The organism is Rhizobium hidalgonense (assembly GCF_002914525.1).
Classification (GTDB): Bacteria; Pseudomonadota; Alphaproteobacteria; order Rhizobiales; family Rhizobiaceae; genus Rhizobium; species Rhizobium hidalgonense.
Genome location: NZ_LODW01000011.1, coordinates 1 through 56,386 on the forward strand (window position 1 = coordinate 1; position 56,386 = coordinate 56,386).

General features: G+C 62.0%; 53 protein-coding genes and 3 pseudogenes (1 of these 56 cut by a window edge). 25 read left to right on the top strand and 31 right to left on the bottom strand.

What is annotated here, in order from left to right:
• The 3 genes from ATY29_RS00115 to gfa all read left to right on the top strand — a co-directional run.
• The coding region (locus tag ATY29_RS00115; protein ID WP_146053989.1) for a zinc-binding dehydrogenase at nt 1–514 on the top strand (514 nt) is incomplete at its 5' end.
• A 2-nt stretch (nt 515–516) separates the two neighbouring features.
• Nucleotides 517–1,353 (top strand): S-formylglutathione hydrolase, encoded by an 837-nt coding sequence (gene fghA, locus ATY29_RS00120; RefSeq protein ID WP_097534472.1) that lies wholly within the window; start codon nt 517–519, stop codon nt 1,351–1,353.
• A 55-nt stretch (nt 1,354–1,408) separates the two neighbouring features.
• Entirely contained in the window at nt 1,409–1,978 is a 570-nt protein-coding gene (gene gfa, locus ATY29_RS00125; RefSeq protein WP_097534473.1) for an S-(hydroxymethyl)glutathione synthase, read from the top strand.
• 291 nt (nt 1,979–2,269) lie between these two features.
• Here gfa and ATY29_RS00130 read toward each other — a convergent pair whose 3' ends face one another.
• Entirely contained in the window at nt 2,270–2,476 is a 207-nt protein-coding gene (locus ATY29_RS00130; protein WP_097534474.1) for a hypothetical protein, read from the bottom strand.
• Here ATY29_RS00130 and ATY29_RS36620 point away from each other — a divergent pair.
• The 3 genes and pseudogenes from ATY29_RS36620 to ATY29_RS00140 all read left to right on the top strand — a co-directional run bounded on the left by ATY29_RS36620 (nt 2,394) and on the right by ATY29_RS00140 (nt 3,903).
• Complete coding sequence (locus tag ATY29_RS36620; RefSeq protein WP_164895920.1) at nt 2,394–2,690, top strand: ABC transporter permease; 297 nt, start codon at nt 2,394–2,396, stop codon at nt 2,688–2,690. The two genes, ATY29_RS00130 and ATY29_RS36620, sit on opposite strands and share 83 nt — an antisense overlap.
• Nucleotides 2,645–2,848: pseudogene (locus ATY29_RS00135) on the top strand (proline racemase family protein); the annotation flags it as partial. The gene ATY29_RS36620 and the pseudogene ATY29_RS00135, both read left to right, overlap by 46 nt.
• 41 nt (nt 2,849–2,889) lie before the next feature.
• A complete protein-coding gene (locus tag ATY29_RS00140; RefSeq protein WP_025418668.1) occupies nt 2,890–3,903 on the top strand; it encodes a GlxA family transcriptional regulator in 1,014 nt (337 codons plus the stop codon).
• A gap of 7 nt (nt 3,904–3,910) precedes the next feature.
• Here the strand turns inward: ATY29_RS00140 and ATY29_RS00145 are convergent.
• The 3 genes and pseudogenes from ATY29_RS00145 to ATY29_RS00155 form a co-directional block, all read right to left on the bottom strand.
• Nucleotides 3,911–4,063 (bottom strand): annotated as a pseudogene (locus ATY29_RS00145) (aminopeptidase P family protein); the annotation flags it as partial.
• A 4-nt stretch (nt 4,064–4,067) separates the two neighbouring features.
• Nucleotides 4,068–5,156, bottom strand: a complete 1,089-nt coding sequence (locus tag ATY29_RS00150; RefSeq protein WP_097534476.1) for an FAD-binding oxidoreductase — start codon at nt 5,154–5,156, stop codon at nt 4,068–4,070.
• Entirely contained in the window at nt 5,146–6,399 is a 1,254-nt protein-coding gene (locus tag ATY29_RS00155; protein WP_097534478.1) for an aromatic ring-hydroxylating oxygenase subunit alpha, read from the bottom strand. The genes ATY29_RS00150 and ATY29_RS00155 overlap by 11 nt, the downstream gene beginning before the upstream one ends.
• A gap of 108 nt (nt 6,400–6,507) precedes the next feature.
• On the opposite strand from ATY29_RS00155, the gene ATY29_RS00160 reads away from it, so the two are divergent.
• The gene (locus ATY29_RS00160) at nt 6,508–7,395 is read left to right on the top strand and encodes a LysR substrate-binding domain-containing protein (protein WP_003572924.1); all 888 of its coding nucleotides are present in this window, start codon (nt 6,508–6,510) and stop codon (nt 7,393–7,395) included.
• Nucleotides 7,396–7,410: 15 nt separating this feature from the next.
• Here ATY29_RS00160 and ATY29_RS00165 read toward each other — a convergent pair whose 3' ends face one another.
• Together ATY29_RS00165 and ATY29_RS37350 are read right to left on the bottom strand one after the other, a co-directional pair.
• Nucleotides 7,411–9,063, bottom strand: a complete 1,653-nt coding sequence (locus ATY29_RS00165) for an acyltransferase (protein WP_097534480.1) — start codon at nt 9,061–9,063, stop codon at nt 7,411–7,413.
• A 133-nt stretch (nt 9,064–9,196) separates the two neighbouring features.
• Nucleotides 9,197–9,345 (bottom strand): annotated as a pseudogene (locus ATY29_RS37350) (cyclophilin-like fold protein); the annotation flags it as partial.
• Here ATY29_RS37350 and ATY29_RS00175 point away from each other — a divergent pair.
• Nucleotides 9,317–10,084, top strand: a complete 768-nt coding sequence (locus tag ATY29_RS00175) for a LysR substrate-binding domain-containing protein (RefSeq protein ID WP_244597318.1) — start codon at nt 9,317–9,319, stop codon at nt 10,082–10,084. The pseudogene ATY29_RS37350 and the gene ATY29_RS00175 sit on opposite strands and share 29 nt — an antisense overlap.
• A gap of 151 nt (nt 10,085–10,235) precedes the next feature.
• Here the strand turns inward: ATY29_RS00175 and copD are convergent, their stop codons facing one another.
• The 5 genes from copD to ATY29_RS00200 all read right to left on the bottom strand — a co-directional run bounded on the left by copD (nt 10,236) and on the right by ATY29_RS00200 (nt 14,025).
• Entirely contained in the window at nt 10,236–11,129 is an 894-nt protein-coding gene (copD, locus tag ATY29_RS00180) for a copper homeostasis membrane protein CopD (protein ID WP_097534482.1), read from the bottom strand.
• Nucleotides 11,126–11,491, bottom strand: a complete 366-nt coding sequence (gene copC / locus ATY29_RS00185) for a copper homeostasis periplasmic binding protein CopC (protein ID WP_025418677.1) — start codon at nt 11,489–11,491, stop codon at nt 11,126–11,128. Before copC ends, copD begins: the two co-directional genes overlap by 4 nt.
• A 97-nt stretch (nt 11,492–11,588) precedes the next feature.
• Nucleotides 11,589–12,962, bottom strand: coding sequence for a PepSY-associated TM helix domain-containing protein (locus tag ATY29_RS00190; RefSeq protein ID WP_097534484.1), 1,374 nt, complete (start codon nt 12,960–12,962; stop codon nt 11,589–11,591).
• Nucleotides 12,963–13,043: 81 nt separating this feature from the next.
• Nucleotides 13,044–13,445, bottom strand: a complete 402-nt coding sequence (locus ATY29_RS00195; RefSeq protein WP_097534712.1) for a DUF2946 family protein — start codon at nt 13,443–13,445, stop codon at nt 13,044–13,046.
• Between the two features lie 85 nt (nt 13,446–13,530).
• Nucleotides 13,531–14,025: an Lrp/AsnC family transcriptional regulator gene (locus tag ATY29_RS00200; protein ID WP_003572905.1), complete on the bottom strand. Its 495-nt coding sequence runs from the start codon at nt 14,023–14,025 to the stop codon at nt 13,531–13,533.
• Between the two features lie 172 nt (nt 14,026–14,197).
• Here ATY29_RS00200 and ATY29_RS00205 point away from each other — a divergent pair, with 172 nt between their 5' ends.
• Nucleotides 14,198–14,404 (top strand): hypothetical protein, encoded by a 207-nt coding sequence (locus tag ATY29_RS00205; RefSeq protein WP_097534714.1) that lies wholly within the window; start codon nt 14,198–14,200, stop codon nt 14,402–14,404.
• 28 nt (nt 14,405–14,432) lie between these two features.
• The gene (gene putA, locus ATY29_RS00210) at nt 14,433–18,140 is read left to right on the top strand and encodes a trifunctional transcriptional regulator/proline dehydrogenase/L-glutamate gamma-semialdehyde dehydrogenase (RefSeq protein ID WP_097534486.1); all 3,708 of its coding nucleotides are present in this window, start codon (nt 14,433–14,435) and stop codon (nt 18,138–18,140) included.
• A gap of 228 nt (nt 18,141–18,368) precedes the next feature.
• Here the strand turns inward: putA and ATY29_RS00215 are convergent, their stop codons facing one another.
• A complete protein-coding gene (locus ATY29_RS00215; RefSeq protein WP_097534488.1) occupies nt 18,369–19,220 on the bottom strand; it encodes a sugar phosphate isomerase/epimerase family protein in 852 nt (283 codons plus the stop codon).
• Nucleotides 19,221–19,525: 305 nt separating this feature from the next.
• Between ATY29_RS00215 and ATY29_RS00220 the strand changes: the two genes are divergently transcribed.
• From ATY29_RS00220 to ATY29_RS00235, 4 genes are read left to right on the top strand one after another with little or no spacing between them, the layout of a single operon-like run.
• Complete coding sequence (locus ATY29_RS00220) at nt 19,526–20,416, top strand: sugar phosphate isomerase/epimerase family protein (protein WP_003572896.1); 891 nt, start codon at nt 19,526–19,528, stop codon at nt 20,414–20,416.
• Between the two features lie 46 nt (nt 20,417–20,462).
• The gene (locus ATY29_RS00225; protein ID WP_097534490.1) at nt 20,463–21,632 is read left to right on the top strand and encodes a mandelate racemase/muconate lactonizing enzyme family protein; all 1,170 of its coding nucleotides are present in this window, start codon (nt 20,463–20,465) and stop codon (nt 21,630–21,632) included.
• A 2-nt stretch (nt 21,633–21,634) separates the two neighbouring features.
• Complete coding sequence (locus ATY29_RS00230; protein WP_097534493.1) at nt 21,635–22,327, top strand: FadR/GntR family transcriptional regulator; 693 nt, start codon at nt 21,635–21,637, stop codon at nt 22,325–22,327.
• Between the two features lie 21 nt (nt 22,328–22,348).
• Nucleotides 22,349–23,323, top strand: coding sequence for an NAD(P)-dependent oxidoreductase (locus ATY29_RS00235; RefSeq protein WP_025418683.1), 975 nt, complete (start codon nt 22,349–22,351; stop codon nt 23,321–23,323).
• Between the two features lie 79 nt (nt 23,324–23,402).
• On the opposite strand, the gene ATY29_RS00240 is transcribed toward ATY29_RS00235, so the two are convergent.
• The 7 genes from ATY29_RS00240 to ATY29_RS00270 form a co-directional block, all read right to left on the bottom strand.
• The gene (locus tag ATY29_RS00240; protein WP_025418684.1) at nt 23,403–24,479 is read right to left on the bottom strand and encodes an ABC transporter ATP-binding protein; all 1,077 of its coding nucleotides are present in this window, start codon (nt 24,477–24,479) and stop codon (nt 23,403–23,405) included.
• Nucleotides 24,479–25,588, bottom strand: a complete 1,110-nt coding sequence (locus ATY29_RS00245; RefSeq protein ID WP_025418685.1) for an ABC transporter ATP-binding protein — start codon at nt 25,586–25,588, stop codon at nt 24,479–24,481. Before ATY29_RS00245 ends, ATY29_RS00240 begins: the two co-directional genes overlap by 1 nt.
• A complete protein-coding gene (locus tag ATY29_RS00250; protein WP_003572881.1) occupies nt 25,585–25,788 on the bottom strand; it encodes a hypothetical protein in 204 nt (67 codons plus the stop codon). The genes ATY29_RS00245 and ATY29_RS00250 overlap by 4 nt, the downstream gene beginning before the upstream one ends.
• Nucleotides 25,785–26,744, bottom strand: a complete 960-nt coding sequence (locus ATY29_RS00255; protein WP_097534495.1) for a carbohydrate ABC transporter permease — start codon at nt 26,742–26,744, stop codon at nt 25,785–25,787. Before ATY29_RS00255 ends, ATY29_RS00250 begins: the two co-directional genes overlap by 4 nt.
• A 1-nt stretch (nt 26,745) precedes the next feature.
• The gene (locus ATY29_RS00260) at nt 26,746–27,651 is read right to left on the bottom strand and encodes a carbohydrate ABC transporter permease (RefSeq protein ID WP_097534497.1); all 906 of its coding nucleotides are present in this window, start codon (nt 27,649–27,651) and stop codon (nt 26,746–26,748) included.
• A gap of 154 nt (nt 27,652–27,805) precedes the next feature.
• Nucleotides 27,806–29,116: an extracellular solute-binding protein gene (locus ATY29_RS00265; protein ID WP_003572876.1), complete on the bottom strand. Its 1,311-nt coding sequence runs from the start codon at nt 29,114–29,116 to the stop codon at nt 27,806–27,808.
• Nucleotides 29,117–29,467: 351 nt separating this feature from the next.
• A complete protein-coding gene (locus ATY29_RS00270; RefSeq protein ID WP_025418686.1) occupies nt 29,468–30,106 on the bottom strand; it encodes a TetR/AcrR family transcriptional regulator in 639 nt (212 codons plus the stop codon).
• Between the two features lie 97 nt (nt 30,107–30,203).
• On the opposite strand from ATY29_RS00270, the gene ATY29_RS00275 reads away from it, so the two are divergent.
• From ATY29_RS00275 to ATY29_RS00290, 4 genes are read left to right on the top strand one after another with little or no spacing between them, the layout of a single operon-like run.
• Nucleotides 30,204–31,400 (top strand): Tm-1-like ATP-binding domain-containing protein, encoded by a 1,197-nt coding sequence (locus ATY29_RS00275; RefSeq protein WP_097534499.1) that lies wholly within the window; start codon nt 30,204–30,206, stop codon nt 31,398–31,400.
• Between the two features lie 11 nt (nt 31,401–31,411).
• Entirely contained in the window at nt 31,412–32,254 is an 843-nt protein-coding gene (locus ATY29_RS00280) for a phosphoenolpyruvate hydrolase family protein (RefSeq protein ID WP_003572873.1), read from the top strand.
• A gap of 24 nt (nt 32,255–32,278) precedes the next feature.
• The gene (locus tag ATY29_RS00285; RefSeq protein WP_097534502.1) at nt 32,279–32,692 is read left to right on the top strand and encodes a cupin domain-containing protein; all 414 of its coding nucleotides are present in this window, start codon (nt 32,279–32,281) and stop codon (nt 32,690–32,692) included.
• Between the two features lie 31 nt (nt 32,693–32,723).
• Entirely contained in the window at nt 32,724–33,914 is a 1,191-nt protein-coding gene (locus ATY29_RS00290) for a M24 family metallopeptidase (protein WP_097534504.1), read from the top strand.
• Nucleotides 33,915–33,982: 68 nt separating this feature from the next.
• On the opposite strand, the gene ATY29_RS00295 is transcribed toward ATY29_RS00290, so the two are convergent.
• A complete protein-coding gene (locus ATY29_RS00295) occupies nt 33,983–34,576 on the bottom strand; it encodes a DJ-1/PfpI family protein (protein WP_003572870.1) in 594 nt (197 codons plus the stop codon).
• A gap of 55 nt (nt 34,577–34,631) precedes the next feature.
• Nucleotides 34,632–35,330, bottom strand: a complete 699-nt coding sequence (locus ATY29_RS00300) for a GntR family transcriptional regulator (RefSeq protein WP_003572869.1) — start codon at nt 35,328–35,330, stop codon at nt 34,632–34,634.
• Between the two features lie 96 nt (nt 35,331–35,426).
• Between ATY29_RS00300 and ATY29_RS00305 the strand changes: the two genes are divergently transcribed.
• The 5 genes from ATY29_RS00305 (at nt 35,427) to ATY29_RS00325 (ending at nt 42,890) form a co-directional block, all read left to right on the top strand.
• Nucleotides 35,427–36,461, top strand: a complete 1,035-nt coding sequence (locus ATY29_RS00305) for an Ldh family oxidoreductase (RefSeq protein WP_097534506.1) — start codon at nt 35,427–35,429, stop codon at nt 36,459–36,461.
• Nucleotides 36,458–37,687 carry an iron-containing alcohol dehydrogenase gene (locus ATY29_RS00310; RefSeq protein WP_097534508.1) on the top strand — a complete coding sequence of 410 codons (1,230 nt, stop codon included), beginning with the start codon at nt 36,458–36,460 and terminating at the stop codon, nt 37,685–37,687. Before ATY29_RS00305 ends, ATY29_RS00310 begins: the two co-directional genes overlap by 4 nt.
• A 14-nt stretch (nt 37,688–37,701) precedes the next feature.
• Complete coding sequence (locus tag ATY29_RS00315; protein WP_097534510.1) at nt 37,702–39,189, top strand: NAD-dependent succinate-semialdehyde dehydrogenase; 1,488 nt, start codon at nt 37,702–37,704, stop codon at nt 39,187–39,189.
• A gap of 10 nt (nt 39,190–39,199) precedes the next feature.
• Entirely contained in the window at nt 39,200–40,075 is an 876-nt protein-coding gene (locus tag ATY29_RS00320; protein WP_097534512.1) for an alpha/beta hydrolase, read from the top strand.
• A gap of 274 nt (nt 40,076–40,349) precedes the next feature.
• On the top strand, nt 40,350–42,890 hold the full coding sequence (locus ATY29_RS00325; RefSeq protein ID WP_097534716.1) for a methyl-accepting chemotaxis protein: 2,541 nt from the start codon (nt 40,350–40,352) through the stop codon (nt 42,888–42,890).
• Nucleotides 42,891–42,995: 105 nt separating this feature from the next.
• Here ATY29_RS00325 and ATY29_RS00330 read toward each other — a convergent pair whose 3' ends face one another.
• The 9 genes from ATY29_RS00330 to ltnD all read right to left on the bottom strand — a co-directional run bounded on the left by ATY29_RS00330 (nt 42,996) and on the right by ltnD (nt 53,929).
• Entirely contained in the window at nt 42,996–44,321 is a 1,326-nt protein-coding gene (locus ATY29_RS00330) for an NAD(P)/FAD-dependent oxidoreductase (RefSeq protein ID WP_097534514.1), read from the bottom strand.
• A 206-nt stretch (nt 44,322–44,527) separates the two neighbouring features.
• Nucleotides 44,528–46,183, bottom strand: coding sequence for an ABC transporter ATP-binding protein (locus tag ATY29_RS00335; RefSeq protein WP_097534516.1), 1,656 nt, complete (start codon nt 46,181–46,183; stop codon nt 44,528–44,530).
• A complete protein-coding gene (locus ATY29_RS00340) occupies nt 46,180–47,046 on the bottom strand; it encodes an ABC transporter permease (protein WP_003572858.1) in 867 nt (288 codons plus the stop codon). The genes ATY29_RS00335 and ATY29_RS00340 overlap by 4 nt, the downstream gene beginning before the upstream one ends.
• Nucleotides 47,043–47,993: an ABC transporter permease gene (locus tag ATY29_RS00345; RefSeq protein WP_097534518.1), complete on the bottom strand. Its 951-nt coding sequence runs from the start codon at nt 47,991–47,993 to the stop codon at nt 47,043–47,045. Before ATY29_RS00345 ends, ATY29_RS00340 begins: the two co-directional genes overlap by 4 nt.
• Before the next feature lie 80 nt (nt 47,994–48,073).
• Nucleotides 48,074–49,684: an ABC transporter substrate-binding protein gene (locus ATY29_RS00350; RefSeq protein WP_097534520.1), complete on the bottom strand. Its 1,611-nt coding sequence runs from the start codon at nt 49,682–49,684 to the stop codon at nt 48,074–48,076.
• Nucleotides 49,685–49,747: 63 nt separating this feature from the next.
• Nucleotides 49,748–50,461 carry an HAD-IA family hydrolase gene (locus ATY29_RS00355; RefSeq protein ID WP_097534522.1) on the bottom strand — a complete coding sequence of 238 codons (714 nt, stop codon included), beginning with the start codon at nt 50,459–50,461 and terminating at the stop codon, nt 49,748–49,750.
• Between the two features lie 450 nt (nt 50,462–50,911).
• Complete coding sequence (otnK, locus tag ATY29_RS00360; protein ID WP_097534524.1) at nt 50,912–52,192, bottom strand: 3-oxo-tetronate kinase; 1,281 nt, start codon at nt 52,190–52,192, stop codon at nt 50,912–50,914.
• A gap of 3 nt (nt 52,193–52,195) precedes the next feature.
• Nucleotides 52,196–52,972, bottom strand: coding sequence for a 2-oxo-tetronate isomerase (gene otnI, locus ATY29_RS00365; RefSeq protein ID WP_003572851.1), 777 nt, complete (start codon nt 52,970–52,972; stop codon nt 52,196–52,198).
• Nucleotides 52,973–52,987: 15 nt separating this feature from the next.
• Nucleotides 52,988–53,929 (bottom strand): L-threonate dehydrogenase, encoded by a 942-nt coding sequence (gene ltnD / locus ATY29_RS00370; protein ID WP_097534526.1) that lies wholly within the window; start codon nt 53,927–53,929, stop codon nt 52,988–52,990.
• A 238-nt stretch (nt 53,930–54,167) separates the two neighbouring features.
• Between ltnD and ATY29_RS00375 the strand changes: the two genes are divergently transcribed.
• Nucleotides 54,168–55,166 (top strand): LacI family DNA-binding transcriptional regulator, encoded by a 999-nt coding sequence (locus ATY29_RS00375; protein ID WP_097534528.1) that lies wholly within the window; start codon nt 54,168–54,170, stop codon nt 55,164–55,166.
• 16 nt (nt 55,167–55,182) lie between these two features.
• Nucleotides 55,183–55,851 (top strand): 3-oxo-tetronate 4-phosphate decarboxylase, encoded by a 669-nt coding sequence (gene otnC / locus ATY29_RS00380; RefSeq protein ID WP_097534530.1) that lies wholly within the window; start codon nt 55,183–55,185, stop codon nt 55,849–55,851.
• Nucleotides 55,852–55,913: 62 nt separating this feature from the next.
• Here otnC and ATY29_RS00385 read toward each other — a convergent pair whose 3' ends face one another.
• On the bottom strand, nt 55,914–56,386 hold the end of the coding sequence (locus ATY29_RS00385; RefSeq protein WP_097534532.1) for a tartrate dehydrogenase. Its footprint extends 571 nt past the window's final position; the window shows 473 of its 1,044 coding nt (coding positions 572–1,044); its start codon lies beyond the right edge, outside the window; the stop codon is at nt 55,914–55,916.

The following is a 56,386-nucleotide window of genomic DNA, read 5'->3' on the forward strand; positions in this document are numbered from 1 at the left end:
GCTGCGGCTCGCCGGCGCCGACATGATCATCGGCGTCGATATCAACCCGGACCGCAAGGAATGGGGCGAAAAGTTCGGCATGACGCATTTCGTCAATCCGAAGGAGGTCGGTGACGACATCGTGCCCCATCTCGTCAACCTGACCAAGCGCAATGGCGATCTGATCGGCGGCGCCGACTACACCTTCGACTGCACCGGCAACACCAAGGTGATGCGCCAGGCGCTGGAAGCATCCCACCGCGGCTGGGGCAAGTCGATCATCATCGGCGTTGCCGGCGCCGGCCAGGAGATCTCCACCCGTCCGTTCCAGCTGGTCACCGGCCGCAACTGGATGGGCACTGCCTTCGGCGGCGCGCGCGGCCGCACCGACGTGCCTGACATCGTCGACTGGTACATGCAGGGCAAGATCCAGATCGACCCTATGATCACCCACACCATGCCGCTCGACGACATCAACAAGGGCTTCGACATGATGCACAAGGGCGAAAGCATCCGCGGCGTGGTGGTCTACTAAGCATGAAAACCATCTCGACCGAGAAGTCTCATGGCGGCACTCAAGGGGTCTACGTCAGTCGCTCCGAGGCCTGCGACTGCGACATGACCTTTGCTGTCTTCGTGCCGCCGCAGGCGGCTAAGGGCAATTGCCCGGTTCTCTGGTACCTGTCCGGCCTGACCTGCACCCATGCCAATGTCATGGATAAGGGCGAGTATCGGCGGCTTGCCGCCGAGCTCGGACTGATCATCGTCTGCCCGGATACCAGCCCCCGTGGCGACCATGTTCCGGACGAATCCGACAATTGGCAGTTCGGCAAGGGCGCCGGCTTTTATGTTGACGCCACCCAGCCGCCGTTTTCGGCGAATTACCGCATGTACAGCTACATCACCGAGGAGTTGCCGCGGCTGCTTGCCGCGGAATTTCCCGTCGACATTGGCCGCCAGGGGATGTTCGGCCACTCGATGGGCGGCCATGGTGCGATCACCATCGCGCTCAAGAATCCGGACCGCTTCCGAAGCTGCTCGGCCTTTGCGCCGATCAGCCATCCCTCGGTCTCCGGCTGGTCGAAACCGGCCTTGCGGAAATATCTCGGCGCCGACGAGGCGACCTGGCGGGCCTATGATTCCTGCTCGCTGATCGAAGACGGGCATCGGTTCCCCGAACTCCTCGTCGATCAGGGGACGGCCGACAACTTCCTGGAGGACGGCTTGCGTCCCGATGAACTCAGGCAGGCCTGCGAAGCGGCGGGCATAAATCTACGTCTCCGCATGCAGGAAGGCTACGGCCATTCCTACTCCTTCATTTCGACATTCATGGAGGACCATCTGCGCTGGCACGCGCAGAGGTTGGGGAATTGATTGCAGAGCTTGGCCGGGCATAACGCAAACGGCCAGGGAGGGAAGGAGAACATCAATGAGCATAGCCATTCACCCGGCAGTGGATTCAGGCTTTCGAGCGACTGACGCTGCTTTTGCCGGCGGGACGCTGGTGTGCAAATGCACGAGCAACCCTGTCAAGGTCAGGATCAAGGGCGACATCGCCCACAACCACGCCTGCGGCTGCACCAAGTGCTGGAAGCCGGAGGGTGCCGCCTTCTCGGTTGTAGCGGTGGCGCCGACCGAAAGCGTCGAAGTGCTCGAAAACGGCGACAAGCTCGCTGTCGTCGATCCTGCTGCCCTGATCCAGCGACATGCCTGCAAGGAATGCGGCGTGCATATGTATGGGCCGGTCGAGCGCGAACATCCGTTCCAGGGATTGTCCTTCGTCCATCCGGAACGCTTCCAGGAAACCGGCTGGGCAAAGCCGACCTTTGCGGCCTTCGTATCGTCGATCATCGAAAGCGGCTTCGATCCGTCGAAAATGGACGCGGTCAGAGCACAGCTGAAGGCGTCGGGCCTCGAGCCCTATGATTGCCTCTCGCCCGGCCTGATGGACTACATCGCAACCTGGACCGCCAAGAAAAGTGGCGTTCTCGGCGCGTAGTTCTTCGGGGAGCGCCTAACGGGCGCCCCCCGATGCCGCCGCCATTCGCAATCGGAGCCTTCGCGATCGCCGGTGCCCCGATATAGCGGCCGGTCAATATTAGCCCTGCCCAGCGGCGTCGCAATGGCGCTGTGTTTTCGTGGGGCTTGGCCGAGGACGATGGGCACTTTGGTGCTAACTGCGGTCGCCATCGCCGGCTTCCACCACCTTCGATCGCTTCTTGGAACCGGTCTCGATCTGATCAGGCGTTTCCGCCCTACACTGCCTGCTGCCGGCGATTGCCCTGCTCGGCTATGGGTAGACCACGCCGCCGATCGCGACCACGATCGTCGCAGTGCCGTGGCAAGCCGCCTGATCTCGCTGGACAAAGGAGTTCACCGAACTTGAAGAGGCGCTCGGGATGGTGCCAGCAAAGATGTTCATCAAGATCCGCCTCCTCTTTCCGCTGCCGAGCATCATGCCAGGCACAAAACGGAGCCTGATGATGGCCTTCGGCATCATTGTCGCCGGTATCGGCGGCTCGACGGCTCGGAGGGGCGATCCCCACGGCGCGATCAGGACACTCGACATCGCCACTCCGATCAATGGAGCGATCGCTGTCGTGATACTGACTATGGTGGTTGACCGCATAACGCAGAGTGCCGCTCGATTTTGGGAACAGAATGGAAGGGGCGGCTCGACGTCAGGTCGAGATACCGTCATGAAAGCCTGATCGGAACCATTTTCGAAGGCCGGGTCGAGGCCGAGGCAAGGATTGGACTCTATGGCGGGAGCCTTCCAAACATCGGAGCCTGGGCGCGCGTCATCGGCCACAACACCATTTTTTTTGACGACCGTGATCCGCCATCACACGGTTTTCAAATTCGATGAGCGCGTTTTTCCGAGTTTGAAGAGGCGGCGAGGAGATGACTATGCGACCGGAGCAGCATCGGCAGGGAGACGGCGTCGCGAAATCCGGTGCCCGGCTCAAGGTAGGGTTCGTGCTGTCGCGGTCGTTTACGCTGTCGGCCTTCGCACTCTTTGTCGACACGCTGCGCCTTGCCAGTGATGAGCAGGATCGGTCCGGACGGGTGCTTGCCGACTGGCAGGTGATCGGCAGCACGCGGCATCTGATCACTTCGAGCTGCGGCGTCCAGGTTGCTCCGACCTCCGATTTCGTCGATCCGTTGAAATTCGACTACATCGTCGTCGTCGGGGGGCTTCTGACGGTGGAAAACCCTGTCGACCAGCAGACCATCACCTTTCTCAAGCAGGCGGATGCCAAGAAGGTGCCGCTGATCGGCGTCTGCACCGGCTCGTTCATTCTTGCGGCGGCGGACCTGATGAAGCGGCACGAGTCCTGCGTGAGCTGGCTGCATTACAAGGAGTTTCGCGAGCGGTTTCCTGACCTCGGCGTCCGTTCCGATCGGCTTTTCAATCTCGATCGCCAGCGCGGATCCTGCGCCGGCGGCAGCAGCGCGGCCGACATGGCGGCGTTGCTGGTCAGGAAATATATCAGCCGGGATGCAGAGCGAAATGCGCTTGAGGTGCTTCAGATCGAGAAGGCCCGGGCGCCGGCGGACATACAGCCCCGCCGTCCGCTGTATGACGACTATGACGACGCCCGCGTAAAGGCGGCGATGATTACGATGGAACAGTTCGTCGACGGCAGCATATCGATCCAGAAGCTTGCTGCCATGGTTGGCCTGTCACGGCGGCAGCTGGAGAGAATATTCATCGACAAGACGGGAATGTCTCCCGCCAAGGCCTATAATCGGGTCCGCATGGAGCGGGCAAAATCGATCCTGGTCCAGTCAAAAGCGCCGCTGATCGAGATCGCGCTTGATGTCGGCTTCGAAAATGCCTCGCAGTTCACGCGAACCTTCAAGCGGACCTTCGGGCAGACCCCGTCGCAGCATCGCGCGGCGGCTTCAAGAGCACACTGAGCACGCTTCAGATCTCTTCCCACGGGAAGCTGTCCAGCCGCTCCGCGCCCTTGTCGGTGATCAGGGCCTGGGTTTTCAGTTTGATGCTCTCCGAGCCGGCCTCGGCGATCAGGCTTTCGAGGTTGAGCACCATGTTCTCCTCGATGACGCCGCTGAGGTGTCGCTCAGCGTTCGATGACGAGATCGCTGAGCGGCTTCGAGCAGCAAGGCAGGAAAAAGCCGGCGTCGATCTCACGTTGCCGGATACCACCATTATGGTTCATCTCCACCGAGCCGGAGACAAGCTTCGACTTGCAGGTCCCGCAGACCCCGTTAGAGCACGAGGAAGGCAGGCGGACGCTGCCCTTCTTTGCCGCTGAAAGCACCGTCTGGGCTGACGGGACTTCCAAGGTCTTGTTCTGTTTCGAGAATTCGACCTGGAAAATCCTCGTCACCGGCTGTGCTTCGACGTCGAGGCCTGGCTCGTCGATGACCGCGGCGTCGAAGCTCTCTTCGATATAGCTTTCTGCGGGGACGCCGAGAGCAGCCGTGATCGAACGCGCCGCCGCCAAGAACGGCGCGGGACCGCAGCACATGACGACGCGTTCGGCGATGTCGGGAACGGCAAGCTTGAGGAATTCCGGCGAGATCCGGCCGGTCAGCCCCGGCCATGATAATTCGCCGGCGACCGTCTCGGGAAGAAACTGGAGGCGCAGTCCCTTCATCCTCGCTGCGAGCCCCGAAAGGTCATGGCGAAAGATCAGATCGGCCGGCGTTCTCGCCGCATGCAGGAAGACGATGTCCGACGCTTCGTAGCGGTCTGCCAGATCATGCGTGATCGACATGACGGGCGTGATGCCCGAACCTCCGGAGAGCAGCAGAAGCTTGATCTTCTCGCCCTTGGGCCGGATGAAATGACCAAGCGGTCCCTGACCCTTGGCGGTCATGCCCGGAGCCATGTGGTCGTGGAGCCAGTTCGATATCCTGCCGCCGGGCACGCGCTTGACCGTCACCGTAAAGGCGTTGCTTCGGTGGGGCGACGACGAGATGCTGTAGCATCGCGCCTCGCCATCCGAACCCGTCGGGAAGTCGAACAGAAAGTATTGGCCGGCATCGAAATGGAAATGCTTGCCTTCGGGCGACGCGAACGTGAAGCTTTTCACGTCATGCGTCTCCTGATGGACGTCGAGACAGACGAGGGTCTCGTCGGTCTCCGGATCCCAGACCTGCCGCGCGCTCTGACCTAGACGCATGGATGTGAGATCAATACCCATGAGCGCGCATCCGGTCGATGTACCAGGTGGCGAACTTGTCGAGGTTCGTCTCGGAGAAGCGGGAATAGGGGCCCGGCTGATAGGCGGGATCGAGAGCGCCGGCATGGGAACGGGCGACGAGGTCGGCGTCCTGGTCCGTTGTTGCGATCCAGACATCCGTCAGCTTGTCGAGGTCGTAATCGACCCCTTCGACGGCGTCCTTGTGCACCAGCCACTTGGTCCTGACCAGCGTCTTGCCTGCCGAGAGCGGGATGACGGTTGCCACGACCGCATGGTCGCCCATGAAGTGGTTCCAGCTGTTATGACCCCAGAGATGCGTGTCGCCGAGATCCTTGCGGGTCATCTGCCCGAGGAGCTTGGAGGATGCAGCGGTGGCGTCGTGGGTCTGGGATTCGCCGGCGCCTGCTATGATCAGCCGCTGGGTGCGGAAGTTTGTGGCGCAGCCGGCGAGCTGCTCGATGGCAGCCGAGGGGAAACCGTCAGCCTCCCACGCCTGCGTGCGCTCCTCGTAAAGGCGGAAGTGCTCCTCTGCCTGCTCGCGGTCTTCCGGGATCAGCGTTTCGGGATCGAAGCCGAAGTCGAGATCGACGAAGGAGACGCAGAGTTCCGGGTGGTTGGCGGAGCAATGGTAGCATTCGCGATTGTTCTCCATGGTCAGCTTCCAGTTGCCGTCCTCGATGACGTCGGTCTGGTGAGCGATCTTGGCATTGCGGATGTCATAGGGCGCGAGACGCTCGACCATGGCCTGTTCGAGGCCGGCAATGTCCTCGGGCGGATTGTCGGAGAGGCAGACGTAGATCAGTCCGCCGATCGATTTGAAGGTGACCGGTTTCAGGCCGCGACAGTCCTTGTCGAAATCCTTGCCCATATGGGGGGCATAGCTGAGTTCGCCCGTCAGCTCATAGGTCCAGGTGTGGTAGGGACAGACGAGCTTCGAAACGATCGTCTTGCCGGGATTGAGAAGGCGGGAGCCGCGATGGCGGCAGACATTGTGCAGCACGCGGATTTCGCCGTCGTCATCACGCAGGAGGATCAGGCTCGTCTTGCCGATATCGATCACCGTGGCGTCGCCGGGTTCGGCAACATCACAGTCAAGGCCGACACAGATCCAGTGATTGTGGAAGAAGACGTCGATGTCTGCTTCGAACACGTCTTCTCTGGTGTAGAGGCCGGCCGGCAGCGAGTGACCATCGGCACGGGCTTCGAGAAGGGCTGAGATGGAAGATGGAAGCCTGTTTAGCATGAGAACCTCTTATGTGAGTTTCCCTAGATTGCGCTTGCAAAGACGGGCTTTCAACGGCATAAAAAATCACGCTCGCATAAGATTTTCGCATGTGAAAAGGCATCCAAGATGCAATTTCGAAGACGGCTTCCGTCGCTGACCGCACTGGTGACCTTGGAGGCGGTGCTGCGCAGGAAAAGCTTCACCCTGGCGGCGACGGAGCTCGGTGTCACCCAGGCGGCGGTCAGCCGGCAGATTGCCTCGCTGGAGGAGGAACTCGGCCAGCCCCTCTTTGTGCGCAAGCACCGGGCAATCGATCCGACGGCGGCCTGCATCAGCCTCGGCGCGACGCTGGCAAAGAGTTTCGCCGATATTGCCGAGAGCGTGGAGGCGATCCAGTCACGCAGCCAGGACGTGGTGACGATCGGGGCAACCGTTGCATTCTCTTCCTTCTGGCTGCTGCCGCGGCTCGCCGAATTCCGCCGGGCCAATCCCGGCATTCTGGTGCGGGTGATATCGCAGGACAGTCCGATTGCTCTCGATGGCGCAGAGGTCGATGTGGCGGTCCGCTACGGCCTGCCTCCGTTCAGCGACGGGACGGTCATTGCCTCGCGCGGCGACGTCATTTCCCCCGTCTGCTCTCCGGATTATCTCAGGCGTCGGGGAGGTGGTCCGCTCGGCTCGTCGGACGAATTCATCGAAACGGATGTTGTCGACCGTTCCTGGTACAACTGGTCGCAATGGGTATCGTTCACCGGCGCCAATATCGAGGTCAAGCCGTCGCTGCGGTTCAGCCATTATACCGAGACCATTGCCGCCGCACGCGCCGGGCAGGGGATAGCGCTCGGATGGCGCATGCTGGTCGACACCTTTCTCGAGGACGGAACCCTGGTGCGCGCTGGGGAAAGCGAACTTGCCGCGGAAGGGCATTACAACGTGATCGTGCCGGTCAAAGCCAAGCGGAGCAATGCCCGCGACCTTGCTGCCGCCTGGCTGACGGCATCCCTGCAGGGGTGATCGCAGAAACCGAAATTACAAACCCAACCCGGGCGTTGCCGTCCGGTGCACGCCTTTGGGAATGAAGGCGAAGCGATCTGCCAGGCCGAGGAAATCGGCCGCCAGGTGAATGACCGAAAGCCACATTTCCGTCCCCTGCAGGCTGGGTCCGCTACCATCGGCGAAAGGAAATCCCTCGCCGTCCCGCCATCTGTCCTGCGCCCTTGAGATAAGATTGCGCGCAATCGTCTCTCCATCGCCCCGCCGGTAGTCGGTCTGGCGGGCAATCAGCAGCAGAGGGTGGATCGTATCGAGAAGGTTGCAGGCATTGTATTTCTCGGCAGCGAAGCCCTTGTGATTGCGATAGTTCAAGTGAACCGTTTCGAGCGAGGCATGCGGGTGGGGAAGCGCAACGCCGAACTGAGCGTAGGTGCCGCGCGTCAGGCGATAAAAGCCGTTCACCGGCTGCAGCCATCCTTCCCGAGCGGTCGGTTCGCCCCAGAGGCCGGAGACGCTGTCGGCGTGCCGTCTCAGCCACTCGAAAAGCGCCTGCCGCGGATGCCGAATGCCAAAATACTTCGCATTGAAGTACATAGCGGTTCCGATGGCATCGACCACGCTGCCGGCATGCCAGGCCCTGCTTTGCCAAGGCAGGGCGCTGAGCCATAGGTCGAGATCCCGAGCATCGAGCAGGGCGGCCCGGACAGGTTGGCGCGGGCTGGAACCGAGCAGCTCAAGCGCATATCCAACCGAAAGGACGTTGTAGAGCGCCTTCGGATCATCCCTCAGGGGCTTGTCCGGCATTCGTGCATGCGCGTCCGGGAAAAGGCCGGTCTCCGGTTCCTGGAGATTTTGGAGACGCTCGATGGTCTCCGACCGGTCGATGCCTGGCGGCAGGTGGCCGAAGCCGGCGGCAATTTCGATCGCGTCGCACAGATGCCGGATCGCCGGCCTCCTGGTGCCGTCCGCTTCCAGCGATTCATAATTTCCGGGGGTTTTCCACCGCGCAAGAATATCCGGCCATTGTTCTTGTGCCCTATGCCCGAGCTTGAGCAATTGATCTTCGGTGTCGCCCATGCCGGATTTCTTCGCCGACGAGCCCCGGCTTCGCAGCACCTTTGCCGGAACGCCGCCGGCAATCGCCATAGCGGGAATATCCCCGGTGACGACCGCCCCGGCGGCGATCACGGCGCCATTTCCTATCGTCGCGCCATCGAGGATCACGCAATTGGCACCGATCCACACATCGTCACCGATCGTGATGCCGATGCTGACCACGCCCTGCCGGTGTATGGGAATATCTGGGTCGTCGAAGCCGTGATTGAAGCCGACGATCGATGCGTGCGAAGCAATGCGCACGCCATTGCCGCAAGTGACCTTGCCGGAAACGCAGGCGTAGGGGTTGATGGAGCAATCGGCACCGAGGATGACATCGCCGCGCACCAGCGCGTGCCCCGCGATCCACGACCGCTCTCCCATCGTCAGGCTTTCGGTGAAGATTGCGGCATTCTCGGCGATGTAGGACGTTTCGGCCAGCGCAGCGCCGCATGACCGCCGAAGGTCCGCCTTGCGAGAGAGGTGCGCGGGATGATGAAGATCCGATGCGATGCGTTCCCAGGAAAGATATCGCAGCCTGCGCGCTTCCCTCTCTTCGCTCACCGATGCCTGCGGGCTGCTGGCGTGATCCATCCTGATCCTCATTCCCGGATTTGACCGCCGAATATTCGTCTGCCTGCAGCGGTCCGTTGGTTCGCGGCATCAGACAGCGGGAGCCGTTCGAAAGCAAGACTCGCCGGTCGGTGGCACGCGGAGAAGCCGGTCGTCAGACGCGTTCGATGTGCACCGGGTATTGGCCCCGCACCAGTAGCGGGGCAAAATTGTTATCAAAGTGACGAGCCGGATCAGTCTGTCCCAGCGGTAATCCGCGTAAAACAGGGCGAGATTGCCCCACGGCTTGATCCGGCTTCTGTCCCGCACCACGCGTGATGTGTCGCCCACGGTGGCCGAAGAGCGTCTCGTGGAAAGCATTCAACCCCATTTCGAAAGCATCGCCGCCGGCATCAGCGCCGTCAGTGCGCTGCGTGACAAGCCCTCGGGCGAAATCCGGATCGTGTGCCCCGACGACGCCGTCGAACTGGTCTTTCGTTCGAGGCTGCCGGCCTTTCTGCGTGATTACCCGGATATCGCCGTGGAACTCATCGTCGACAACGGGTTCACCAATATCGTCGAACGCCAGTTCGACGCCGGGGTACGGCTTGGCGAAGCGATTGCACGCGACATGGTGGCCGCTCGCATCGGCCCCGACGTCTCCTATGCCGTGGTCGGATCACCGGAATATTTTGCGGGTCGCACCGCGCCTTTGACCCCGCACGACCTGACGGACCACAATTGCGTCAACCTGCGGCTTCCAACGTCAGGCGGGCTCTATGCCTGGGAGTTCGAGAAGGACGGTCGCGAATCCAGCGTCCGTGTCGAGGGGCAACTCACCCTGAGCAACATAGGATCAGCGATCCATGCCGCTCTTGATGGTGTCGGGCTGGCCTATGTGCCGAGGGACCTCGTCCGACCATATGTCGACAGCGGCCGGTTGCAGGAAGTACTCGCAGATTGGGCGCCAACATTTCAGGGGTATCATCTCTACTACCCCAGCCGGCGCCATCCATCGCCTGCCTTCTCTACCTTCCTGGAAGCCTTCCGATACCGGCGTTGACAATCTTTTGAGGCGATTGCCACCGTGGTCGCATGCTTGCTGTCGCTTCACACGGATGGCCGCAATAGGGGCCGACAGCCGGCGGCGCGGGCGTTCCCAAGCCCCGTGCAAAGAAGCTTCTCGAATATCCTCGTCGAACCACAGGAGTGGCTTACATGGCAACCGGCTCCAACGTGCCGAACCATGCCACCAGGCCGATGATCGCAAGCGCCAGGACGATTTCGACAGTGGTTCCGATCCTGAGTGCTGCCACAGATCCGTGAGGCCGGGAGAGCTTTGGCACGAGCACATACCTGTTGAAGATCGCCAGTCCGATCATCGACAGGACGAGGAGGATCTTCAGGGAAAGCAGAAGCTGATAGTCAACGGACCAGTCGAGCGGGAAACCGCCGATGATCAGGAACATGTTGGCGATGCCGGAGATCAACACCACACTGACCGCGACGTGGCCCGCCGTGGAGAAACGGATGAGCGCCGTCGTCGCGTTACGACCGGCCTGGCGATCGGACAGCAGCGGCAAAATCAACGCGACCGCGATCAGCGCCCCAAACCAGGCGCCTCCCGCCAGCACGTGGATGATATCGTTGCCCCGATGCAGGGCGCGAAGCCAGCCGGTGTTCATGGCGGCATGGCCGCTCGCGGCAAGACCGGCCAACAGGAATCCCGCGGCGATCGTCATGGTAGCGGCCCGCAATCGCATGGGGGCCGCGACGTATGTGAGAAAAACAAAGGCGGCTCCCGCCGCCTGCCAGATCCAGGCAGTGCCGATCGTCGTGCCGGAAATAATATCCAGCATTGCATTGAAATCAGATGCATACGCCCAGTCTCCATTGAGGATCGCGGACCTGAAGGGGAGGGCAAGGACCGTGGCGGAGAGAATGCAGCCGATTGCAAGGGCTCGAAGCCGATATTGCCGTGCCCAGATATTCCCGGAAAGGGATGCGGGAACGAGCAGCCACAGATATGCGGAACTGCCCCATAGATACAGGGCAGCGATGTCCAGGAAAAAGCGGCAAGCGATATAGGCTGTCTCGGGCGTGATCACGGCTTGACGGTGAAGGTATAGCTGCCGTTGGTCTTGTGACCATCGGTCGAAAGCACATGCCAGTCGACGGTGTAGTCGCCTGGTGCCAGCGTTGTGGAAACGGGGACCGTCAGGACCTTGCCATCGTCCTTCAGCCCGGCTTCGCCAAGCTTGATGTCCTTCTTGCCCGGGTCTGTGACCTTTACGCCGCTGAACTTGAGATCAAGTTCTTCGGTGAAAGTCAGGTCGAGTTCGCCGGGAGAGACGACGGAGGCCTTCTCGGCTGGGCTCGAAGTTTTCAGGTGGGCGTGAGCCAAGGCATGGCCGGTGGCCGCGGCCGTCACGATCAGTGCAATGGATGCGATGCGGGGGAGTTTTGACATGGTCATCTCACGTGTTTCCTTTGAAGTTGCCAGTCGGAGTGGGTGTTTGTCAAAGTTTCGCCAAGGGGCGGGTGCGATCGTCTTCATCGGCACATTCTCAAGCGAAGACACGCCGAAGCGGCGGGATCGTGCGAATAATGGCCTGGTCGACCGCGATCATCAGCAGGATGGCGAGACCGGTCAGCGGAAACGCCAAGGCGTAGACGGCCGCGATGGTCCATAGGCCGATATAAACCGATCGCCGCGGCGGCATCGGCGGAACCCCCACACGTCCGGACGGCCGCCGCTTCCACCACATGACGACGCCGGTCACGCAGGAAAGAACGATCGCCAGGCAGGTGGCGAGCATCAGGAATTGATTGGCGCGACCGAATTCGCGCCCCTGGTGGACGTTGATGCCCCACTCGATAGCTTTTCCGAAAATCGGATACTGGCCGTAGGAGATGTCGACGAGCGGCTTGCCGGAATATTGGTCGATGTGGATGGTCCGCTCCTTGGCGAGATCATCGGGATAGATCGCCGCCGAATAGACCCCGGCTTCACCGGAAGGCATGGCAAGGTCGAAACCGGGCGTCAGACCGGCAGCCTTTGCGATTTCGACGGCCCTGTTCAGGCCGATCGGCTTGTTCGATCGGGCGGCGGGAAGGTCGGAGAGCGGGACTGGAGCCTGTTCGACGCTCCAGCCGACCACAGGCAGGATGTCCTGGGTAACCTTCTCAGATTTCGGTACATCGTCCCAGAGTTGCGTGGGATAGCCCAGGCCATGGCTTCCGAGCCAGGCCTGCACGTTCGAACCCCAGTAGCCCGACCACGGCATGCCGGTGATCGCCAGGAAGAAGATCAGAATGCCAGCGAAGGCACCGGTAACGGCATGCAGGTCACGCCAGAAGACACGTCGGGCCGGCGTGCCGCGGACGGTAACGACGCCGCCCGTCTGGCGGCGCGGCCACCAGAGATAGATGCCGGTCACGACAAGCACCATGGCGAATCCGCCGGCAATCTCGATCAGCTTGTTTGGAAAGCCCCCAAACAAAGCAAGACTATGGATACGCTTGACGACGTAGTTGAACTCTTCGGTCGAGCCGACCGTATCGAGAATCTTGCCGCTATAGGGATCGATGAAGACGAGCGTGGAACCGCCATTGCCTGACACCGTGACGATGGCCGAGCGCTCAGGCGTTGCCGGGTCCTTGTAGGAGGTGACAGCTGAGCCAGGGACGGCGGCCGTCGCGATCTCCGTCAGCTTTTCCGGCGCCAGCGGTTGACCTGAAGCGACGACGTCATAGCGATAGGCGAAGACGCTTTCGTTGATCTCGTTCTTGAAGAGATAGAGCGAGCCGGTGATTGCGAGGTTCAGCAGGAAGGGGACGACGAGAAGTCCGGCGAAGAAGTGCCAGCGCCATATGGCGCGATAAAGCGAGACGCCGGATGCGGCGTTTTCCGCCGGAGCGGCGGAGGTGATTGTCGACATGATGAAATTCCGGATCCGTGGCCGCTGGCAAAGGCGCGGCCGAATACAAAGGGCGCGCCTCAGCGGGGCTTATGCGCGGGTTCAGGTCAGGATCGGATCGGAAGGAGGGGCTCTGGGACCGGTGTTGGGCGGGTAAATTTGCCGACGGAAGGCTTCGATGCGGATCGGAAGATCCACCCGAACGGAAAATGCGACGGCTTTCCCGGCGATGTCTGCAGGCGGCGGCAGGAGGACGGAAGCGCTGATCCGGCAGGCTTCGCAGCCATGATTGTGCAGCTTGTGATCGGTGCCCGTGTTGCCTTCGTCGTCGGTGACCGTGACGCATAGCGTGGGTAGCGTCCCGTCCGGAAGCACATATTCGGCAAGGTTAACGGGGTCGGCCGCGATCGCCGGGGCCTGGTGCGCAAATCCGACAGACACGAGTGCGATGGCGCACAGAATGCGCACCAGCCATTTTCCGGTCATGTCCAAACGACTTTGCATGGTTCCCCCGCCATCCGGCGTGAAAACGTTGATAATGCTGCCGAGCCGAAAGCTCAATGCGGCAATGTAGCCGCAGGGTCAATGATCACGAAAGGCTTGAACCGAACTTGTCCCAGCCTTCCTTGATCGTCTCCATCGCGACGTTGGTCGAGGTGTTGGCAACGTGGGGCAGCGTCGAGATGCGCTCGCCGAGAACGCGGCGGTAGCGGCCGATGTCGCGGGTGCGGATCTTCAGGAGGTAGTCGAACCTGCCGGCGATCATGTGGCATTCCTCGACTTCCCTGATCTTCTTGATGGCGTCGTTGAAGCTTTTCAGCGCCGCCTCACGGGTGTCGGAGAGCTTCACCTCGACGAAAGCGATGTGGTCGAGCTGCATTTTCGCTGGATTGAGGACCGCCTTGAAGCCTTCGATATAGCCATCGTTGATCAGCCGTTTGAAGCGCAACTGGCAGGGCGTCTTCGAGAGGCCGACCCGTGCCGCCAGATCGGTGATCGACAGCCTGCCGTCCTCGGCGAGCGCCGCGAGGATCTTTCTGTCGAATTGGTCCAATTCACTAAAGACGTCAGGTTCTGTGGTCATTTGAACTTTCCGTGGTCTGTTTATAAGTTCATACAGCTTGAAAACTGGCAAAATCAAGTGAGATCGCGATTTGCGGCTGTGGTAGATTATGCGTCGGCAATGGGAGGAAGGCGTAAGCGCCTCGCGCATTGTCGGGATCGGCAGCGGCGCCGCACCAAAAGGGGGATCACAGATGTACGAGAAACAAGCGGGTGACGATCTGAAACCCGATTTGCTGGTTCACTACAGGCCGGTGGCGATAAGAGCGGTTGCCGCGGCATTCACCCTCAAGCGCGACAAGCCGGATGCGCGCCCGCTTCGCGAGACGGAATATTCCGGCCCCGCTTTTATGGACGATGCGCTCTGGGACGACGAGCCCAGTGTTCCATTTATCCGTTAGACGAAACATTCATTGATCAGGGACTCCCATGTTGAACGCAGCGATCGACCCCGCATCCTCCAATGATCCCGCCGGCAGTGCGCCGTTTGCCGCCTTTGCCCCGCCGATCCGGCCGCAATCCGAACTTCGCCAGGCGATCACGGCCGCTTATCGCCGCCCGGAAACCGAATGCTTGCCGCCGCTGGTTGCGGCCGCGCGCGTCTCCGAGGCGAAGCGCTATGACATTCGCAGCACCGCCCGGACGCTGATCGAAGCGTTGAGAGCCAAGCACAAGGGCACCGGCGTCGAAGGGCTGGTGCAGGAATATTCGCTTTCCAGCCAGGAAGGTGTCGCGCTGATGTGCCTTGCCGAAGCGCTGCTGCGCATTCCCGATACGGACACCCGTGATGCGCTGATCCGCGATAAGATCTCCGAGGGCAACTGGACCTCTCATATCGGCGGCGGTAAATCCATGTTCGTCAACGCCGCCACCTGGGGCCTCGTCGTCACCGGTAAGTTGACTTCGACGGTCAACGACCGCAGCCTGTCGGCGGCGCTGACGCGGCTGATCGCGCGCGCCGGCGAGCCGGTCATCCGTCGCGGCGTCGATATGGCGATGCGCATGATGGGCGAGCAGTTCGTCACCGGCGAAACGATCGAGGAGGCGCTGAAGCGCGCCCGGCCGCTCGAAGCGCGCGGTTTCCGCTATTCCTACGACATGCTGGGCGAGGCCGCGACAACGGCCGCCGACGCTGAACGTTATTTCAAGGATTACGAAAAGGCGATCCACGCCATCGGCAAGGCGTCGGATGGGCGCGGCATCTATGACGGACCTGGCATTTCGATCAAGCTTTCGGCCCTGCATCCTCGCTACGCGAGGGCGCAGGCCGGCCGGGTGATGGGCGAGCTGCTGCCGAAGGTCAAGGCGCTCGCCATTCTCGCCAAGTCCTATGACATCGGTCTCAACATCGACGCCGAAGAGGCCGACCGGCTGGAGCTTTCGCTCGATCTGCTCGAAGAGCTCTGCTTTGCCCCCGATCTCGCCGGATGGAACGGGCTGGGCTTCGTCGTCCAGGCCTATGGCAAGCGCTGCCCCTTCGTGCTTGATTATGTCATCGATCTTGCGCGTCGTTCAGGGCGCCGGGTCATGCTGCGTCTGGTCAAGGGCGCTTATTGGGATGCGGAAATTAAGCGCGCCCAGCTCGACGGTCTCGACGACTATCCGGTCTATACCCGCAAGATCTATACCGACGTCGCCTATATCGCCTGCGCCCGCAAGCTGCTTGCCGCCCCCGATGCCGTCTTCCCGCAGTTTGCCAGCCACAATGCCCAGACGCTGGCTGCGATCTATCATCTCGCCGGTCCCGATTTCACCGTCGGCAAATACGAGTTCCAGTGCCTGCACGGCATGGGCGAACCGCTCTATGATGAGGTCGTCGGCAAGGAAAAGCTCGATCGGCCCTGCCGCATCTATGCGCCGGTGGGAACACATGAGACGCTGCTCGCCTATCTGGTCCGGCGTCTCCTGGAAAACGGCGCCAATTCCTCCTTCGTGCACCGTATCTCCGATCCGAACGTCTCGGTCGAGGCGCTGATCGCCGATCCCGCTGAGACCGTCGCTGCCATGCCGGTCGTCGGCGCCCCGCACGCGCAGATCGCCGCGCCGAAGGCGCTTTACGGCAGTGCGCGCGCCAATTCGGACGGCCTCGATCTGTCGAACGAGGCGACCCTTTCCGATCTGGCGCAGGTGCTCGCCGCCTCTGCCGTAAGTCCATGGCATGCGCTGCCGATTCTCGCCGATGGCTCGACGGACGGGGTGACGCGTGACGTCCTCAATCCCGCCGATCACCGCGACGTCGTCGGCACGGTCACCGAGCTGAGGGTCGAAGACGCCGCCCGGATCGTTGCGATGGCTGCCGAGCATGCGCCGCAATGGGCGGCCGTACCACCGGGCGAGCGTGCGGCGTGCCTGGAGCGTGCCGCCGACATCATGCAGGCCCGCATCAAGACGCTGATGGGCATCATCATGCGCGAGGCCGGCAAATCTGCGGCCAATGCCGTCGGCGAAGTGCGTGAGGCGATCGACTTCCTGCGTTATTACGCCGAACAGGCGCGCAAGACCCTCGGGCCGTCTCATGCGCCCCTCGGTCCCATCGTCTGCATCAGCCCGTGGAATTTTCCGCTGGCGATTTTCACCGGGCAGGTTGCCGCCGCTCTGGTGGCCGGCAATCCCGTGCTTGCCAAGCCTGCCGGTGTTACGCCGATCATCGCCTCGGAGAGTGTCAAGATCCTCCACGAGGCGGGCGTGCCTGTGGGCGCCCTGCAGTTCGTGCCCGGCAGCGGCCGCCTCGGTGCCGGCATGGTTGGCGCTGCCGAAACGGCAGGCGTCATGTTTACCGGCTCGACCGAAGTTGCCCGCATGATCCAGGCGCAGTTGGCCGAGCGGCTGTCTTCGACCGGAAAGCCGATCCCGCTGATTGCCGAAACCGGCGGGCAGAACGGGATGATCGTCGACTCCTCGGCCTTGGCCGAACAGGTGGTGGCCGACGTCATTGCCTCGGCTTTCGACAGCGCCGGCCAGCGCTGCTCGGCGCTCCGTGTTCTCTGCCTGCAGGACGATGTGGCCGACCGGACCCTCAACATGCTGAAGGGCGCCTTCCGCGAGCTGACCATCGGCCGCACCGACCGGCTGAGCATCGATGTCGGCCCCGTCATCAACGATGGCGCAAAGGCCGAGATCGACCAGCATATCGAGCAGATGCGCGGCCTCGGCCGCAAGGTGGATCAGCTGCCATTGCCCGAAAGTGCCGGGGCGGGGACGTTCGTTCCGCCGACGATCATCGAGATCAAGTCCCTGTCGGATCTGACGCGGGAAATCTTCGGGCCGGTCCTGCATGTCGTCCGCTTCAAGCGAAACGGCCTCGACCGGCTGATCGACGATATCAACGCATCGGGCTACGGCCTCACATTCGGGCTTCACACCCGGCTTGACGAAACAATCGCGCATGTGACGAGCCGCATCAAGGCCGGCAACCTCTACGTCAACCGCAACATCATCGGTGCTGTCGTCGGCGTGCAGCCTTTCGGTGGCCGCGGCCTGTCGGGCACCGGTCCGAAGGCCGGCGGTCCGCTCTATATCGGCCGGCTGGTACAGCGGGCTCCGGTGCCGCCGCAGCAGGATTCCATTCATACCGACCTCGCCCTTCGCGATTATATCGTCTGGCTCGACAAGAAGGGCTTGCCGGCCGAAGGGGAAGCGGCGCGCGGATATGCGAGCCGCTCGGCGCTTGGGCTTGAGCGCGAGCTCACCGGTCCGGTCGGCGAACGCAATCTTTACGCGCTCCATCCCCGCGGCCGCATTCTTGTCGTGCCGCAGACCGAAACCGGGCTCTATCGCCAGATCGCAGCAGCGTTGTCCACGGGCAACCACATCGTCGTGGACGCCGGCTCCCTTCCGAAATCGACCTTGGCGGATCTGCCGGCGGCCGTCGCCAGCCGGGTCTCCTGGACGTCGGATTGGGAAAAGGACGGGCCGTTCTCCGGCGCACTCGTCGAGGGAGATCGCGACAGGGTTCAGGCGGTCAATAAAAGGATCGCGGCTCTGCCCGGTCCGCTTCTACTGGTGCAGGCGGCATCGAGCGAGGAATTGGCGAGCGATCCCGAGGCCTATTGCCTGAACTGGCTGCTGGAGGAGGTGTCGACGTCGATCAACACCGCAGCAGCCGGCGGCAATGCAAGCCTGATGGCGATCGGCTGAGTGACGGGACAAAAGGCCTCCAAATGGGCCCTCGTCGGCACATATGCGGCTTGATGTGCGAAAGCGTTGGCCAGCAGCAGGCCGGCACAACGAGGTTGCCCTGGTCTGAGCAAAGGGCGGTCTTTCCTATGCGGTATGGCCGTCGGTATTCACCTGACAGCTTGGCCCCGTCTGCGCTCTCCCCTGCGGGCAGTCTGCGGGATTTGGACGAGGTGGGCCAGTTGATGGTCATGCCGCTGCGCGCCATCCGTCGCGGATAAGGCGGTAGCCTTCGCGATAGACCGATTCAGGTGTCTCGGAGAAGTCGCGCCAGACCTTTGTCGCGGCGGCAAGATCCTTGAGGGCGCGACCGAACGCCTCGATTGTCAACCATCCATCGTAACCGCTTGCGCGCAGCGCCCCGAATGTTTCCGCCCATGGAATGTTGCCACGCCCTGGTACGCCGCGGTCGTTCTCCGAAATATGGACATGCACGATGCGTTCACTGTTTCGCGTGAAGGCGCCGATCGGATCGGCTTCTTCGATATTGCTGTGGAAGGTGTCGTACATGGCGCGGATATTCGGATGTCCTATTGAGTCGATATGGCTCGCAAGGTCGTCCATCGTGTTGAACAGATAACATTCGAAGCGGTTGAGCGCCTCAAGTCCGATGGTCACGCCATGTTTTGCTGCATGATCGCCGATCGCACGTTGCGAGGAAATTGAACGCTTGAGTTCAGCCGCGGTCGGCCCACTGCCAGAAAATTTTCCGAGCGTCGAATGTAGCGGCCCGCTCAGCATCGTTGCGCCCAGGGCATCGCTGCAGTCGATTGCCCATTTCACGTAGTCGATGCCACGCCTGCGGGTTGCGGCGTCGGGAGCGATCAGGTTCATCTCGGAGTCGCCAATGGCGGAGACGGCGGTTCGTTCCAGGCCGAGCCGGTCCAGCAAGGTTCCCAGCCGCCGGTAGTCGTCCAGTGTGCCCGAAAAGACGGGGATTTCGACGCCATCGAACCCCGTCGCCTTAATATCGCGTAACAGTGCCTCGTGACTGCGGTCGACGCTTGTCGTCCAGAGGAACATGCACATGCCGATCTTCATTTCTCTCCCCTCGGCTTGCGGCCACTACGTCGGCGACATCAGCGGCGTTCCCAAATCTGGTCATACCAAAAATGCGAAACTAGTCAAGCCGCCGCGCGGCCACGCGGAAGGTCAGATTTCGAATTAACCTGCAAAATTCGGCGAAAAATCTGGTCATAGCAAGGGAATTCCAGGGTTATGAGGCCGCCTTGCGGAGGCTGGGAATTTGCGTTAGACCTTTCAGATAATAACAATTGGCCAAACCAGATTGCCAGAGATAGGGTGGCGTTTTGACGCCAAATGACGCAACCGTCTAGGAGGACCCCATGCATCTTTCGACGCACAACTGGATGCGGGCTGAACCGCTCGCTGTGACGCTGAGGCGTATCAAGAAATACGGCTACGAGAGCATCGAGATTTCCGGCGAGCCGACACAATACGACGTAAAGGACACGCGTGCCCTGCTGAAGGAGCACGGCATCCGCTGTTGGGGCGCTGTTACGCTGACGCTCGGCGAGCGAAATCTTGCTGCCCGGGATGAAGGGCAGCGCGCCAAGTCGGTCGACTATGTCAAGAGCGTTATCACCATGGTCAGCGAGCTCGAGGGCGAGATCCTCACGCTTGTGCCGGCGACCGTCGGCAAGGTGGTGCCGGATGGAACAGAGGAGGAGGAGTGGGCATGGGTGGTGGATGCCACGAGGGAGTGTTTTGCCCATGCCCAAAAGAGGGGCGTGCGCATTGCCGTCGAGCCGCTCAACCGTTTCGAGACCTATTTCTTCAACCGTGCCGCGCAAGCGCTGGCGCTCGCCGATGCCGTCAGCCCCGAATGCGGGGTCTGCCTGGATGCCTTCCACCTGAACATCGAAGAAGAAGACATGTATGAGGCGATCCGGCTCGCCGGAAAGCGCCTGTTCGACTTCCACGTCGCCGATAACAATCGTTTCGCCGCCGGCCTCGGCCACCTCGACTGGCCGAAGATCATCGGCACGCTGAAGGAGATCGGTTACGACGGTGCCGTCACCAACGAATTCGTCGCTCCGGTTGACCGGACGCCTGCCACCAAATATCCCGACATGGTCGAGCGCAACCCCGTCGACATCCCCCCGGAACAGCTGAAATTTATCCAGGATCACGGCTCGAGCCTGCTCACCGAGAAATTCTACGACGATCAGATGCGGATCACCGCCGAGACGATCCTGCCACTGATCAAGCAATGAACGGGTAGACATATGCGGGCGGCCGGGAGGAACGGGGATCCGAGACATGCGTATCAAGACCGTAGAGGCATGGTGGGTTAAGATTCCCATCGAGGCGAGCCGCCAGCACCGCAGCGACTTCGGCCGGCTGACGACCTTCGATAGTGCGATCCTGCGGATCGAAACGAGCGATGGCATCGTGGGTTGGGGAGAGGGCAAGAATGCCGCGGGCAGTGCGGGCAGCTATGGCACGCTGGTGCACATGATCAATCACGAGGTAGGGCCGAAACTCATCGGCCGCGATCCTGCCGACATCTCCAGCATATGGGAGATGCTCTATAACGGCGTACGCCACGAGACGGCGGCGACTTCGGGTCACGCGATGCCGGAGATGGCGCGGCGCGGCCTTTCCGTCGCGGCAATTAGCGCGGTTGATATCGCACTCTGGGACATTCTCGGCAAGTCGCTCGGCGTCCCGGTCTGGAAGCTGCTGGGTGGCCGCAAGGCCGACAGGTTGCCCGCCTATGCCTCGGGTGGTTGGGAGAGCGCGGAGAGGATCGGCGAGCAGCTCCGGTCCTATATTGCGGCCGGCGGTTTCAAGTCAGTCAAGATGCGCGTTGGCGCGATGGATCGTGCGCCGCATGTCTCGGCAGCGCGCGTGCGTGCGGCTCGCAAAGCGGTCGGCCCCGACGTCGACTTGATGGTCGATGCGCACGGCACCTATACTGTTGCCGAAGCGAAGCGCTTCATCCAGATGGTTGCGGACTGCGATCTCGCCTGGTTCGAGGAGCCGGTGATCGCCGATGACAAGCCCGGCATGGCGGAGGTTCGCGCGGCTGGGAACGTGCCGATCGCTGCCGGCGAGAGCGAGGCGACGCGTTTTGCCTTCCGAGATCTTGCCATGCTCCGGGCCGCCGACATATTCCAGCCCGATCCGGCCTTCTGCGGTGGCATTACGGAAGCGATGCGCATCAGTTCGCTCGCAAGCGCCTTCAACCTGCGTTTCGCACCGCATCTTTGGGCCGGGGCGCCCTGCTTCTTTTCTGGTCTGCACTTGTGCGCGGCCTCTCCGGCAAGTTTTATCATTGAATATTCCCTTGGCGCAAATCCGATGATCCATGATCTCGTCGAGGACACTGTGTCCGTAAAGGACGGTATGATAGAGATCCCGGACAGACCTGGCCTGGGCTTCACGATCAATCAGCGGGTCCTGGAGACTCACGCGCAAAGACAGTGACGATGAAAGAAAATTCCCTCCTCTCCGATCTCGCGGCCTATCTTTTCTCGAACTCGAGCGACAACGGTCGCACGCCATCGGAGCGCGAGCTTGCGGAGCATTTCACCGTCAGCCGGGGACAGATTCGCGAGGCACTGGCGATCCTGGAGGCAATGCGCATCGTCGAGCGCCGAGCCAAGTCGGGCATCTATCTGACGACCACGGAGGCGAGCGTGGAGGCAATGGCGCTTTTTGCCCGCGCCGGCGTTCCGCTTGATCCCATCCTGATCTACGAGACCGTGGAGCTTCGCAAGATCCATGAGATCAAGGCCGCGGAACTTGCCTGCAATCGGGCGACGGAGGAGAATTACAGGCGCTTGCGCGATATACTCGCCGCGTCCGAGGCGAAGCTTGCCGGGGGCGAGGGGCTGGCGCGCGAGGACCGCGATTTCCATCTGGAGATCGTCCGAGCCACCAAGAACAGCGTCTTTTATCGGGTGTGCAGCGTCTATTACGTCATGGGCGAGCACCGGCTGCCGATTTATTTTGCCGATTCCGCCCGAAGCCGGCGCTCGCACGAGGAGCATATTCGCATCTACGAGGCGCTGCTTGCCCGAGACGGCAATCTCGCCCAGGCGCTGATGAGCGCGCATCTTCAAGGTGCGGAAAGCTATTGGAAGGGGCTTATCGGCGGGCCAGCGACAGCGGCTGGATAGGCGCAACCGGCGGGGAGGTCGATGAGCTTCATCTTTTCCACACATCCCCTGCACCCCGCGGCCAAGGCCATGCTTGAGGGGGCGGGTGATCTGCGGGTGGCTTCGGCGCCCGAACCCGAAACCTTGCTGCGAGAAGGGCGCGGCGCCGGTATCGTCGTAGTGCGGGCGCCGATCCCGCCGGCCTTCTTCGAGGATGCGCCGGCGCTTCGCGCGGCGATCCGCCATGGTGCAGGCCTCGACATGGTGCCAATGGAGGCGGCGACCCGCGCCGGCGTGCTTGTCGCCAACGTCCCGGGCGCCAATGCCTCGACTGTCGCCGAGCACGTCTTCCTCGTGACACTGGCCCTGCTTCGGCGCTTCCGCCTGATGGACCGCGAACTGCGTCAGAACGGCTGGGTGGCGGGCCGCGCCCAATCGGACGCGGCCGTCGACCTCGCCGGCCGCACCATGGGCATCGTCGGCATGGGCAATGTCGGCAAGGCGATCTTCCAGATCGCGAAATTCGGTTTCGGCCTGGAGGTGGTCGCCACCAGCCGGTCGCCGGAAAGCGTGCCGGACGGCGTGCGTTTCCTGACGATAGATGAGCTTGTTGCGACGGCCGACATCGTGGTGCTCTGCTGCCCGTTGACGCCGGAGACGACCGGCTTGCTCAATGCCGGTCGCATCGGGCGCATGAAGCCCGCGGCCATTCTGGTCAACGTCTCGCGCGGCCCCGTGATCGATGATGCGGCGTTGATCGAGGCGCTGCGCGATGGCCGCATCGGCGGAGCAGCGCTCGACGTCTTCGCAACGCAGCCGCTGCCGCTCGACCATCCCTATTTCGGCTTTGACAACGTCATCGTCACGCCGCATCTCGCCGGTCTGACGGAAGAGAGCATGATGCGCATGGGAACAGGTGCGGCGAGCGAAGCCCTGCGCGTCATCAAGGGCGACTTGCCCGTTAATTTGCGCAATCCCGAAGTGGTAGAACATTACCGCCGGCGCTTTCCCGCATAGCGCCTCGTCGCGACAACTCGAAACGCTCGCTGCCCCTGCCGTGCCGCCGAGACCGCTGGCATCCTTCGGACCGATCAGGTCAGCCCGCGTGCCGCAGGCTGACGCCGCTTCCGGCGTCAAACAGCACGACCCTTTCCGGATTCCACGAAAAGCGAACCTCATCCTCGATCCGCAGCACCGTCTGTGTCGGCACGGTCGCGTGGATGAACTTCTCGCCGGTGCGCAACGTCACGATCTTTTCGACGCCATGGTTTTCCACGTCGTGCACCCGTGCTTCCCCTGGCGCGCCGCTGTCGAGAAAAATGTCCTCCGGGCGGATGCCGAAGGTGAGCGGACGACCGTCCGTCGCGCTTGCGTGGCCGTTGCCGAACGGCAGCCGATAGCCCTCGCTGGCCACTGCCTCGCCGCCGGCGAGCGTGCCGGTGATCAGGTTCATCGGCGGTGAACCGACGGCGCGCGCGACGAAGGTGTTGACCGGATTCCGGTAGATCTCCTGCGGTGTTCCGGTCTGCACCAGCTGACCGTTGTTCAGGACGCCGATCTTGTCGCCCATCGACATGGCCTCGATCTGGTCGTGGGTGACGAAGAGGAAGGTGGCGCCGAGGTTCATCTGCAGGTTCTTCAACTCCGTGCGGAGTGCTTCGCGAAGCTTCGCGTCGAGCGCCGATAGCGGCTCGTCCATCAGGAACACGCGCGGCTTGCGCACGATGGCACGGCCGATCGATACGCGCTGCATCTCGCCCCCCGACAGCCGGTCAGTCTTGCGGTCGAGCAGATGCTCGATGCGCAGGGTCTTCGCAACCCGAGCGACGCGTTCCTTGATTTCCTCTGGCTCAATGCGGCGGATACGGGATTTTAATGGAAATTCCAGGTTCTCCCGCACCGTATAGCGCGGGTAAAGCGAGTATTGCTGGAGCACCAGGGCCACGTCGCGCTCGGCGGCACCCCAGTCGGCGACATCGTGCCCGTCGATGAAGATCTGGCCTGCGGTCGGCTTCTCGAGACCGGCGATCAGGCGCAGCGTCGTCGTCTTGCCGGCGCCGGTCTGCCCGAGCAGCACGAAGAACTCGCCGTCAGCAATGTCGATGTTCAAGTTTTTCAGCGCCGTGTGGCTGCCGAAGGTCTTGGTGATGCCCTTGAGTTCGATATGCGCCATCAGAGTCTGATCCCCAGCGACGAGCCGGTCGCCGTGTTGAAGAAATGTGCCTGGGCGGGGTCGATGCGTGCCCAGACGGCTTCGCCGGGACCAGGCACGAAACCGCTCTTGGTCCGCGCCCTGATCATCTGCTGGCCGACCTTCAGGTCCACGATGTCGTGGGAGCCGAGTGGCTCGATAATATGCGCCTCGACCGGCACGAAGCCCTCACGTGCCTCCCGTGAAACGATCACGCCCTCAGGCCGCACCCCGAGTGTCAGCTTGCCGTTCTCGGCCCTTGCGTCGGAGAGGCGGTTAGCCAGCACGGCGGGGAACTCGAAGCCCGTCGTCCCGTCGCCGACCTGCACGCTGGTATGGCTGCCCGTTTCGCTGACGCTTGCCGGCGCCATGTTCATGACCGGGCTTCCGACGAACTGGGCGACGAACGTGTTGGCGGGTTGCGCGTAAACCTCTTCCGGCGTGCCGACTTGCTGCAGGATACCCTCGTGCATGATGACGATGCGGTCGGCGAGCGACATGGCCTCCACCTGATCATGCGTTACGTAGATCGTGGTTGAACCCTGCTTGATGTGCAGACGCTTGATTTCCGCCCGCATCTCCTCGCGCAGCTTCGCGTCCAGCGCACCGATCGGCTCGTCCATCAGCATGGCCTTTGGCCGTCGCACCAGCGCACGGCCGATCGCGACACGTTGCATATCGCCGCCTGACAGCGCCGAAGGCTTGCGGGACAGCAACTCGGTGATGCGCAGAACCGCGGCGATTTCCCGGACCGCCTTATCGACATCGGCGCGGCTCATCCGGGTGGCCCGGAGCGGGAAGGCGATGTTCTCGTAAACCGTCATGTGCGGATAGAGCGAGAAGGATTGGAACACCATGGCGATGTCCCTGCCGGATGCTTTGATATGCTTGACCGGCTGCCCGTCGATCAGAATGTCGCCTTCGTCGATCGTCTCCAGGCCCGCGACGGCGCGCAATGTCGTCGTCTTGCCGCAGCCCGATTGTCCGAGCAGCACGATGAACTCGTTATCGGCAATGGCGAGATTAAGGTCTTTGATGACCTGGACGGCACCGAAATATTTCTGGATAGCGCGAAGCTCGATCTGCGTCATGACTGGCTGCCTTCGTCTGGACGTGCGTCCCGGGGGATTTTGGTCGTCACCATGAAGGCGATCAGTCCGACGAGCGTCATCGTCATGCCGTAGCGGTGCAGAAACAGGTTCCAGGGCTGGCAGAGCGCGACGATCCCCAAGATCATCAGATACTGCGAACCGGGTTCGAGATATTTCTGGTTAAGGGCGCGCAAGGTCATTTGCGGATCGCTCCGAAGCTCATGCCGCGCAGGAGATGGTTCCTGAGCAGGAAGGTGAAGATCGCGACCGGTAGCAGGAACAGGAACGTACCGGCCGCAATGACCGTCCAATCCGGCAGGCCGGAGCCGACCTGGCTCGGAATGAAGGGTGGAGCGGTTTGCGCCCGCCGGTTCGTCATGATCAGCGCAAATGCATATTCGTTCCAGGCCGTGATGAAGCAGAAGACCGCGGTCGCGGCGATCCCCGTCGCCGCTTCCGGGATGACGATCTTGAAAAACGCCTCCATCCGCGTGTAGCCGTCGACGAGCGCGGCCTCCTCGTATTCCTTCGGGATCTCGTCGATGAAGCCCTTCATCAGCCAGACGGAGAAGGAAAGGTTGAAGGCCGTGTAGAGGATGATGAGGCCCCAATGCGTGTCGTTGAGGCCAACGGTGCGGTACATCAGGAACATCGGGATCGCCACGACGACGGGCGGCAGCATGCGCGTCGACAAGATGAAGAAGAGAAGGTCAGCCTCCCCTTTTACTCGGAAGCGCGAGAAACCATAGGCGGTGAAGGTTCCCATGCCGACTGCCAGGACCGTTGAGGTGATGGCGACGATCAGCGAGTTCATGAAGCGGTTCGGATAGCCGGATGGCTGCACCTCGCCGCGGCCGGAGCGGACGATCTTCTCACCACCGTCGAACACCATCCGCTCCCACCAGGGGGCGGCGCCATATTCTTCGGGGGTCGGCACGCCACGCAGCTGCGAGCGCTTGGTGAAGAGCTTCACGAAAGGCGATAGCTCCGGCTCGAAGAGCACTGTCGGCGGAATGGTTGTGGCGAGGTTGCGCGGCTTGAAGGCTGTCGAGGTGATCCAGTAGATCGGCGCCAGGAAAATCAGCGTAATGACAAGTACGGCGGCGATTGCGACCCGGTTCAGCGCGCGTTCGGAGCGGGTTTGGACGGCGGCCATCTCAGCGCTCCTTCACTTTGTTGAGGTACTTGACGTAGATATTGGTGATGGCGAGAACCATGATGAGAACGATGTAGGCGAGTGCGCAGGAGCGCCCCGTCTGCCACTCCTGGAAGGCCATTTTGTAGAGCCGGATGGAGATCACCTCGGTCGTCGGCTGGCTGGTCAGGATGTAGGCGAGGTCGAAAGTCTTGAAGGCTTCCATCGTACGGAAGATGACTGCGATCATCAGGATCGGCGCCACAAGAGGCAGCGTGATGCGGAAGAAGGTATAGAACGGTCCTGCCCGGTCGATCGCCGCTGCCTCGTAGAGATGCTTTGGCACGGCCGAAAGGCCGGCGAGCGACAGCAGCATCACGAAGGGCGACCACATCCAGATGTCAGTGATGGCGACCGCATAAAGCGCGACATTCGGATTCGACAGCCACTCGAAGGAGCCGAGGCCGAGTGTGTAGTTGATGATGCCGAAGGACGGATCGTAGAGCAGCTTCCAGAAAAGACCGACCACTGCCATCGATAGCATCATCGGCAGCAGCAGCAATGTCGTCAGAAGACCCTTCAGCGGGATATCGCGGTTAAGGAGCATCGCCGTGCCGAAGCCAACGATCACCTGCCCCGTAACAGAGACGATCACATATTTTGCGGTGATGGCGAAATTCGACCAGATGAACGGGTCGTTCAGCAACTCGCGGTAGTTCTGCAGGCCGACGAAGTTGGCTGGTGCGTTCGACGAGGCGCGGAAGTCGGTGAAGGAATAGCCGAGCGAATAGATCAGCGGAAAGATGTTGAAGACGATCAGAAACAGGATCGTCGGGATGATGAAGAGATTACGAATCCGGATGTCGCTCATGCCGCGGGATGCGGCGCGCGTTTTCGTGTCCAGCGATGTCATGACTACGGTGGCCAATCCTCTCCTCCTTCGAGAGTTCGGCGCTGGATGCCGGAAGGCATCACGATGCGCGAAGTTGATGCCGGGCGCCGCGCCCTCTCGAACCGCGCACTTCGGCGCGGAGATGCAGAATGATGTTGGAGGGGCGGCGAGGCCCCTCCACTGGCGCTTGCTATTTGTTGCGTTTGTACTTTTCGAACGTCGCGTTCCAGTCCGCTGCCAGAGAATCCAGCACTTGCTTCGCCGTGCCTTGGCCGGCGGTGACGAAGGGGTAAACGCGCTGGTTCATCTGGATTAGCAATTCGGCATATTCAGGCGTTGCCCAGAAGTCCTTGACCTTGAACATGGTCTCGTAGAAGGCCTTGTTATACGGTGTCGCATTCTGAAATTCGGGAGATTCAAGCACCTTGGCGCTTGCTGTGTAGCCGCCGAGTTCGGCCCAGCGCTTCTGGGTCTCGTCCTTGATGAACCATTCGAGGAATTTCATCGCCTCTTCCTGGTTTTTTGAGTAGGAGATGACCGATATGCCTTGCCCGCCGAGTGCTGCGAACTGCTCGCCATTGGGGCCTGCCGGATTGGCGAAGAAGCCGGTAACCTTGGCGTTCGGGTTGGACGCCTCGTTCACCAGAGCAGGGAAGAAGGCGAAATAATTCATGCTCATCGCGGCCAGGTTTTCGGTAATCGCCTGGTTGTTCTCGACGAAGAAGGACTTGGCCCAGCCTGGAGGCGTAAAACCGTAGAGCTCGCGATACAACTCGAGCGCTTTGACGTTCTTCTCCGAGTTGATGATACCGTCAACCTTGTAGTTCTGGTAATCGCCGAGTTCGCCTCCAAACGAGAAGATCGCGTTCTCGACACCCATGACGAGCCCGTCGTAAGAATTATCGGTGTAGATGGCGATGCCATAGCGCTTCTGATCTGGACGGTGGAAGAACTCGGCGATGTCGCGCATCTGGGCCCAGGTCTTCGGCGGGGCGAGATCGTAACCGTATTTCGCCTTGAACGCCTCCATCTCCTTGGGATCTTCGAACCAGTCCTTGCGATAGGACCAGCCGACGGCGTCACCCTCTGCAGGAATTGACCAGTACTTCTTCGAGTTGGCCGGATACTCGGAGTAGTATTTCACAGTTGCCGGAGCCATCACCTGCGTCAGATTGTGCTTGGTGAAAAAATCGGTCAGATCGACGTAATGTCCTGCTTCCGACGCCGCCCCGATCCACTGGCTGTCGCCGACGACCAGGTCATAGGCTGAGCCCTTTGCATTGAATTCGGTGAAGGCCTTGGTCTGAAAGTCGGCCCATGGGGTGGTCTCGACAGTGACCTTGACGCCGGTTTCAGCCTCGTATTCGTTTGCAAGTTCCTGAAGGTAATTTGCCGGGTCCCACTCTGCCCAGAAAATCGTCAGTTCCTGGGCCTGTGCGGACGTTCCGCAGGCCCACATCAATCCGACACCGGCAACGAGACCGGTCATAGTTTTGCGCATAACGTTTCCTCCCATTTATGCACGCTTCCCGCGCCGTCGCGGGCCTCCCGATCTGGCTTCTTGATCCTCTTGGGTGGTTTTCGTGCCGAGGTCCTCCCAGACCCGTGGCGCGTTTCAGATCTCAAGCCTGAATATTGTTTCCTGATCTGGTAGTACCAAATGCCATTATCGTCAAGGGCGACACTTGCAGAGCTTCATCAACTGCAAATCTTCCAGACTTCCAGATATCTGCCTGTAACTGCGGATTCGCTGCTTTAGTCTTGTCACGCGCTCTCACATATTTCATCGTCACAACGACCACAATACTAACAACATCGCTCCATCTGGTCGAACCAGTTGGCGACCAACATGTCATGCTTTGCTCTCCGCCTGCCGTAACGCGCTATCAACGAGGGCCTTGGCGGCCCACTCGGCAACAGACTGCGCGCTTTCGGAGGTCAGGCCCCAGATATCCTTCAACACGATCAGCACCTCGACGCCGAAAACAAGCGAAAGCGCCTGCGCAAGGCGTTCCCGGGATTCGGGCGGCACGGTGCCCTGCAGAGGGGCCGTCACGCATTTCAGAAGGTCGACCCGGTGGCCGCGCTTGAACAGCGGTTCGTTGCCGAGCGTTCCCGCCTGGCGCTGCGCCCATTGGTCCAGTGAGAGTTTCAACGCAGCCTTGAAGGTGGCCTCGAACTCGTCGATGCGCGGCATCGCGGTCGCCAATAGGTCGGCAACGCGGGTACGAGCATCAGGACTGTCGGACGACCAGCCGAGTATCGGTCCCAGAGCCTCATCGACCACGGCATGCACGAGCGCGGCCTGGCTCGGAAAGTAACGATAGGCCGTCGCGCGCGAGACTTCGGCGGCCTCGGCCACTTCGCTTACGGACGGAGTGATGCCGGACTGCATGAGCCGCGTAGCTGTTTCGAGCATTAGTTTTCGCGTGCGAGCACGCGGCCCTCGCTCGGTCCTCGCTGTTTCGTTCTGTTGACGTGAGACATCCATATCTTTATGATACGCGCGTCTCACGAATTTGCAAGGGCACATCGCTGCCCCCGACGTGGGATATGCCTGGAGGAGCCCAACCGGTCTCGGAGGGGAAATGAAGCAGATCTACGTGGTCGGCACTGCTGACACGAAGGGCGAGGAGCTTGCCTATCTCGCCGCCTGCGTCGAGGCGGCGGGCGGGGCGGTTACGCGCGTGGACGTCGGCATCCGTGAGCCTCGGACCGCCGTCGATGTGGCGGCTGACAAGGTTGCCGCTTGCCATCCCGACGGTGCTGGAGCCGTCCTTGCCTGTGAGGACCGCGGAAGGGCGGTCGAAGCGATGGGCGTTGCCTTCGCGCGCTTCCTCGTGGAGCGCCAGGACATCGCCGGCATCATCGGTATCGGCGGAGGCGGGGGCACCTCGATCATCACTGCAGGCATGCGCCAATTGCGGCTCGGCCTGCCAAAGATCATGGTTTCGACGCTCGCCTCCGGCGATGTTGCTCCCTATGTCGATGTTTCCGACATCGTGATGATGCCGTCGGTCACGGACATGGCGGGCCTGAACCGGCTCAGCCGGGTCATCCTTCACAACGCCGCCCAGGCGATCACCGCCATGTCACGCCGGCCGGCTGAGGTGACTGCATCCAAACCGGCGCTCGGGCTTACCATGTTCGGCGTGACCACATCTGCCGTATCGGCCATGGTTGAGCGCCTGCGGGCAGACTATGACTGCTTGGTCTTCCACGCGACCGGAACGGGCGGCCGTGCGATGGAGAAGCTTGCCGACAGCGGTCTGATCTCTGGCGTGCTTGACATCACGACGACCGAGGTCTGCGACCTGCTCTTCGGAGGCGTCTTGCCGGCCACCTCAAACCGTTTCGATGCGATTGCCCGCGCGGGCTTGCCCTATGTCGGTTCGGTCGGCGCCCTCGACATGGTGAACTTCTGGGCTCCGGAGACCGTCCCGGAACGCTATGCTGGCCGGCTGTTTTACCGCCACAACCCGAACGTCACCTTGATGCGCACGACCTCGGGCGAATGCGCACAGATTGGCCGCTGGATCGGCGACAAGCTCAATCTCTGTAACGGCCCCGTGCGCTTCCTCATTCCCGAGAAGGGTGTTTCAGCCCTCGACATCGAAGGCGGTCCGTTCTTCGATCCGCAAGCCGACGCCGCGCTTTTTGCCGCGCTCGAGGCGACGGTGAAGCCGACGGCATCGCGACGTATTATTCGCCTGCCGCTCCATATCAACGACCCGCACTTCGCCGAGGCCGCCGTCGCGGCTTATCGCGACATCGCCAACCCCTGAGAGACAAATCGATGCCAGCCATACCGCGCAAGACCATCCTCGAAAAATTTCACGGCATGACCGCAGCCGGCGTGCCGATCGTCGGCGGCGGCGCCGGCACCGGCATCTCCGCCAAGGCCGAGGAGGCAGGCGGCATCGACCTCATCATTATCTACAATTCCGGGCGCTACCGCATGGCGGGGCGCGGTTCGGCGGCCGGGCTGTTGGCCTATGGCAATGCCAACGAGATTGTGAAGGACATGGCGCTCGAAGTGTTGCCGGTCGTAAAAAAGACGCCGGTTCTCGCCGGCGTCAACGGCACGGACCCCTTCGTGCTGATGCCGCGCTTCCTCGCCGACCTCAAGGCAATGGGCTTTTCAGGTGTACAGAATTTCCCCACGATCGGCCTCTTCGACGGCCGGATGCGGCAGAGTTTCGAGGAGACGGGTATGAGCTACGATCTGGAGGTCGAGATGATAGCCACCGCGCATGGGCTCGACCTGCTGACGACGCCCTATGTCTTCAACGAGAGCGAGGCTATCGCCATGACCGTCGCAGGCGCCGACATTGTCGTTGCGCATATGGGGGTGACGACAGGCGGCACGATCGGCGCCACATCCGGCAAGTCGCTCGATGACTGCATCGATGAGATCGCTGCGATCGCCAAGGCGGCGCGGTCCGTGCGCGACGACGTCATCGTGCTCTGTCACGGCGGCCCCATCTCCATGCCGGAGGATGCGCGTTATGTCCTCGAGCGCTGTGCTGGCTGCCACGGCTTTTACGGTGCAAGCTCGATGGAGCGACTGCCGGCAGAGGCGGCAATCCGCAAGCAGACGGAAGATTTCAAGGCGCTCGCGATCGGTGCGGTCGTCTGAGGAAGGTCATGGAAGGGCCGATTCATGGTAAAGGACAAATACTTTATCTATCCGCAGGATGTAAGCGTCTTCGGTTTCGACTGGGGCAAGCTGTCGCTCACCGTGGCGCCCGAGGTCAATGGCGCCAGGCGCTTTTCCGGCGGGGTCGTCGAACTGCCAAGTGGCGAGGGCCATTCGCGCCACAACCATCCGGGCGCTGAGGAAATCATCTTTGTGATTTCCGGCGAGGGCGAGCAGATGGTCGAGGACGAGAACGGCAATCCGATGACGCGAAAGGTCGCCAGCGGCTGCACGATCTATGTTCCTGAAAGTCGCTTTCATTCGACGAAGAACACTGGCGACGGGCCGATGCTCCTGTTCGTCGTCTACTCACCGGCGGGGCCGGAGCTTGCGCTTCGCGATTTGCCGGACTTCCGCCTGCTGCCGCAGGGCATTTGAGGCAGGCATCCATTTTGTGGGAGGAAAGACAATGAACGACAATGCAGGGCAGACAATGCAGGCCGCCGTGGCGCCGTTCGATACGTCCAAGCTCGACCGCCTCATGGAGGACGCCGGTATCGACGTCCTGATCGCCACTTCCAAACACAACACGCAATATCTGCTGGGCGGATACAAGTTCATCTTCTTCGCCGCCATGGATGCGATCGGGCATAGCCGGTACCTGCCGATGGTGATTTATGAGAAAGGCGCACCTGATCACTCGGCCTATGTGGGGAACCGCATGGAGGGTGCAGAGCACCAGAACAATCCATTCTGGACGCCCGCCGTGCATACGGCGACATGGGGCACGCAGGATGCAGCCGGACTGGCCGCCGAGCACCTGAAGAAAATCGGCAAGGCCGGTGGGCGCATCGGCATCGAGCCGGCCTTCCTACCGTCCGATGCCCGTGATGTCCTTGCCTCTCGGCTGGATGGCGCGCGGTTTGCCGATGCCACACATGTGTTGGAGCGGCTGAGGGCCGTCAAGACGCCGGATGAACTGGCAAAGCTCAGACGCGCCTCCGAACTGATCACCGACTCGATGCTGGCGACGATCGCCGCGGCCCGCGCCGGCTCGACTAAGCTGGAGATCATCGAGCAACTGCGACGGGAGGAAACGAACCGAGAGCTGCACTTCGAATATTGCCTGCTGACGCTCGGCGCCAGCCACAATCGCGCTGGCTCGCCGCAGGCCTGGGCCGAGGGCGAGATTCTGTCGATCGATTCCGGCGGCAACTATCACGGATATATCGGCGACCTCTGCCGCATGGGTGTGCTCGGCGAGCCGGATGCGGAACTGGAGGATCTTCTGGCCGAAGTAGAATGCATCCAGCAAGCGGCCTTCGCCAAGGTCAGGGCAGGGGTTGCGGGCCGTGAAATGATCGTGGCGGCGGAAGCTGAGCTCAAGGCCTCGCCGTCGGCGCCCTTCACCGACTTCTTCTGCCATGGCATGGGCCTCATCAGCCACGAAGCGCCGTTCCTCATGACGAACCACCCCGTCGCCTATGAGGGCATTGATGCCGACAAGCCGCTGCAAGCCGGCAGTGTGATCTCGGTCGAGACGACGATGCTTCACCCGAAGCGCGGTTTCATCAAGCTGGAGGATACGCTGGCGATCACCGACAGGGGCTATGAAATGTTCGGCGACCGTGGCCGCGGCTGGAACCGCGGCGGAGTCTGATTGCAGGCCAGCGTAATCAAATGCCCGGCCGACTTCAATGCCGGGCATTGTTTCTGGGCGCCGTCGTCTCAGGTGTGGCGGATCTCCGTTCCCAGCACCTTCAGGCATTCGCGCATGAAGGCGGCGAGCGCTGTCCAACCCTTGGCCGAGACCATCGTCCCGTCGACATAGGCTTCTGTCGGCGAGAGGTCGATGTAGGTTCCGCCCGCCAGCGTCACCTCGGGTTCGCAGGCCCCAAGCGCACCCACCTTCCTTCCGCGGACGACACCATCGACTGCGATCAGGATCTGAACCCCGTGGCAGATGGTGAAAATCGGCTTCCGCTGCTCATGGAAGTGACGCACCATTGCCTGCACCCGTTTGTCAGTGCGGATATATTCAGGTCCGCGTCCGCCAGCGCAGTAGACGGCATGATACTGATCGAGCTGGTCCTCCGCTTCAGAAAAGGTCTTGTTTATGGTGACGTTGTGTCCGAGTTTTTCGGTGTAGGTCTGATCTCCCTCGAAGTCGTGCAGCGACGTCCTGAGGATGTCGCCCGCCCTCTTGTCCGGGCATACGACGTGCACCGTGTGCCCGACCGCCTCCATCGCCTGCTGAAATACGAAGATTTCGTACTCCTCGGTGAAATCGCCGGTGAGCATCAGGATTTTCTTGCCTGCCATGGATTCTCCTCCTCGTTGTCAGATCGGGCAGGCACTGTCTTGCCTGCGGGTTGAATCAGATGTCGTCGAACGCCGGCAACAGCCGGTCGCGCGAATGTTCGATGTGGATGCGCATTGCGTTGCTAGCAGCGCGGGAGTCGCGCGCCACGAAGGCGTCGAGTAGCGTCTGATGCTCGCCGAGTGCCTCCTCCGTGACGCGGCGATGAAACATTAGGCGGAAGATGTGGAAATGTGTGTGCTGGAATGCCAGCGTCTCTCGGATCAACTCGTTACCAGCAAACTCCATGATGCGGTCGTGGAAAATAGCGTCCATGCGGGCGAAGGCCGAATAGTTCGCCCGCTCGTCCCTATCGTCGCTACGTGTCATCACACCTGCGGCTTCCGTGAGCATGGCCAGCTTTTCGTCGGTCATCGCCTGTGCCGCCTTCGCAGCACCGGCAGGTTCCAGCAGCAGACGAAGTTCATAGAGTTCATCGAAGCGACGACGCGTAATCTGGTGCGCTGCACGGAAGCCGACGAGATGCTGCTTGACGACGAGGCCTTCGCCCTCAAGCCGGCCGAGAGCTTCGCGGATCGGGGTATGGGAGACGTTGAACTCCCTGACCAGGTTGTCGACCGTGATGCGCTCCCCCGGCGCAATCTTCAACGACATGAGCTGGTTGAAGATTGCCTCGTAGACGTCGACGGCCAGGCTATTGGCACGCTGGATCTGGGCCGTTCCCGTTGAAGGTTCTCTAAGTCGCGTCGAAATCATCTGATGCCTTGCCTCTTGACAGGTTCAATCGCTAGCACGATGCTGCGTTCAAGACAATCCTATATCCTATACGATTTAATATAGGGAGGAAAAACCATGCGACTTTCCGAAGCGGCAGCCCTTGCGCTTGCCACCCGCCTGCTGGAAGAGCATGGCGCGACGCGTGACCATGCGGCGCTGCAGGCTCGCGTCCTGGTAACGGCCGAGATGAAGGGGCACCCCTCCCATGGCCTGTGCCGGCTTCCGCGCCTCGTCGAAAGGATGGAGCGCGGTCTCATCGACCCACAGACGAAGGGAACGCAGCGCTGGCGGGCGGATGCGGTGCTGGAGGTCGAGGGATCGGCGGGGCTTGGCCCCATCGTCGCCATGGCCGCGATCGAGCGGTTGGCGCCTCACATTCCTGATCTTGGCATCGGCCTGGTCGCCGTGCGCAATGCGAACCATCTCGGCATGCTCGCGCATTATGTCGAGGCCATCGCTGCGATGGGTTTGGTCGGCATCGCGCTCTCATCGAGCGAGGCGTTGGTTCATCCTTTTGGCGGTACACAGGCTATGCTTGGCACCAATCCCATCGCCATTGGCGTTCCGACCGCCGAGGACCCTCTCGTGCTCGACCTTGCCACCAGCATCGTGCCGATGGGCAGGATCCATCATCACGCGGCGACCGGCAGGCCCATTCCCGATGGATGGGCGCTTGATGCGGCCGGCAAGCCGACGACAGATCCGAAGCGTGCCAAGGCCGGCGCGATTGCACCCTTCGGCGATGCGAAGGGGTATGGCCTCGGCATTGCCATCGAGCTGCTGGTGGCGGCTCTTGCAGGCTCTGCGCTCGCAACGGAGGTGCACGGCACGCTCGACAGCCAGTCGCCATGCAACAAGGGCGACGTCTTCATCTTGATCGAGCCTAGCCTAGCGCCCGGCCTTCCGACGCGGCTGTCAGCTTATCTCGCTGCGGTGCGTGCCTCGCCATCCAAGGTGGCCGGAGAACCGGTGCTCGTCCCCGGGGATCGTGCCCGTCAGCGGCGTGCGGCCGCCAGCCGCAATGGTTTTGAGATCAACCAGAGCCTTTGGGAAGACCTCAACGCGCTTTCCCCCTCCCGCATTCTGGTCTTCGAGGGACAAAGATCATGAGCCTGTTTGCCGCCTTGAGGCTGCCGCGGGAAATCCTGTTTGGTATCGGCCAGCGCCATGCGCTAGCGAGCGTCGCGAGCAGGACCGGCCGGCGCGCTCTCGTCTGCACGGACGCGCGTTTTGCCGCAACGCCCGTCTTCGCGGAAATGATCGCTGCCGTCAAAGCAGCCGGCATTGGCGTCGTAGTGCATGACCAGACGCTGCCGGACGTGCCACGCGATACTGTCGCCATTTGCGTAGACGCCGCGCGTGGCTTCGAGCCAGATATGGTGATCGGGATTGGCGGTGGCAGTTGCCTCGACATGGCGAAATGCGCCTCGCTCCTGCTCGCTCATGGCGGCGCGCTCGCTGATTATTATGGTGAGTTCAAGGTGCCTGCACCGGTTCTGCCGGTCATCGCTGTGCCGACCACGGCAGGCACCGGTTCCGAGGTAACGCCGGTTGCGGTTGTTTCTGATCCCGACCGTATCCTGAAGGTTGGAATTTCCAGCCCGTATCTCATCGCCGCAGCGGCGATCTGTGACCCCGAACTCACCTTGTCCTGCCCGCCTGGGCTCACGGCGGTTGCCGGTGCAGATGCGTTGACGCATGCCATCGAGGCGTTCACGGCGAAACGCCGCCCCGGCGATCCGGAGCTTGCGCAGCAGCATGTCTTTATCGGCAAGAGCGACCTCACCGATCAGTTCGCGCTGTATGCTATCCGGCTCCTCAGCCGGAGCTTGGAAAAGGCTTTCACCGACGGTTCGGATGTCGATGCGCGCGCTGATGTGATGATGGGCGCGCTCGCAGCCGGCTGCGCCTTCGGAACCGCGGGCACCGCCGCAGCCCATGCGGTGCAATATCCGGTCGGCGCCCTGACGCATACGCCGCATGGGCTCGGGGTGGCGACCATGCTTCCCTATGTGATGACATTTAATCGCCGCGTCGCAGCCGCGGAAATCGCCGCCGTCGGTCGGGCGCTCGGTCTCGATCCCGAGGGAGTAGAGAACGACGAGATACTTGCGGATGCCGCAATCGCCGAGGTGAGCCGCCTGTTTGCCGCGATCGGCATTGCGCCAACGCTCGCCAGGCTCGGCCTTCCCGAAGACCGGATCGATTGGGCGGCCGGGGAGGCCCTCGGCATCAGCCGGCTGATCAAGAACAACCCACGCCCCCTCGATTCGGCCGCCATGCGCGGCCTGGTTCGGGCCGCCTATGACGGCGACCCGGCCGCTTCTGCTCTCTAACCTGGGAAATCATCATGAACGTCAATCAGCATTCTCTCCACCCAGACGATGATACCTTCGGGCTCAGCTCGTTTTCCCACGGCCTCTATATTGGCGGCGCCTGGCGGCCCGCAGCAGGCGAAGGTCGGATCCAGGTGATCGATCCGTCGACCGAGGCGGTCATTGCCGCCGTGCCGGATGCGACGCTTGCGGATGCGGCAGCGGCCGTGGAGGCTGCCGCAGGCGCCGCGGAAAGCTGGCGCGAGACTCCGCCGAGAAAGCGCTCCGAGATCCTGCGCCGCTGCTTCGAACTTATGGTGGAGCGTTCCGAAACGATTGCGAGACTCATTTCGCTCGAGAACGGAAAGGCGTTGCGCGACGCGCGCGGCGAGGTGGCCTATGCGGCGGAGTTCTTCCGGTGGAACGCCGAGGAGGCGGTGCGGATCTCTGGTGAGTTCGGCATCGCTCCGGCCGGTGGGAACCGGATCGTCGTCGATTACCAGCCTATCGGCATCTGCGTACTCGTCACACCCTGGAATTTCCCCGCCGCAATGGCCACCCGCAAAATCGCGCCCGCCCTTGCCGCAGGCTGCACCGTCGTCCTCAAACCGGCGAGTGAGACGCCGTTGACGGCCTATGCGCTTTCGGCTCTCTACGAGGAGGCTGGCGTGCCGCCGGGCGTGGTGAACGTGATGACAACGTCAACGCCTGGCCCCGTCATCGCCGCGATGCTGGCTGACCCGCGTGTGCGAAAACTCTCCTTCACAGGCTCGACGGGTGTCGGCCGCACGCTTCTGGCGGAAGCGGCAAAGAATGTCATCTCCTGCTCTATGGAGCTCGGCGGCAACGCGCCATTCATCATTTTTGACGACGCGGACGTTGATGGTGCGATCGAGGGGCTGATGGTCGCGAAAATGCGAAATGCGGGTGAGGCGTGCACCGCTGCGAACCGGATCTATGTCCAGTCCGGTATCCACGATACCTTCGCGGAAAAATTCGCCCGACGCATGGCCGCCCTCGGGATCGGTCCGGGTGTAGATCCGGATACGCAGTGCGGTCCGATGATCACGCGCAAGGCAGTGGAGAAGATTGACCGCCTGGTTACGGACGCCCTTTCCAGGGGCGCGCGCGCGCTCTGCGGCGGACGAAAATTGCCAGGACCGGGCTTTTTCTATCCGCCGACGGTGCTCGTCGATGTCTCCCCGGCCTCAGACATGAGGGGCGAAGAGATTTTCGGTCCCGTCGCGCCGCTCTATCGTTTCGAGAGCGAGGAAGAGGTCATAGCTGCGGCCAATGATACGGAGTACGGCCTTGCCGCCTACATCTATACCCGCGACATCAGCCGTGGCATGCGCGTTGCCTCGAAGGTCGAGGCGGGCATGATCGCGCTCAATCGCGGATTGGTCTCCGATCCCGCTGCCCCCTTTGGCGGTGTAAAGCAGAGCGGCCTCGGACGTGAAGGAGGGCAGCATCACGGTATCGCAGAGTTCATGGAAGCCAAGTACATTGCAACTAGCCTCTGAGGAGGAGCTTGTGGCCGCCGACCCGTTCCGTATTCGTGACCATGTCTCAGATTTCGACGAGATCGTCGCCGATATCCGTGCCCGCAGCCTAGCAACGCGGCGCACTGTGACCATGGAAGCCAACATCGCTTATGGGACCGGGCCAGGCGAGACGCTCGATATCTTCCTGCCTAATGAAGCGCGCTGCGACATGCCGATCCACATGTTCATCCATGGTGGCTATTGGCGGATGTTTTCCAAGGAAGACTATTCCTGCGTCGCTGAGACCATCACAGGCGCTGGCGCGGTCGCAGCCATCGTCGACTATTCGTTGATGCCCGGCGCGAGAATGGATGTTCTGGTTGGTCAAGTCCTGAAAGCCAAGGCTTTCCTGCTGGCCCATGCCGATCGTTTTGGCGCCACACCGAACCAATTCTCCGTCAGCGGTCACTCCGCCGGTGCACATCTTGCAACCTTTCTCTTCCATGTCTCGCGGGTGCCTTCGGGCGTAGTTGCCGCTTTCCTGCTCGGCGGACTCTACGACCTCAAGCCCCTGCAGACCTCCTTCCTGCGTGACGAGATCGCCTTGAGCGACGAGGAGGTGCGACGGTTTACGCCCATGCGTCACGAGCACGATCCTGCAACGCGTGTCGCTATCATGACTGGCGAACAGGAAACTGATCCGTTCAAAATCCAGGCAAATGCATTCAGGGACGTTCTTGCCGCCCAAGGGCTTGAAGTGCGTGCGTCTCACGCCCCAGACGGCAATCACATGAGCACGGTACGCGATCTCGCCGTCGCTGGCACACCTGTGGCAGCAGCATTGCGCGCCGCAATCGCCAATAATGCCGGTGAGGAACTGAGGGGGTCAACGATCCCCTGGCCTTTGGCGATCGGTGGCAGTTGAACAGTCGTGCATTCGCAATCGACATCAATTATTACCGACCGGCGGCGGTGAAGGCAAAATGTCGGTCCGACAGGCAGTGGCCCTGCGGCTTGAAGAATGTAGACGGCGCTCTTCGCCGTTTTCTATGCGCCCGACAACTCGACACCATTGACCATTTTTTTAAGAGTTATGCCTATCGTGATGGCCTCGGAAGCGGCCGCCGCCAATTGCGACAATGGTCAGTTTGGTGGAGCCGGAGAAAGAGCCGAATTTCCTGGGCGGGGGCCAACATTTCATGTCACTGATTGATCGACTGTTGCAGCGCATGCGGATTGTGACAAAGGTCCTTTTTTTCTTGGTGCCTCTGATCGTCCTTATCGCCGGCATCGGCCTTTTCGGCTATTTCACTGCCGGAACCCTCAAGGGCCAGATGACGCTGACGCGGCAGACGATCGATGCCCTTTCCAGTTTCCAGCAACTGCGGTCCTCGCTGGCGGCCTTTACCGATCTTCCGGCGCCCGCCACGCGCAATCGGCTGGTTGCCGGCATCTCCGACCAGGAAAAGGGTGCTGCGACGCTCGACGCCATGCTGGTCGATCCCGCCCAAAAGCAGCAGATCGCCGTGGTGCGCGAACTCGGGGCCAAGATGCAGAGCGGCGCCGATGCGCTTTGGGCTGTGTCGCAGGAGCACACCAATACCGAAACGGCGATCGACGGTGCCGTGACCCAGCTGTTCAAGGAAAGCCAGACCGCCCGCAAGCAGCTCGACGTTCTCCAGGATCAGGCGAACGGCAAAGAGGCCTTCGTCCGGGCACTGCTCCTCGATGCCTCTGTTTACAAGAATCTCGCACAGCGCATTGCAAAGTTGCGCAAGGCGACCGCGCAGGCAACTGCCCCCGCCGATATCGCCGGCGCTCTCGGCAGCCTGCTGCCGCCACTCGTCAAGGAGGTCGGCGGGAGCGCTGCACTCGCCTCCGACAAGGCGCAAAGCCAGATTGCTGCACTGAAGCCGGTATTGGACAAGCTTGCCGCGATGGCCAAAGACAGCGCTAATCTTACGCTCGAGAGTTATGCTCTTGTCGACCAGGATCTGCAGGACTTCGAGGAGAAGTTTGGAAAGCTTGCGTCGGGGAATGCGGATACTGCGATCGAGCGTTTTGTCGGCATGGATGCAAGCATATCAACGCTTCGCTCGATGGTGGCGATCGTCAATACCGCGTTCAAATCGATCGACGATCTCCGCCTGCACTTAAGCGAACTGAACAGGCGGGTCGACGCCGAGGCGCGGGATGCCGTTCTCGCCGATCTCAAGGGGCTGCGCGAAAGCGCCGCCCAGCTCGTGCCCTTGAGCGGAAAAAATGCCGCCCTGCAGGATCTTGCAAAGAAGATCGAGCCGTCCCTCGCCTCGATCGAGAAGGATAGCTCGCTTCTGATATCGATCGCCGACCGGTGGCGCGCGAACAAGGAGGCGGCGACCGCGCTGGTGGCCGACGCGAGTCACACGCTCGAACAGTTCGTCAGTACGGCGCAGGAGAGCGGCAAGGAAATCAGCCAGCGCTCGGCGACAATGTCGCTTGCGGCAATGATTGCCGGCACGGTGCTCGCGATGATCGGCGGTCTCATGCTGATCGAAGCTCTGCGCGGACCGCTGAAGCGGATCACCCAGACGATGATGAGACTGGCCGACGGCGATCTCAACATTTCGATCGGCGACGGCAAGCGCGGCGACGAGATCGGCGACATGATCCGATCGGTGACCGTCTTCCGCGACCAGGCGCTGGAGAAGACCAGGCTGGAAGAGCTTGCCGAAGCAAACAGGGCGCGGGACGAACGGGAGCAGGCCCGCCGCGCGGCCGAGCAGGCGCGGATCGAAACGGAGCAGAGTGAGGCTTTGAACGCCTTGTCCGACATGCTCGGCAAGCTGGCCAATGGCAACCTTGCTGCAGAGATGAGCGAGGATCTGGCCGCAGATTATGTCGCCATGGCCCGGACCTACAATCACGCCATCGACGCGTTGCGGCTGACGCTCGCCGAGGTTCGCAACACGACCTACGAGATCGCCGAGGGCAGCACCAATCTTTCGGGCGCGGCCGACGACCTTGCCCGCCGAACGGAGCAGCAAGCCGCAGCCCTGGAAGACAGTTCGCGCGTGCTCGGCGAACTCACGGCTAGCGTGCGGACGACGGCCGAAAATGCGAACCAGACGTCGCGTTCGGTCGCCGAGGCACACCGCCAGGCCGAGCATTCCGCAGCCGTCGTCGCCAAGGCTGTCGACGCCATGGGCGCCATCAACCGGTCTTCCGAAAAGGTCAGCAGCATCATCGGCGTGATCGACGAGATCGCCTTCCAGACCAATCTTCTCGCGCTGAATGCGGGTGTGGAAGCCGCCCGTGCGGGTGAGGCCGGCAGAGGTTTTGCCGTTGTCGCACAAGAGGTTCGCGAGCTTGCCCAGCGTTGCGCCAAGGCTGCCCGCGAGATCAAGGAGCTGATCTCCAGCAGCGCATCGCAAGTCGGCACGGGCGTCAAGCTCGTCGAGGAGACCGGTGAGGCTCTTTCGGCGATCATGGAGCACTTCACCTCGATCAATGGGCTGGTGCAGGTCATCTCGTCGGCCACGACAACGCAGTACAAGGGCATCGACGAGGTCAACAACGCCGTTCGCGACGTCGAGCACATCACCCAGCACAATGCCGCCATGGTGGAGGAAAACACCGCGGAAATTCATAGGCTTCGGCAGCAGGTGGAAGTCTTGAACGAAAGAATTTCCCACTTTCAAACTGCCGACGGCCGCAGGACTTCGCCTGCCAGCACCCTGCGGATGGCCGTGGCCTCCTGACAAGTGTTATGCCTAAGTACTTTTGCGGGGAATTGCGTAAAACAATTGAGCGGTTCTGCGCTTCCGTGGAAAGCTGAACCGCTCCAAATCTGATCCGAGCCGTATTTAAAAATCGGCCACCTTGCCCCAGGCGGATTTTCCGAAGCGGTCTGGATGATAGGGCCGGGGATCGACGATCATCTCATCGCCCGTGACGATATCGGCAATCAGATGACCGGCGCCCGGGCCGATGCCGAAACCATGGCCGCTGAAGCCCGCCGCCAGGATGAAACCAGGGAGGGTCGCGATCTCGCCGATCCCTGGCACGCCGTCGGGCGTGCTGTCGATATAGCCCGCCCAGGCCGCGCTGATGGCGGTTTTCTTCAAGGCGGGTAGAAGCTCGATCGCTCGCGAATGCGTGAGGCGGATGGTGGCCTGATTGATCGTGGGATCGAGGATGCGCATGCGCTCCATCGGCGTTGGCCTGTCGAGCCGCCAGCGTGCAAGAGACTCGTGACCGGAACGAAATCCCTCCAATCCACCGGGCGCGAGACTGCGCCAGCGCCGGGCGAACATCGGCAGAAACTGCGCGGCGAAGCGGATCTGCTGCGCGGTCGGATCGACGCGGCCGCGGCCGCTGATCGCCAGCGTGTAGCCGCCATCGCTGCGACGCGTAACAGAGACCGCAGAGGTGTGGAGCGCGTCCGGCAGGCCGCTTGCTCCGGGGGAAACGGAAAGGATCGATGAGCGGATCGACGCCTGCGGAAATCGGATGCCGAGCTGGCGGCAGAAGGAGGATGCCCAGGCGCCGCCGGCGAGGATCGCGATTTTTGTCCGGATCGTACCGTGCTCGGTGACGACGCCGGCGAGCCTGCCGCCTTCGATGTCGATGCCGCGGGCCGCACAGGATTGATGTACCGTGCCGCCAAGCTTGAGGATCGCCCGCGCGACGGCGGGTGCGGCCCGCGCCGGATCGGCGGTACCGTCGGTCGGCGAAAACACCCCGCCTTTCCACGAGGCGCCGGTGGCGCGACCGCGTTCGGTGGCCTCCGTGCTGCTCAACATATGCGTCGTGACGCCGACCGAACGCGCGAAGTCCCGCCAGCGTGCCCAGCCGGCCAGTTCCTCGTCGCTATTGCTGAGATAGAAGAGGCCGCAGCGGCGAAAACCGGTATCCTGCCCGGTCTCGGCGGCGAAGCGCTCCCACAAATCGAGGCTCCTCGTCGACATCGGCAGTTCACGCGCGTCGCGGTTCTGCTGGCGGCACCAGCCCCAGTTGCGGCTCGATTGTTCCGCGCCGATAAGGCCTTTCTCGACAAGGGCAACCTTCAATCCGCGCCGAGCCAGATAATAGGCCGCGAAAACGCCAACGATGCCGCCGCCGATCACCACCGCATCGGCGGCAGCGGGTGGTTCCGGCGTGGTGTCGACGCGATCGAGCGGTGCAGGCATGTCAGGGTCTCCGTTTCAGACTCTAGAGCGGTTCAGCTCACAGAAAGCGGAAAACCGCTCTAATCTTATGTTTTTACGAAATTCCCGGCAAAAGCGCTTTGCGTTCCGGCTGGGAGAAGCGCTTCGCATTTTTCCTAAAATTGCTTTAGATGGCCGGATCGCGAAGGTGGAACGTTGCCGGACAAAATGATCGCCACACCGGAGCCTCATTGCCGGCAATAGGCCCGCACAAGCTCAGGATCCTGCTGGAGACCGTCGAGCCAGGCCGGATCAAGCGTCGGTACCGAGGAGAAGAGCAGCTGCGAATAGGGGTGCGTCGGCGCCTTCACCGTCGAGGGGGTGATTTCCTCGACCTTCCGGCCGCCATACATCACGACGATCTCGTCGCAGATCGCCTCCACCACCGAGAGGTCGTGGCTGATGAAGATGTAGGAGAGGCCGAGTTCGCGCTGCAATTCCTTGAGCAGGTCGATGACCGCGGCGGCAACCACCGTATCGAGCGCCGAGGTGATCTCGTCGCAGAGGATCAGCTTCGGATCGGCGGCGAGCGCCCGGGCGAAATTGACGCGCTGCTTCTGCCCGCCCGAGAGCTCTCCCGGCCGGCGATGGCGCAGGCTGCGGGGCAGGCGCACCATGTCAAGCAGTTGATCGATCCGGGCGTTTCGCGACTGTCGATCCATGCGGTGGTAAAACACCAGGGGCCTGGCGAGGATCTCCTCCACCGATTTTGCCGGGTTGAGGGCGGTATCGGCATATTGAAAGACGATTTGCATCTCGCGCAACTGGTCGCGCGACCGCTCGTGAGCGCTGCGGCGCAGCTCCTTGCCGTCGAAGACGATCTTGCCGATTGCGGCTGGCAGGATCCCTGCGATGGTGCGGGCGAGCGTTGACTTGCCGCATCCAGATTCGCCGATGATGCCAAGATTTCGGCCTTTTTCCACCTTCAGGCTGACGTTTTCGACCGCGCGCACGAGGGGAAGGCCATCGGCCTGGCGCTGTCCATAGCCCGCAACGAGATCTTCGATTGTCAGAAGCGGCGCCGTCGCGCGCTCGGCAGCGCATGCTATGCCACGCGCTTTCGGCTCGAAGGCTGCCAGTAGCTCTCTGGTGTAGGGATGCTTGGCGTTGTTGAGGATTTCATTGGTGGTGCCGGTTTCCTGGGTTTCCCCGCCTTTCAACACGACGATGCGGTCGGCGATCTGCGCGACGACGGCAAGGTCGTGCGAGACATAGACGCCAGCGATGCCGCCTTTCTTCATGACGGACTTGAAAGCGCGCAGCACTTCGATCTGGGTCGTCACGTCGAGCGCCGTCGTCGGCTCGTCGAAGATGACCAGGGTCGGGTCGCCGATCAGCGCCATGGCTGCCGCTAAGCGCTGCAACTGGCCGCCGGAAACCTGGTGCGGGTAACGGCTGCCGATCGTCTCGGGTTCCGGCAGCGACAGCGCCCGGAAGAGCTCGACTGCCCGGGCGCGTGCATCGTCCGGCGACATCAGCTGATGAATGCGGGTGACCTCGATCACCTGTTCCATGATCGTTGTGGCCGGGTTGAAGGCGGCGGCGGCCGATTGCGGGACATAGGCGACTTCGGTGCCGCGCACCTTGGCGCGCTGCTTCTCGCTGAGCGTGACCATGTCCTTGCCGCCAACTGAAACGCTGCCGCCGGTGATGCGGCAGCCCGCACGTGTATGGCCCATCAGGGTCAGGGCGATGGTTGTCTTGCCCGAACCGCTCTCGCCGATCAGCGCGACGATCTCGCCCTCGGCAACGTCGAGGCTGACACCCTTGATGATCTCGACACGCCGGCCGGAATCGGTGGAGGCTTCGATCTTCAGGTCGCGGATTTCAATGAAATTGCTCATGACACGCTCCGGTCGCGAATCTTCTGCGGCAGGTTGTCTATCAGCAGGTTGACGCTGATCGTCAGGCTGGCAATCGCAAGTGAGGGAAACATCACCGCCGGCGCACCGAACGGCAGCCCGCCGATATTCTCGCGCACCAGCGCACCCCAGTCGGCATAGGGCGGCTGAACGCCAAGGCCCAGGAAGGAAAGGCCGGAAAGGAGCAGAACGATGAAGACGAAGCGGATTCCGAGGTCCGCAAGCACCGGCCCGACAATGTTGGGCAGGATCTCCGAGCGAATGAGATAGAGGGTGCTTTCGCCGCGGATGCGCGCGACCGTGATGAAATCCATCGCATTGATGTTGACGGCGAGCGCCCGGGCGAAGCGGTAGGCGCCGGGTATGTAGATCACCGACAGCGTCAGGACCAGGACCGGGACCGAGGAACCGACGGCAGCGACAACCACCAGGCCGAACAGCTTGCTCGGGATCGAATTGAGGGCGTCGAGGAAGCGGCTGAGGATCGTGTCCAGCCAGCCGCCGGCGACGGCTGCGATCATACCGAGCACGACGCCGCTGAAGCAGGCAATCGTCACGGCCGCCAGAGAGATGCCGACTGTGTAGCGTGCACCCATCAAAATCCGCGAGAGCATGTCGCGGCCGAGATAATCGGAACCGAGCCAGAGTGCCCGGCTCATCGGGCCGAAATAGTCGACATCGACGATCTCGCCGACAGGGTAGGGGATGATCAGCGGCGCGATGATCGCGATGAGCGCCCAGGAGAGTATGACGGCAAGGCCGATCGCGCCGACGATATTGAAGCGATAGCCAAACCGGGGTCCGGATAACCGGCCGGAGGTGGTTTCGGAACTGGTCATGGTCATCGGAGCCTCGGATTGGAAAGGATGGCGATGATATCGGCGATGGTGATCAAGAGCAGATAGCCAAGGCAGAAGATCATCGCGCAGCTCTGGATCAGCGGCAGGTCGCGGGTGGCGACGGCATCCAGCATCAGCTTGGCGATACCGGGATAGTTGAAAATGGTCTCGACGATGATGACGCCTCCGAGCAGATAGGAAAGCGAAAGCGCAACGGCATTGACGATCGGGCCGAGCGCATTCGGCAGGGCATGGCGAAAGACGATGCGCGGCCGGGAGGCGCCCTTGAGCAATGCCATCTCGACATAGGGCGTGTTGAGCGTCTCGATAACCGCCGCGCGGGTCATGCGGATCATCTGGGCCGAGACGACGAAGGTCAGCGTGATCACCGGCATGGCATAGACGCGCAACAGATCGGTCAGACTGTGGACCTCATTGGCGAGAGAAAGTGCCGGCAGCCATTTCAGATAGACGGCAAAGATGAGCGCGGCGGAGGTCGCGACCATGAACTCCGGCACGGAGATGACGCCGATGGTGATCACGGTGACGATCCGGTCGTAAGGGGTGCCACGCAGCATCGCTGCGGTGATCCCAAGCGTCAGTGCAATCGGCACGGAGAAAAGCGCGGTGACGCCGGCGAGTTTCAACGTATTGACGAAACGGCCGGCAATAAGATCGGCGATCGGCATATCGTTGGCGTAGGACGTGCCGAGGTCGCCCTGCAGCAGTCCGACCGACCAGCGCAGGAAACGAAAGAGCGCCGGCTCGTCGAGATGCATGGCCTTGCGAAGACCTTCGACGGCTTCCGGCGTGGCCGCCTGGCCAAGCAGGATCGTCGCTGTGTCTCCCGGCAAGAGCGTTGTCGCGAAAAACACGGCGAAGGAGACGATCACCAGGGTGATCAGGGCGATGAGCAATCTGCTCAGCACAAGGGATAAGACCTGGTTGTTCAACGCGCGGCTCCCTTTTGGTGTTTCGAGTTGAATTCCGGAAGAACCGGGGCTTGGCTGCAGCCCCGGCTCCCTTCAATTTATCAGGCTTCGAGCCAGACGTATTCGGCAAAGGCGTATCCCATCTGACCGCCCAGCGGATTGGGCTCCAGACCCTTGAGCTTGGCGGCGGTGGCATCGACGTTCGAGAGATAGGCCGGGATGATGGTGCCGGCTTCGTTGGCAATCATCGCCTGCATCTCGTCGTAGATCGCCCTGCGCTTCTCCTGGTCGAGCGAGCCTCGCGCTTCGATCAGCATCTTGTCGAATTTCTCCGACTTGTATTGGCTCTCGTTCCAGGGAGCCTGAGAGGAGTAGAGCAGCGAGAACAGGATGTCCGGTGTCGGACGAGGATTGATATTGCCGAAGTGGATCGGCGCCTTGAGCCAGTAATTGTCCCAGTAGCCGTCGGAGGGAACGCGCTGGACATCGAGCTTCAGCCCGATCTCGGCGCCTGAAGCCTGGATGATCATCGCCATGTCGATCGAGGAGTTCGCCGCCTCGGAGGCGATCACCGGTATGGACTGACCGAGGACGCCCGCCTTGTCGAAATGGAACTTCGCCTTGTCGGGATCGAAGGCCCGCGGCTTCAGGTCGGCATTGCGGTAGACGTTGGCGGGGGAAACCGGCTGGTCATTGCCGATTTCACCGAGGCCGCGCAGGACCGACTTGACGATCTGCTCGCGGTTGACGAGGTACTTCATGCCCTCGACGAAGTCGCGCTTGCTGCCGGGATCCATGTCCAGCCGCATGTTGAGGTTGGTGTAGTTGCCCGAGGTGGTCTTCGACAGGAAGAAGCCGTCCCCCTGGGCCTCGACGAGGCGCATGGAGCGCGGATTGATCGAGGCCGCAAGATGGATGTCGCCCGACAGCAGCGCGTTGACGCGGGCATTGTCGTCGCTGATTGCGAAATATTCGAAGGAATCGACGTTCGGGCCGGATTTCCAATAGTTCTTGTTCTTGATTCCGACCGAACGAACGCCCGGCTCGAACACTTCCTTGACGAATGCGCCGGTGCCGTTGGCCTTGGTGAAATCGGTGGTGCCGTCCGAGACGATCATGAAGTGGTGCATCGACAGGATGGTGGGCAGGTCGGCATTGGGATCGGCAAGCGTTATCTCGACGGTCTGCTTGTCGACGGCCTTGAAGCCGGTCATCTGGGCGGCGATCTTGGCGACCTTCGAACCGACGGACGGGTCGAGATGGCGCTTCAGCGAGAAGACTACGTCGTCGGCGGTCAGCGGCTTGCCGTCGTGGAAGGTGACGCCTTTCTTCAGCTTGACCGTCCAGGTCTTTGCATCCTTGGATTCGATCGCTTCGGCAAGCTCCATCTGCGGCGTGCCTGATTTGTCGAGGAAGGTGAGGCGGTTATAGAAGGAGCAGCACCGGACATAGTCGGTGGAAAGCGACGCCTTGGCCGGGTCGAGTGTATCAGCTGTGGAGGACGACCAGCCGGCGGCCTTGAGCGTGCCGCCGGAGACGGGCGTCGCTGCCAGGGCCTTGCCGGCGCGGCCGAGCACGAGCCCGCCGGCGGAAATGGCCACGCCGCCCGCCAGCATCATATGCAGCAGCTCGCGACGGGTCGCGCCACGGCGGATGGCGGTTTCGATCATGGCGTCGTCGGAGTTGGTCCAGTTGGTAATCTTGCTGTTCATCTCATTCCCCTTTTCTTCTGTGGCAGGCTGCCCGTTTCGGGCAGGCCCGATCCGGTTTTAAAGTCAGGCGCGTGCAGCAGCCACGGCATCCGTAAGGCCTGCCATGGACGTGAAATGGTAATCGGGTTGGGTGAACTCTACCGGCTCGATCGTGCCGCCGTAGCCCTTCTGGGCATGGCGCCGCTCGATCCAGCAATTGGCGAGCCCCAGTTGCCTGGAAATCCCGATATCGTGGTACTGGCTCTGGGCGACATGCAGGATGTCGTCCTTCGAATGGCCTTCCGCGGCAATGTAGGCGAAGACCTTCTCGAAGAATGCGGGATCGGGTTTTTCGGTGCCCGTATCGTCGGCCGTGAAGGCGGCATAAAAGGGATTGCCGAGTTCTTTCTCGAACAAATCGAATGCCCAGCGGCGGGCATTGGTCATCGCAACAAGGCGATAATCCTTCGCAAGTCTGGCCAGCGCTGCGGCGCTGTCTGTAAAGCCCTTCCAGTTCTTCGCCGAGTCCCGCAGCCGTTCGCCATATTTTTGATCGGCGGGCAGGCCGAGCTTCGGCGCGATCGTGAGGTAGACGCGCACGAGGTCGTCGGGAAAGAGATCGGCATCCTCGGCGTAGCGGGCTGCGCGATAGAGGCTGAGCGCCTGCTCGCCGTCGACGGTCACTCCCGCCTCGGCGGCGATCTCGGCGAGGCAGGTTTTGAGGCCGCTCTCGAAGTCGATGAGCGTGCCGACGACATCGAATGTCATGTATTTGAATTCCGGAAGGCTCTTGCTCACGTGAATTCCCCAGTGTTCGGCTCCGGTGGAGCACGGTTTCTCGAAGAAGAATATTCTGTTCCCGCAGGCGAGATCGTTGTCCCGCTCTTCTATGGAAGGCCTCGCATTGCCGGGATCCGAGCCCTTCAGTGATTGTAGTGTGTCACCTGCACCGCGCCGGATTCTCCTGAAAGGCGTCATATGGCGGCACAAAATACTGAATCTGACCGTTTCGCGATATTCTGAGGTTTGCTTCACCCGCGCGCCGGTCCGTATTGTTCATCTTTTGTTCGGCGCAAGCCCCGCGCGCCTGACGATCACGTCTGCGGTTTCGGGGCGGTACGCGGCAGCGCATGGCAGAGACGCTATTGCCGAGGCGGGGATGACGAGGTTAAAGGCGGCGCGTTCAAGCGCCATGCTGACAGGGAGATCGGCGGTGGTCGCCGGCACTTCTGCCCAGCGGAAGATCGGTCAGTGCATCATCGCCAGCGCTGCCGCAAAGAAATCCTCGCCTCCGAAGTTTCCTGACTTCAACGCCAGAAGCATGTCGCCCTGGGCGTTGCCGACCGTGCGCAGCACCGGCACGCCGGGCGCAATCTCCGGGCCGATCAGAAATGCCGGAATGGAAAGCTTGTCGACCGCCGCCCCCGAAGTTTCTCCGCCTGCGACCACGAGGCGCCGCACACCTCTTGCCACCAGTTCGGCTGAAATAATCGACGTCGCGGTCTCGATTGCGTGGCCGGAGGCTTCCCGGCCGTAAAGGGATTGCAGCCGGGACACGGTTTCGGGTGCGGCGCTCGCGGCGACCACGACCGGACCGGCGGCGATGCGGTCTCCTGCCCAGGAAATCGCCGCGGCGATCTCATCCGCACCGGCAAGCAGTTTTTCCGGGTCGAGCCGCAGGACGGGCATTGACCGTTCGGCGACGTCGAGCTGGTGCAGCGTCGCTTTGGAGCAACTGCCGGCCACGATCGCTGAAAGCCCGCCCACCGGTCGGATAACATCCGCCGACGTTGAACCGCCGGACGATACCCGGCCGGAGCGGACGAAGGCGCGGGCAAGGCCGAGGCCGAGGCCGGACGCCCCTGTGGAGACCGGCGTTGCGAGGGCGATCTCGCCGAGCGTTTCCAGATGTCTCTCGAAAATCGCATCGGCGATAGCAGCAGTGACGCCTGCCGTCCGCAGGGCCTCGAGCCTTGCCTTGACGGCGCCCGGTCCGGCCGCGATGGCATTGAGATCGATAAGCCCGACGGCGCCATGCGATTGCCGGGCGAGAACCCGCACGAGATTGGCGTCGTGCATCGGATTGAGAGGGTGGTCCTTGAGCGGGCTTTCGTTCAACGGCTGTCCGCCGACGAAGAGATGGCCGAGATAGACCGTCCGTCCCGTTTCCGGAAATGCGGGTGTGACCAGCACGATGCCGCCGCCCGCGGCATCGCGCAATGCCTCGGTGACCGGTCCGATATTGCCGCCATCGGTGGAATCGAAGGTCGAGCAGATCTTATAAAATACGTGGCTCGCGCCGCGCTGGCGCAACCATTGCTCGGCGCTGGTGGCGGCGGCCACGGCGTCCGGCGCCGGGACGGAACGGATCTTCAGGGAGACGACCACGGCGTCGACGTCCGGTAGTGCCAGCGACGGATCAGGGATGCCGACCGTCTGCACCGTGCGCAGACCATTCTTCGTCAGCGTATTGGCGAGGTCCGACGCGCCCGTATAGTCGTCAGCGATTGATCCGAGCAAAATAGCCATCGCCTAGCTCCGTGCAAATGGTTTGAACCAGCCAAGGCCGTCCAGCGTCTTGCCGCGAGGCACATATTCGCAGCCGATGAAACCGTCGTAACCCAGGCAGTCGATTTCGCCGAACAGATAGGGATAATTCAGTTCCTCCCCATCCGGCTCGTTGCGTGACGGCACGCTGGCGATCTGGATATGGCCGGTGATCGGCAGCAGGCGCCGCAACGCCATGACGACGTCGCCATGGATGATCTGACGGTGATAGATGTCGAACTGCAGCTTCAGGTTCGGCAGACCGCATTCGGCGATCAACCGCTCGGCCGCGCCGAAATCGTTGAGGAAATATCCCGGCATGTTCCTCCCGTTGATCGGCTCGAGCAGGAGGTCGATTCCCTTTTCCGCAAGCCGCTGGGCCGTATAGGTGACGGAGCGCCGATAATGGGAGGAGGCGTCTTCGTCGTGACGGTCGGCGATGCCTGCCATCAGGTGCAATCGCCTGACGCCCGTCGCCGCCGCATAGTCCAGTGCCTTCTCGACATAAGTCTTCAGCGCATCGAACCGCCCGGGAAGAGCCGCGATGCCGCGCTCGCCTGCCGCCCAGTCGCCCGGCGGCAGGTTGAACAAGGCCTGCTGCAGATTGTTGCGGGCAAGCCGTTCGGCGATTGCCTCCGGCGTGGCTTCATAGGGAAAGAGGTATTCGACGGCGGCAAAGCCGGCATCGGCTGCGGCGTCGAAACGGTCGAGGAATGCCCATTCATTGAACATCATCGTCAGGTTGGCGGCGAAAACCGGCATGTCTAGCAATTCCTTTTACAGGCTGTGCGGTTCTTTGGCTGAACCGGGTAATTCAGCGCCGGAAAGCTTTGCATAGAGTCGCGCGAGCGAGGAATCGTCGTCCCGGCCCATGCCGGCGCCGGCGGCGGCCAGATACATTTGCAGCGCCGCTGCTGCCAGGGGCACAGGATAGCGCTCGGAGCGGGCCATGTCCTGGACGATGCCGAGATCCTTGACGAAAATCTCGATGCTGCTGAGTGGCGTATAATCTCCGGCCAGCACATGCGGCACGCGGTTTTCGAACATCCACGAATTGCCGGCCGAAGCGGTGATCACCTCAAAGACCTTGTCGAGATCGAGGCCCTGCTTGGCGGCAAAGGTGATCGCCTCGCAGGCTGCCGCGATGTGCACGCCGGCGAGAAGCTGGTTGATCATTTTGAAGGCCGCGCCCGTTCCGGCAGCGTCACCGAGTTCGTAAACTTTGCCGGCCATGGCGTCGAGACCCGGGCGCGCCCTGTCGAAGGCCTGGGTGGAGCCGGACGCCATGATCGTCAATTCGCCCAGCGCCGCCTTGGCCGCGCCGCCCGAAATCGGCGCGTCGAGATAATGCAGGCCGTGAGCATCCACCCTCTGCGCCAGATCCCGAGCGACGGCGGGGTCCATGGTTGCGGACGAGATGAAGACTGCGCCAGGTTTCATCGTGCTCGCAACACCTTCAGGCCCGAACAACACGGCCTCGGTCTGCGCGCCGTTGACGACGACGGAGACGACGATGTCGGCGTCCTTGGCGGCGTCGGCCGGGGTTGCAGCACCCCGTCCGCCGTCGGCGATGAAGCGGTCCACCGCCGCCGGCGTTATGTCATATCCAACGACATCGAGCCCTGCGCGCTTCATCGACCGGGCCATTCCGAGCCCCATTGAACCAAGACCTATGACGGCCGCGACGACAGCGCCCGGGTTTTCAGCAAATGGTGACATGAGGATGGGCTCCACTCTTGAAGTAAGGTGCCGTGCCGCTTCGCGACCCGGCGGCGCGCGACGCGGCACTATTTGGCAGCGCTGCCATTTTACTAATATATTTTGGCGGCGCTGCCAACAGCGGATTGGTAGCGCTGCCAAAAAGTCATTGCTTCTTAATGGCAGCAGTGAAAATAGTGACAGCGGAGCGGCGCACATACAGGTACGCACCCTGGAATTCTGGATCTCAAACGTGACTATGGAATTGAAACAGCAGGTGACAGTAACCCTTGCCGAGGTCGCGGAAGCGGCCGGCGTCGGTGAGAGCACGGTGTCGCGCGTGCTGCGCAATCACGGCTCGTTTTCCGGCAAGACGCGGGAGCGGGTAATGGCCGCCGTCGAGCGGCTGGGCTATGTGCCGAACCGGATCGCGGGGACGCTGGCCTCCACCGGATCGCGTCTCGTTGCCTTCGTCATTCCATCGCTGTCCAACATCGTCTTTCCCGATGTGCTGCGCGGCGCCAGCGCCGTTCTGGAGGAAAACCGGTATCAGGCGGTGTTCTCCGTCACCGACTATGATCCGGGCAAGGAGGAAGCGCTCGCCGCCGCGATGCTCGCCTGGCGGCCGGCGGCGGTCATGCTGGCCGGATACGAACATACCGACGGGACCGTGAAGATGCTGCGCGCCAGCGGATGCCGGGTCGTGGAACTGCTCGATCTGGACGGAGATGCACTCGATATCGCGGTCGGGTTCTCCAACCGCGCGGCCGGGCGGGAGAGCGCCGCCTTCCTGCTCAAACGGGGGTATCGCCGGATCGGCTATGTCGGTCACGACCTCAGCCGCGATACTCGCGCAGGCAAACGGTTTTCAAGCTTTTGCGAAACGCTCCAAGCCCATGGCGCGCCCCTCGTCGCCCGCGAAATTCTCGCCGGCGCTTCGTCCGTGGAAAACGGCAGGCTAGGACTGGAGCGACTGCTTGCCCAGACGCCGGATCTCGATGCGGTCTATTTCTCCAACGACGATATGGCGCTGGGCGGCTATTTTCACTGTCTGGCTGAGGGGATCTCTATCCCCTCGAAGCTCGCCATTTTCGGTTATAACGGCCTCGATATCGGCCGGGCAATGCCGCAGCCCTTATCGACCATCCGAACGCCGCGCGTGGCAACCGGACAAATCGCCGCGCAGTTGGTCGTCGCCAACGCGCCGCCCCAGGCCGTCGATCTCGGTTTCGAACTGATCGACGGCGCAACCGCGTAATTTTGGAGGAAATGTCATGTCCGACGCGCGCCAGCGTGAAGAAATCTGCCGATACGGCCGCTCGCTGTTCGAGCGCGGGCTGACGCCCGGTTCGTCGGGCAACATATCGTTGCGGCTTGACGACGGCGGCTGGCTGGTGACGCCGACCAACGCCTCGCTTGGTTTTCTCGATCCGGCACGGATCTCCAGGCTCGATGCCGAAGGCCGGCTTTTGTCCGGCGACAAGCCGACCAAGGAAATTCCGCTACATACCGCCCTCTACGACACACGCGGCGGCGCCCGCGCCATCGTCCATCTTCATTCTACCCACGCGGTGGCGCTGACCATGCTGCCGGAGATCGATCCGCGCGCCGCCCTGCCGCCGATGACGCCCTATTATCTCATGCGCGCCGGCGAAACCGCCTTGGTGCCGTATTACCGGCCCGGCGATCCGGCGGTGGCCGACGCCATCCGCGGGCTGGCAGGCAAGTATTCGTCGGTGCTTCTGGCCAACCATGGACCTGTCGTTGCCGGCGACAGCCTGGAGGCGGCGGTCTTTGCCACCGAGGAGCTGGAGGAAACGGCAAAACTCTATCTGCTGCTGCGCAACCTAAACCCGCGTTTCCTCAGCCCGGAGCAGGTGGCTGATCTCGTCGATACGTTCGGCCTCGACCTTCCATCCCATCACGAACACGACGACCATTGAACGGCCAGGGGTTCGGATTTAGTTCGGTGCCCGAACGGGCTCCGGCTTGTCGCCATCACGCTTTAATCGAGCGCCGAAAGCACCGATGCCGTGATGGCGTCTGTCTTATCCCTGCCGGGAATTGAGCCGATGCCGCGTGCCGTCGTCGCCTCGATTGCGGTCATCACCTTGCCGGCGGCAGCCGTTTCTCCCAGGTGCGCCAGCATCATTGCGCCCGACCAGATAGCGGCGATCGGGTTGGCGACGCCGAGGTGGGCGATATCCGGCGCCGAGCCGTGGACGGGCTCGAACATCGACGGCGCCGAGCGATCGGGATTGATGTTGGCGGAGGCCGCAAAGCCGAGCCCGCCCTGGATGGCGGCGCCGAGATCGGTCAGGATGTCGCCGAACAGGTTGGAGGCGACGACGACATCGAGGCTCTCCGGCGCCATGACCATCCGGGCGGCCATGGCGTCGATATGGTAGCTGGTCACCTCGACATCAGGATATTCTGCCGAAAGCCTCTCCGTGATCTCGTCCCAGAAAACCATCGAGT

Bases quoted from the DNA above. Each gene is read 5' to 3' on its own strand.
- ATY29_RS00165 (WP_097534480.1), bottom strand. From the start codon at position 9,063: ATGGATCACGCCAGCAGCCCGCAGGCATCGGTGAGCGAAGAGAGGGAA.
- putA (WP_097534486.1), top strand. From the start codon at position 14,433: ATGTTGAACGCAGCGATCGACCCCGCATCCTCCAATGATCCCGCCGGC.
- ATY29_RS00285 (WP_097534502.1), top strand. From the start codon at position 32,279: ATGGTAAAGGACAAATACTTTATCTATCCGCAGGATGTAAGCGTCTTC.
- ATY29_RS00215 (WP_097534488.1), bottom strand. From the start codon at position 19,220: ATGAAGATCGGCATGTGCATGTTCCTCTGGACGACAAGCGTCGACCGC.
- copC (WP_025418677.1), bottom strand. From the start codon at position 11,491: ATGTCAAAACTCCCCCGCATCGCATCCATTGCACTGATCGTGACGGCC.
- ATY29_RS00375 (WP_097534528.1), top strand. From the start codon at position 54,168: ATGGAATTGAAACAGCAGGTGACAGTAACCCTTGCCGAGGTCGCGGAA.
- otnK (WP_097534524.1), bottom strand. From the start codon at position 52,192: ATGGCTATTTTGCTCGGATCAATCGCTGACGACTATACGGGCGCGTCG.
- ATY29_RS00310 (WP_097534508.1), top strand. From the start codon at position 36,458: ATGAGCCTGTTTGCCGCCTTGAGGCTGCCGCGGGAAATCCTGTTTGGT.
- ATY29_RS00255 (WP_097534495.1), bottom strand. From the start codon at position 26,744: ATGGCCGCCGTCCAAACCCGCTCCGAACGCGCGCTGAACCGGGTCGCA.
- otnI (WP_003572851.1), bottom strand. From the start codon at position 52,972: ATGCCGGTTTTCGCCGCCAACCTGACGATGATGTTCAATGAATGGGCA.
- ATY29_RS00130 (WP_097534474.1), bottom strand. From the start codon at position 2,476: ATGCCGAAGGCCATCATCAGGCTCCGTTTTGTGCCTGGCATGATGCTC.
- ATY29_RS00270 (WP_025418686.1), bottom strand. From the start codon at position 30,106: ATGGATGTCTCACGTCAACAGAACGAAACAGCGAGGACCGAGCGAGGG.
- ATY29_RS00245 (WP_025418685.1), bottom strand. From the start codon at position 25,588: ATGACGCAGATCGAGCTTCGCGCTATCCAGAAATATTTCGGTGCCGTC.
- ATY29_RS00290 (WP_097534504.1), top strand. From the start codon at position 32,724: ATGAACGACAATGCAGGGCAGACAATGCAGGCCGCCGTGGCGCCGTTC.
- ATY29_RS00325 (WP_097534716.1), top strand. From the start codon at position 40,350: ATGTCACTGATTGATCGACTGTTGCAGCGCATGCGGATTGTGACAAAG.
- ATY29_RS00275 (WP_097534499.1), top strand. From the start codon at position 30,204: ATGAAGCAGATCTACGTGGTCGGCACTGCTGACACGAAGGGCGAGGAG.
- ATY29_RS00240 (WP_025418684.1), bottom strand. From the start codon at position 24,479: ATGGCGCATATCGAACTCAAGGGCATCACCAAGACCTTCGGCAGCCAC.
- ATY29_RS00280 (WP_003572873.1), top strand. From the start codon at position 31,412: ATGCCAGCCATACCGCGCAAGACCATCCTCGAAAAATTTCACGGCATG.
- ATY29_RS36620 (WP_164895920.1), top strand. From the start codon at position 2,394: ATGTTCATCAAGATCCGCCTCCTCTTTCCGCTGCCGAGCATCATGCCA.
- ATY29_RS00140 (WP_025418668.1), top strand. From the start codon at position 2,890: ATGCGACCGGAGCAGCATCGGCAGGGAGACGGCGTCGCGAAATCCGGT.
- otnC (WP_097534530.1), top strand. From the start codon at position 55,183: ATGTCCGACGCGCGCCAGCGTGAAGAAATCTGCCGATACGGCCGCTCG.
- ATY29_RS00305 (WP_097534506.1), top strand. From the start codon at position 35,427: ATGCGACTTTCCGAAGCGGCAGCCCTTGCGCTTGCCACCCGCCTGCTG.
- ATY29_RS00265 (WP_003572876.1), bottom strand. From the start codon at position 29,116: ATGCGCAAAACTATGACCGGTCTCGTTGCCGGTGTCGGATTGATGTGG.
- ATY29_RS00335 (WP_097534516.1), bottom strand. From the start codon at position 46,183: ATGAGCAATTTCATTGAAATCCGCGACCTGAAGATCGAAGCCTCCACC.
- fghA (WP_097534472.1), top strand. From the start codon at position 517: ATGAAAACCATCTCGACCGAGAAGTCTCATGGCGGCACTCAAGGGGTC.
- ATY29_RS00350 (WP_097534520.1), bottom strand. From the start codon at position 49,684: ATGAACAGCAAGATTACCAACTGGACCAACTCCGACGACGCCATGATC.
- ATY29_RS00150 (WP_097534476.1), bottom strand. From the start codon at position 5,156: ATGGGTATTGATCTCACATCCATGCGTCTAGGTCAGAGCGCGCGGCAG.
- ATY29_RS00250 (WP_003572881.1), bottom strand. From the start codon at position 25,788: ATGACCTTGCGCGCCCTTAACCAGAAATATCTCGAACCCGGTTCGCAG.
- ATY29_RS00330 (WP_097534514.1), bottom strand. From the start codon at position 44,321: ATGCCTGCACCGCTCGATCGCGTCGACACCACGCCGGAACCACCCGCT.
- ltnD (WP_097534526.1), bottom strand. From the start codon at position 53,929: ATGTCACCATTTGCTGAAAACCCGGGCGCTGTCGTCGCGGCCGTCATA.
- ATY29_RS00230 (WP_097534493.1), top strand. From the start codon at position 21,635: ATGAAAGAAAATTCCCTCCTCTCCGATCTCGCGGCCTATCTTTTCTCG.
- ATY29_RS00295 (WP_003572870.1), bottom strand. From the start codon at position 34,576: ATGGCAGGCAAGAAAATCCTGATGCTCACCGGCGATTTCACCGAGGAG.
- ATY29_RS00190 (WP_097534484.1), bottom strand. From the start codon at position 12,962: ATGTCGACAATCACCTCCGCCGCTCCGGCGGAAAACGCCGCATCCGGC.
- ATY29_RS00205 (WP_097534714.1), top strand. From the start codon at position 14,198: ATGTACGAGAAACAAGCGGGTGACGATCTGAAACCCGATTTGCTGGTT.
- ATY29_RS00220 (WP_003572896.1), top strand. From the start codon at position 19,526: ATGCATCTTTCGACGCACAACTGGATGCGGGCTGAACCGCTCGCTGTG.
- ATY29_RS00340 (WP_003572858.1), bottom strand. From the start codon at position 47,046: ATGACCATGACCAGTTCCGAAACCACCTCCGGCCGGTTATCCGGACCC.
- ATY29_RS00200 (WP_003572905.1), bottom strand. From the start codon at position 14,025: ATGACCACAGAACCTGACGTCTTTAGTGAATTGGACCAATTCGACAGA.
- ATY29_RS00315 (WP_097534510.1), top strand. From the start codon at position 37,702: ATGAACGTCAATCAGCATTCTCTCCACCCAGACGATGATACCTTCGGG.
- ATY29_RS00300 (WP_003572869.1), bottom strand. From the start codon at position 35,330: ATGATTTCGACGCGACTTAGAGAACCTTCAACGGGAACGGCCCAGATC.
- ATY29_RS00235 (WP_025418683.1), top strand. From the start codon at position 22,349: ATGAGCTTCATCTTTTCCACACATCCCCTGCACCCCGCGGCCAAGGCC.
- gfa (WP_097534473.1), top strand. From the start codon at position 1,409: ATGAGCATAGCCATTCACCCGGCAGTGGATTCAGGCTTTCGAGCGACT.
- ATY29_RS00160 (WP_003572924.1), top strand. From the start codon at position 6,508: ATGCAATTTCGAAGACGGCTTCCGTCGCTGACCGCACTGGTGACCTTG.
- ATY29_RS00155 (WP_097534478.1), bottom strand. From the start codon at position 6,399: ATGCTAAACAGGCTTCCATCTTCCATCTCAGCCCTTCTCGAAGCCCGT.
- ATY29_RS00225 (WP_097534490.1), top strand. From the start codon at position 20,463: ATGCGTATCAAGACCGTAGAGGCATGGTGGGTTAAGATTCCCATCGAG.
- ATY29_RS00195 (WP_097534712.1), bottom strand. From the start codon at position 13,445: ATGCAAAGTCGTTTGGACATGACCGGAAAATGGCTGGTGCGCATTCTG.